The sequence below is a fragment of the Spirosoma sp. SC4-14 genome, from assembly GCF_037201965.1.
In the GTDB taxonomy this organism is placed as follows: domain Bacteria; phylum Bacteroidota; class Bacteroidia; order Cytophagales; family Spirosomataceae; genus Spirosoma.
The window spans coordinates 4747887-4805557 of the sequence record NZ_CP147518.1 but is presented as its reverse complement, the minus strand read 5'-3'; the positions used below and the strand labels follow the sequence as shown (position 1 = coordinate 4805557).

General features: G+C 51.7%; 41 protein-coding genes and 1 pseudogene (1 of these 42 only partly in view). 39 read left to right on the top strand and 3 right to left on the bottom strand.

Annotated features, from left to right (window positions below; translation table 11 throughout):
• The 18 genes from WBJ53_RS19500 to WBJ53_RS19415 all read left to right on the top strand — a co-directional run.
• On the top strand, positions 1 to 1420 hold the final stretch of the coding sequence (locus WBJ53_RS19500; RefSeq protein WP_338869190.1) for a BamA/TamA family outer membrane protein. The gene continues 2249 nt to the left of window position 1, outside the view; only the last 1420 of its 3669 coding nucleotides appear in the window; the start codon falls outside the window, past its left edge; its stop codon occupies positions 1418 to 1420.
• 11 nt (positions 1421 to 1431) lie between these two features.
• Positions 1432 to 2664, top strand: a complete 1233-nt coding sequence (locus tag WBJ53_RS19495) for a Pycsar system effector family protein (RefSeq protein WP_338869188.1) — start codon at positions 1432 to 1434, stop codon at positions 2662 to 2664.
• Positions 2661 to 4700: a polyphosphate kinase 1 gene (gene ppk1, locus WBJ53_RS19490; protein ID WP_338869186.1), complete on the top strand. Its 2040-nt coding sequence runs from the start codon at positions 2661 to 2663 to the stop codon at positions 4698 to 4700. The genes WBJ53_RS19495 and ppk1 overlap by 4 nt, the downstream gene beginning before the upstream one ends.
• Positions 4701 to 5420: 720 nt before the next feature.
• Positions 5421 to 6050, top strand: a complete 630-nt coding sequence (locus WBJ53_RS19485) for a sigma-70 family RNA polymerase sigma factor (protein WP_338869184.1) — start codon at positions 5421 to 5423, stop codon at positions 6048 to 6050.
• Between the two features lie 15 nt (positions 6051 to 6065).
• Positions 6066 to 7184, top strand: a complete 1119-nt coding sequence (locus tag WBJ53_RS19480) for a FecR domain-containing protein (RefSeq protein ID WP_338869182.1) — start codon at positions 6066 to 6068, stop codon at positions 7182 to 7184.
• 124 nt (positions 7185 to 7308) lie between these two features.
• Complete coding sequence (locus WBJ53_RS19475; protein ID WP_338869180.1) at positions 7309 to 10812, top strand: TonB-dependent receptor; 3504 nt, start codon at positions 7309 to 7311, stop codon at positions 10810 to 10812.
• Positions 10813 to 10840: 28 nt separating this feature from the next.
• Positions 10841 to 12286: a RagB/SusD family nutrient uptake outer membrane protein gene (locus tag WBJ53_RS19470; RefSeq protein WP_338869178.1), complete on the top strand. Its 1446-nt coding sequence runs from the start codon at positions 10841 to 10843 to the stop codon at positions 12284 to 12286.
• Positions 12287 to 12434: 148 nt separating this feature from the next.
• Complete coding sequence (locus WBJ53_RS19465) at positions 12435 to 13823, top strand: hypothetical protein (protein ID WP_338869176.1); 1389 nt, start codon at positions 12435 to 12437, stop codon at positions 13821 to 13823.
• Positions 13823 to 15937 carry a hypothetical protein gene (locus WBJ53_RS19460; protein WP_338869175.1) on the top strand — a complete coding sequence of 705 codons (2115 nt, stop codon included), beginning with the start codon at positions 13823 to 13825 and terminating at the stop codon, positions 15935 to 15937. Before WBJ53_RS19465 ends, WBJ53_RS19460 begins: the two co-directional genes overlap by 1 nt.
• Positions 15938 to 15948: 11 nt before the next feature.
• Positions 15949 to 16992 carry an alcohol dehydrogenase catalytic domain-containing protein gene (locus WBJ53_RS19455; protein ID WP_338869173.1) on the top strand — a complete coding sequence of 348 codons (1044 nt, stop codon included), beginning with the start codon at positions 15949 to 15951 and terminating at the stop codon, positions 16990 to 16992.
• Between the two features lie 4 nt (positions 16993 to 16996).
• Positions 16997 to 17923 carry a dihydrodipicolinate synthase family protein gene (locus WBJ53_RS19450; RefSeq protein ID WP_338869171.1) on the top strand — a complete coding sequence of 309 codons (927 nt, stop codon included), beginning with the start codon at positions 16997 to 16999 and terminating at the stop codon, positions 17921 to 17923.
• A complete protein-coding gene (locus WBJ53_RS19445) occupies positions 17923 to 19560 on the top strand; it encodes a sodium/solute symporter (protein ID WP_338869169.1) in 1638 nt (545 codons plus the stop codon). The genes WBJ53_RS19450 and WBJ53_RS19445 overlap by 1 nt, the downstream gene beginning before the upstream one ends.
• Before the next feature lie 35 nt (positions 19561 to 19595).
• Positions 19596 to 20372 (top strand): MBL fold metallo-hydrolase, encoded by a 777-nt coding sequence (locus WBJ53_RS19440; RefSeq protein ID WP_338869167.1) that lies wholly within the window; start codon positions 19596 to 19598, stop codon positions 20370 to 20372.
• On the top strand, positions 20369 to 21535 hold the full coding sequence (locus WBJ53_RS19435) for a mandelate racemase/muconate lactonizing enzyme family protein (RefSeq protein ID WP_338869165.1): 1167 nt from the start codon (positions 20369 to 20371) through the stop codon (positions 21533 to 21535). Before WBJ53_RS19440 ends, WBJ53_RS19435 begins: the two co-directional genes overlap by 4 nt.
• On the top strand, positions 21536 to 22483 hold the full coding sequence (locus WBJ53_RS19430) for a hypothetical protein (protein ID WP_338869163.1): 948 nt from the start codon (positions 21536 to 21538) through the stop codon (positions 22481 to 22483).
• A gap of 11 nt (positions 22484 to 22494) precedes the next feature.
• Entirely contained in the window at positions 22495 to 23517 is a 1023-nt protein-coding gene (locus tag WBJ53_RS19425; RefSeq protein ID WP_338869161.1) for a sugar kinase, read from the top strand.
• 6 nt (positions 23518 to 23523) lie between these two features.
• Positions 23524 to 24174, top strand: coding sequence for a bifunctional 4-hydroxy-2-oxoglutarate aldolase/2-dehydro-3-deoxy-phosphogluconate aldolase (eda, locus tag WBJ53_RS19420; protein WP_338869159.1), 651 nt, complete (start codon positions 23524 to 23526; stop codon positions 24172 to 24174).
• 39 nt (positions 24175 to 24213) lie between these two features.
• Complete coding sequence (locus tag WBJ53_RS19415; RefSeq protein WP_338869157.1) at positions 24214 to 26460, top strand: alginate lyase family protein; 2247 nt, start codon at positions 24214 to 24216, stop codon at positions 26458 to 26460.
• A gap of 352 nt (positions 26461 to 26812) precedes the next feature.
• Here the strand turns inward: WBJ53_RS19415 and WBJ53_RS19410 are convergent, their stop codons facing one another.
• Complete coding sequence (locus tag WBJ53_RS19410) at positions 26813 to 27007, bottom strand: hypothetical protein (protein WP_338869155.1); 195 nt, start codon at positions 27005 to 27007, stop codon at positions 26813 to 26815.
• On the opposite strand from WBJ53_RS19410, the gene WBJ53_RS19405 reads away from it, so the two are divergent.
• The 3 genes from WBJ53_RS19405 to WBJ53_RS19395 all read left to right on the top strand — a co-directional run bounded on the left by WBJ53_RS19405 (position 27001) and on the right by WBJ53_RS19395 (position 29208).
• On the top strand, positions 27001 to 27525 hold the full coding sequence (locus WBJ53_RS19405; RefSeq protein ID WP_338869153.1) for a Gfo/Idh/MocA family oxidoreductase: 525 nt from the start codon (positions 27001 to 27003) through the stop codon (positions 27523 to 27525). The two genes, WBJ53_RS19410 and WBJ53_RS19405, sit on opposite strands and share 7 nt — an antisense overlap.
• Positions 27526 to 27673: 148 nt before the next feature.
• Positions 27674 to 28222, top strand: coding sequence for a TetR/AcrR family transcriptional regulator (locus WBJ53_RS19400; RefSeq protein WP_338869151.1), 549 nt, complete (start codon positions 27674 to 27676; stop codon positions 28220 to 28222).
• Positions 28223 to 28344: 122 nt separating this feature from the next.
• Positions 28345 to 29208: an SDR family oxidoreductase gene (locus WBJ53_RS19395; RefSeq protein WP_338869149.1), complete on the top strand. Its 864-nt coding sequence runs from the start codon at positions 28345 to 28347 to the stop codon at positions 29206 to 29208.
• Between the two features lies 1 nt (position 29209).
• Here WBJ53_RS19395 and WBJ53_RS19390 read toward each other — a convergent pair whose 3' ends face one another.
• Positions 29210 to 30010 carry an IclR family transcriptional regulator gene (locus tag WBJ53_RS19390; protein ID WP_338869147.1) on the bottom strand — a complete coding sequence of 267 codons (801 nt, stop codon included), beginning with the start codon at positions 30008 to 30010 and terminating at the stop codon, positions 29210 to 29212.
• A gap of 36 nt (positions 30011 to 30046) precedes the next feature.
• Positions 30047 to 30817 carry an SDR family oxidoreductase gene (locus WBJ53_RS19385; protein ID WP_338869145.1) on the bottom strand — a complete coding sequence of 257 codons (771 nt, stop codon included), beginning with the start codon at positions 30815 to 30817 and terminating at the stop codon, positions 30047 to 30049.
• 280 nt (positions 30818 to 31097) lie between these two features.
• Here WBJ53_RS19385 and WBJ53_RS19380 point away from each other — a divergent pair, with 280 nt between their 5' ends.
• The 18 genes and pseudogenes from WBJ53_RS19380 to WBJ53_RS19295 all read left to right on the top strand — a co-directional run bounded on the left by WBJ53_RS19380 (position 31098) and on the right by WBJ53_RS19295 (position 57660).
• On the top strand, positions 31098 to 34196 hold the full coding sequence (locus WBJ53_RS19380; RefSeq protein ID WP_338869143.1) for a TonB-dependent receptor: 3099 nt from the start codon (positions 31098 to 31100) through the stop codon (positions 34194 to 34196).
• 27 nt (positions 34197 to 34223) lie between these two features.
• The gene (locus WBJ53_RS19375) at positions 34224 to 35669 is read left to right on the top strand and encodes a RagB/SusD family nutrient uptake outer membrane protein (RefSeq protein WP_338869141.1); all 1446 of its coding nucleotides are present in this window, start codon (positions 34224 to 34226) and stop codon (positions 35667 to 35669) included.
• 49 nt (positions 35670 to 35718) lie between these two features.
• The gene (locus WBJ53_RS19370; RefSeq protein WP_338869139.1) at positions 35719 to 38370 is read left to right on the top strand and encodes a glycosyl hydrolase-related protein; all 2652 of its coding nucleotides are present in this window, start codon (positions 35719 to 35721) and stop codon (positions 38368 to 38370) included.
• An 86-nt stretch (positions 38371 to 38456) separates the two neighbouring features.
• The gene (locus WBJ53_RS19365; RefSeq protein ID WP_338869137.1) at positions 38457 to 39878 is read left to right on the top strand and encodes a hypothetical protein; all 1422 of its coding nucleotides are present in this window, start codon (positions 38457 to 38459) and stop codon (positions 39876 to 39878) included.
• 45 nt (positions 39879 to 39923) lie between these two features.
• Positions 39924 to 41624 carry a sodium:solute symporter family protein gene (locus tag WBJ53_RS19360; protein WP_338869135.1) on the top strand — a complete coding sequence of 567 codons (1701 nt, stop codon included), beginning with the start codon at positions 39924 to 39926 and terminating at the stop codon, positions 41622 to 41624.
• Between the two features lie 92 nt (positions 41625 to 41716).
• Complete coding sequence (locus WBJ53_RS19355; RefSeq protein ID WP_338869133.1) at positions 41717 to 42433, top strand: SDR family oxidoreductase; 717 nt, start codon at positions 41717 to 41719, stop codon at positions 42431 to 42433.
• Positions 42430 to 43149 (top strand): RraA family protein, encoded by a 720-nt coding sequence (locus tag WBJ53_RS19350; RefSeq protein WP_338869131.1) that lies wholly within the window; start codon positions 42430 to 42432, stop codon positions 43147 to 43149. Before WBJ53_RS19355 ends, WBJ53_RS19350 begins: the two co-directional genes overlap by 4 nt.
• Positions 43133 to 45262, top strand: coding sequence for a heparinase II/III family protein (locus WBJ53_RS19345; RefSeq protein WP_338869129.1), 2130 nt, complete (start codon positions 43133 to 43135; stop codon positions 45260 to 45262). The genes WBJ53_RS19350 and WBJ53_RS19345 overlap by 17 nt, the downstream gene beginning before the upstream one ends.
• Positions 45263 to 45266: 4 nt before the next feature.
• Entirely contained in the window at positions 45267 to 45650 is a 384-nt protein-coding gene (locus tag WBJ53_RS19340) for a VOC family protein (RefSeq protein WP_338869127.1), read from the top strand.
• Positions 45651 to 45807: 157 nt separating this feature from the next.
• Positions 45808 to 46824, top strand: a complete 1017-nt coding sequence (locus WBJ53_RS19335; RefSeq protein ID WP_338869125.1) for an alcohol dehydrogenase catalytic domain-containing protein — start codon at positions 45808 to 45810, stop codon at positions 46822 to 46824.
• Positions 46812 to 48665 carry a heparinase II/III family protein gene (locus WBJ53_RS19330; RefSeq protein WP_338869123.1) on the top strand — a complete coding sequence of 618 codons (1854 nt, stop codon included), beginning with the start codon at positions 46812 to 46814 and terminating at the stop codon, positions 48663 to 48665. The genes WBJ53_RS19335 and WBJ53_RS19330 overlap by 13 nt, the downstream gene beginning before the upstream one ends.
• A gap of 128 nt (positions 48666 to 48793) precedes the next feature.
• A complete protein-coding gene (locus tag WBJ53_RS19325) occupies positions 48794 to 50257 on the top strand; it encodes a beta-galactosidase (RefSeq protein WP_338869121.1) in 1464 nt (487 codons plus the stop codon).
• Between the two features lie 17 nt (positions 50258 to 50274).
• On the top strand, positions 50275 to 50859 hold the full coding sequence (locus tag WBJ53_RS19320; protein WP_338869119.1) for a sigma-70 family RNA polymerase sigma factor: 585 nt from the start codon (positions 50275 to 50277) through the stop codon (positions 50857 to 50859).
• A gap of 114 nt (positions 50860 to 50973) precedes the next feature.
• Positions 50974 to 51123, top strand: coding sequence for a hypothetical protein (locus WBJ53_RS19315; protein WP_338869117.1), 150 nt, complete (start codon positions 50974 to 50976; stop codon positions 51121 to 51123).
• Positions 51124 to 51408: 285 nt separating this feature from the next.
• Positions 51409 to 52277, top strand: a pseudogene (locus tag WBJ53_RS19310) (ADP-ribosylglycohydrolase family protein); the annotation flags it as partial.
• 632 nt (positions 52278 to 52909) lie between these two features.
• A complete protein-coding gene (locus tag WBJ53_RS19305; RefSeq protein WP_338877209.1) occupies positions 52910 to 53902 on the top strand; it encodes a RagB/SusD family nutrient uptake outer membrane protein in 993 nt (330 codons plus the stop codon).
• A gap of 65 nt (positions 53903 to 53967) precedes the next feature.
• On the top strand, positions 53968 to 56529 hold the full coding sequence (locus WBJ53_RS19300) for a glycoside hydrolase (RefSeq protein ID WP_338869115.1): 2562 nt from the start codon (positions 53968 to 53970) through the stop codon (positions 56527 to 56529).
• A gap of 192 nt (positions 56530 to 56721) precedes the next feature.
• The gene (locus WBJ53_RS19295; protein ID WP_338869113.1) at positions 56722 to 57660 is read left to right on the top strand and encodes an ROK family protein; all 939 of its coding nucleotides are present in this window, start codon (positions 56722 to 56724) and stop codon (positions 57658 to 57660) included.
• Positions 57661 to 57671: the final 11 nt, after the last annotated feature.

Genomic DNA, 57671 nt, shown 5'->3' with positions numbered 1-57671 from the left:
CGAACTATTCCGGGTAGAAAACCTCAAGGATAATAAGGTAGCGGTTTCCGTCTTTAAGGTTACGAAGAACAATACGGTAGCTCAACGAATGTACTATCGGGTTTTCGACGCAGCCGTTACGCGTGAAATATGTCTTTACGGCCAGAAAGGAGATGATCGTTTTGAGGTTAGCGGGTCACAAAAAGTAAGGGCACGGGTTCGGCTCATCGGTGGCAAGGGCAATGACAGGTTTGTCGTAACCGGTAAACCCTCACGTCCGCTGATTTACGACCGGCTGACCGAAGCCAACAACCTGCCTGCGCCCGGCACGGCCAGACGCCGGTTGGGTTCTGACGAAGCCGTGAACCGGTATGACCCGCATGCGTTCCGGTATGACCGGCTGGCTCCTCTGCTGACAGGGGGCTATAATCCAGACGATGGTGTGTTGGCGGGAATAGGCGTTGACTGGACGAAGCAAGGGTTCCGTAAAGCACCGTTTGCCGCTCACCATCGTCTGCTGATTAGCCGGGCACTGGCCACCAATGCCACAGCCTTTAATTACACTAGTACATTTACCGACCTAATCGGCCAAAATGATCTGGTATTCAACGCGACCGCACGGGCACCTAATAACGTAGCCAATTTTTTCGGGCCGGGTAATGAAAGTTCGTACGATAAAAGCCGCCGGATACGCTACTACCGCACCCGCTATAACCTCAGCAATGTCAGCGTGTTGCTGAAACGACCGTTGGGCAATCATATTCAGGTAACTCTGGGGCCTGTTTTTCAGCACTTTACGCTTGACTCAACAAATAACAAGGGCCGGTTCATCAATACGTATCTACCTGAACAGCCAACCTCGCTGCGGCTGGAACAAAGTTATGGCGGTTTGCAGACCAGTATTACCCTTGATACGCGCACCAACCCAACGCAGCCGCAGAATGGGGTCTACTGGAATACGACACTACTGAATTTGTGGGGATTTGGTAAGCAGGGCGGCCAACTGACGCAGCTCCAGACCGATTTTACACTCTACACGAAGCTTGGCTCAGGCGACAGGTTCGTACTGGCCAACCGGCTGGGGGGAGGGCTGACCTACGGTAGTCCGGCTTTCTATCAGTTGCTATACCTCGGTGGTCACGATAACCTTCGGGGCTTTCGAACGTACCGGTTTGCGGGTAACCATTTGTTGTACCATACTATTGAAGCCCGGCTCAAGCTATTCAGTTTTCAATCGTTTTTGTTTCCCGGCAGCATCGGGCTGCTGGCCTTCAACGATTTGGGGCGGGTCTGGCTTCGGGGCGAAACCTCCCGGCGCTGGCACGATGGTTATGGGGGGGGACTGTACATTACCCCTGCCAGCCTATTGGTGGTAACGACATCGGTCGGTTTCTCTGATGAAGGCATTTTACCTTATATATCACTTGGATTTCGGTTTTAATCAAAAAGGTAATGAACATACTTTTGCAGGGCGTTGAAGCCTACGTCACCCGTTTTTTTGCCGAGCATTCCCGGCCTGAATTAGTCTATCATAATCTGATACACACGCAGGAGGTCGTCAAAGCCACCGAGCAACTGTCCCACCACTATCAACTTTCCGAAATGGATCACATGGCGGTCATTACAGCAGCCTGGTTCCACGATGTGGGTTATCTTATCGGCCCTTCTGATGGTCATGAAGGAGCTAGTATTGATGTTGCTACTACCTTTTTAAGCGAATCCGGTATACCAGCCCTAATTGTCGGACGAGTTAGGGACTGCATCCTCGCCACGAAAATGCCCCAGTCACCTACCAATCTCCTTGAAGAGATTCTGTGCGATGCCGACCTGTTTCACTTGGGGGCCGACGACTACCGCGACAAACAGAAACGATTACGTAAAGAGAAGGAGAATCTCTCCGGGGTGGACATACGTGGGCGCGACTGGCGTGAACAGAACATTGTTCTACTAACACGGCACCGCTATTTTACCGACTATGCCCAGGTCCTACTTCAGAAAGGACAAGCTAAAAATCTGCAAACGTTGCGTGAAAAACAGGCCGAAAAAAATGAAAATGTACTGGCGGAAGAAGGGCCAATCTCCATTTTGCCCCCCTTAACAGACCACCAACCGGAACCGGTTAACAAAAAAAGCAAAAAGAAGGATAAAGAGAATCGGCCCGAACGGGGCATTGAAACAATGTTTCGAACCACCTCCACAAATCAACTTAGGTTAAGTGAGATTGCTGACAGCAAAGCCAATATCATGATTTCTGTTAACGCTATCATGGTGTCGGTCATCGTGTCGGTAATCCCCACCCGAATAGAGCATAATCACGACTTGATTTTACCAACAGGTCTGTTTTTAATTACTTCACTGCTGACAATCATTCTTGCCATTCTGTCCACACGCCCGAACGTTACTCAAGGTACATTTACTCGCGAAGACATTGAACGAAAGCAGGGAAACCTGCTATTTTTCGGCAATTTTCACCAAATGAGTCTGGCCGATTACGAGTGGGGTATTGGCGAACTCATGAACGATACCGGTTATCTCTACCGCACCATGACCCGCGACATTTATTTTCTGGGAAGAGTACTGAACAAAAAATTCAACCTGTTACGGTTAGCGTACAATACGTTCATGATAGGGTTTGTGATGTCGGTGCTGGCGTTTCTAATCGTGTTCTTTTTCTTCAGCAAATGAACGGCACCATCTTCACCTACGTGAACCGCGACCTAAGCTGGCTTAGTTTCAACCAGCGGGTGCTACAAGAAGCTGCTAACCCGGCCGTACCGCTCTACGAACGCATCCGGTTTCTGGCTATTTTTTCGGCTAATTTAGATGAATTCTTCCGGGTTAGAATGTCGGCTCTGCTGGAGCTTGACCCGCTGCGTACCAGTGAAAACGATGAGGCTGAACCAGGTCTGTTGCCTGAAGTACAGATGATAGTTAACCGTTGTCAGAACGAGTTTGGGCGATTACTGCAAGAGCAGTTGTTGCCCGCCCTGCAACAAAACGGAATTCACCTGTATTACGGTGAACCCCTATTGCCTGAACATAAAGTAACTATTTCTGAATATTTTCACAGCCGGGTGCTGACGTTTCTGCAACCCCTTCGACCTGAAACTGGCAAACCCCTAACTTTTTCCGACAACGCCCTGTTCTTGGCCGTATCGATGGCCGGATTACCGAACCAGCAACCCTATGGACTGGTCAATATTCCGCATGAAAACCTGCCCCGCTTCCTGACGATACCCGGAGCAGATGGCCAGTATCACCTACTGTTTCTGGACGACATAATCCGGCAGCATCTCGGTGCTGTTTTTCCGGGCAGAACCGTGACCGGCTGCTACAGTGTTAAAGTCAACCGCAACGCCGACGTGAGCATTGCCGATGAGTTTGCGGGTGAGATGGATGAAAACATCGCCTGGATGCTCGACCAGCGACAGGCGGGGCACACCATCCGGTTTCTCTATGACGCAGCCATGCCCGATGACTTGCTCGAGTGGCTCACGGCTGGATTTTCGATACCGCCAACAGCCCTTTTTGCCGGCGGTCGTTATCACAATCTGAGCAGTTTAGCTGGTTTGCCAAATCCCGTTGGAGCCACCCTGCACTATCCGCCCCAATCCCCACTGCCGATCACCGCTCTACAAGGTGAATCATCCATTTTTGACTGTCTCGACCAACAAGATTACCTGGTACACCCTCCCTATCAGTCCTACAATCCTGTTTTGCGATTTTTCAATGAAGCCGCTATCGACCCTGACGTACAGGCTATATTTGTCACTCTTTACCGAATTGCCTCAGATTCGTTCATAGCGAACGCCCTCATCAGTGCGGCCCGTAACGGCAAACAGGTAACGGTATTCGTCGAGTTAAAGGCCCGTTTCGACGAAGAGAACAACCTGCGGTGGAGTAAACGGCTTAAAGCCGCCGGGGTACGGCTCGTATATAGCATTCCGGCCCTGAAGGTACACGCCAAGACGGCTTTGGTAAAGCGCCAGCGGGGTTGGCAAAATCAACGGTACGGACTGTTGGCAACAGGTAATTTTAACGAAAGCACTGCCCGGTTCTATACTGATCATGTGCTAATGACCAGCCACGTCGGCATGACGCAGGATTTAGACCTGCTGTTTGCTTACCTCCAAAGCCGCGATCAGCCAGCCAGTTACCGGTTCATTCGATTTGAGCATCTGCTCGTTTCGCAGTTCAACCTGATGCCGCGTTTTCTTGCCCTAATTGATCGGGAAATCGCTAACCGCCGGGCGGGGCTACCGGCTCAAATCACGATCAAGCTTAATAATCTCCAGGAGAAAACAATGATTGACAAACTCTATGAAGCCAGTCAGGCGGGTGTTTCTATTAACCTGCTTGTGCGAGCTATCTGCACGCTAATACCGGGCGTGCCGGGTCAGAGTGAAACCATCCGGGTCAGGCGCATTGTGGACCGGTATCTGGAACACGGTCGCATTTTTGTATTCCATAACAACGGCCAACCCGAAACCTACCTTGGGTCGGCCGACTGGATGAATCGGAATCTGTACCGACGAATAGAAGTCTGTTTTCCAGTTTATGATCCAGTATTACGACATCAGATTAGTGTCTTGCTCGAAGCGTCCCTAGCCGACAATACTCAGGCCACAGAGCTACTAGCCAGCCAACAATGGAAACCAGTTGATAGCCAAGGACAACTTATTCGCTCACAACAGGCAATCTACACTTACTTAAAGTCATAATTATGGCACTCCCCAATAGTTGGCTCTTACCCACTTTGTGTGACTGAACTGATGACATATGTGGGTGCTTCGAAGAATTGTAAATAAATCCTCATTATAAAATTAGCCAATTATTAACGGCGACATATACCCTTAAGTAAAGGAAACTGTAGTAAGACTTCCCAAGCGAAGGGATTATCAGAGGAATGTAAACCCAAGAAATCATATTCCCCTTGCAAGTTTATGTGATGCTAGGTATGAGTGTGTTATACTTTGCCGTTCAGATGAGGACTCCTAGGCTTAATATAAACAGGGAGGATACCTAAGTCCTCGCCGTAACACCGCAACGGCGAACCACTGGAGCTTAGCCTCATATTCATGCCGCGGTGGCGGACCATTCATTATCGGTCTGGATCTGAAAAGTGCGACAGAACATAATCGACAAATTCAATTGCTATCGTTTGGCTCTTCTTCGGAAAAAATTTTAATACTCTGGCCCAACCGGCCCGCTGTTGCGGTGGCATCATCTGTAGCGTATCTACTGAACCACAATACATAAGTACAGCTTATAGTTAAAGACAACTTGGCTAAACAGCGGTATAAATTCCTTATATATTCAAAAAAATTTACAAATAAATCATAGAAACTGAGTATCGATTTTTATTTTCCTCCTATTGCTACACAAATCAACGGTCAAATTGTGACTTCCTACATACTTCTGACCTGTAATTTCTCCAGACTATGCTTAAGTCAGATGTTAGCAGTACTCCGAACGTGTATGCGCAGCATGACACGGAAGCTCAGCTTTGGCTACGGTTCAGGCAGGGGAGCCCAGCTGCGTTTGAGCAATTAACTACTTATTTTTATAAGGATCTGCACTTCTATGGAAGCCGCTTTACCCGTGATACCGATTTACTCAAAGACTGCTTGCAGGATTTATTTGTCGATCTATGGGTATACCGGCAGAAGGTTATGGAAACAAACTACATCCGACCGTATCTGTACAAAGCCCTCCGCCGAAAGATTTACCGTGAGGTGTTACGGCAGGCCAATCAGTCATCAGACGAAACGCTGCCTTTTGATGAAGCCTTTCATAGTGACCCCGCGGCCGAATACAATTTGATACAAACCGAATTGTCCGAATATCAAACGGTTAGGCTCAATAAACTACTGGAACGCCTGTCAGACCGGCAACGAGAAGCCATTCACCTCAAATTTTACGCGGAACTGAGTAATGAAGAAATTGCTGACATTTTACAGGTGAATAAGCAGTCAGTTGCCAATCTCCTACACCGGGGCCTTAGCCGATTACGAGACGACTGGCCTTCTTTATTGGCCCTGCTGGGCATTTGGCTAACGAATCGGTTTTGACTACCTACTTCAAGCATGAAAGACTACGAAAAATTCCGGGCTGAAGATCTGCTGATAGACCCTTGGTTTCTGGCATGGGTTAAGCACGGTCAGCCAGAAGCCCAAGAGTTCTGGGACCGCTGGCAGCAGCAGCATCCGGATCAGCGGGCTACTATACTACTGGCAAAAGATATGGCCGAAGCGCTTAAAAATCGGCCGAGTAGCGTGACAGATAAACAGGTTCAGGCTGAGGTTGCCCAAATTATGCGTCTAACCCGTCGCTCACCTGAATCACTCACAGTCACTCGAATCTGGCGGATATGGCAACGGCCGGTCTGGCAGCTTGCGGCTGCTGTCGTTGTTATCCTGGGAATCGGCGGTCTGCTCTGGAAAGAAACCAGCCACCGTCCGGAGGTAGCCGGTCGGCAACCGGTTAGTCGGTCCAGCCCCGCCCCAGCGACTGGCTGGGTCAATCAGGTAAATGGTACCTCTCAACCCGTACCCATCACCCTGCCCGACGGGAGCCACATGAGGTTAGCACCGAATAGCCAGGCCAGTTATCCACAAATATTCGGGAAGTCCAAGCGGGAAGTGCACCTAAAAGGGGAGGCCGTTTTTGCTGTTGTGCATGATAGTAGCCGCCCTTTTCTAGTCATGAGCGGACCATTAATCACGAGAGTACTGGGGACCAGGTTTCGGGTACGGGCCTTACCGGGCGACGCCCGCATTACGGTTAGTGTACAAAGTGGCAAGGTATCGGTATATAACCAGCAGGATTTAGCTCGCTCACATCCTCGACACGTTCGACATGTACCAGGGGTAGTACTAACTGCCAATCAGCAGGTGGTGTATGAGTCCGACTATGCCGCGTATCAGAAAGAACTGGTCGTTCAGCCGAGTCTGATTACCCCTAATGAATCTCGGGACCAGTTTACGTTTCAGGATACCCCAGTATCGAGTGTATTCAAGCAGCTTGAAAAAGGGTATGGCATCCCGATCATCTATGACTCTTCGCTCTTTCGCCAGTGCACGGTCACGGCCAAACTGTCCGGTGTACCCTTTTATGATCAGCTTAAACTAATCTGCGCGTCCATTGGGTCAACCTTTGAGGTTGTTGAAGCCCAAATTATCGTGACTGGAAAAGGATGCCAGTAATCTAGCCAAAAAATCCCGTCATGCTACCAACATGACGGGACTAATTAACTGATCAGTGTAGCTTGAGACCTCGCTGATCGGGGTACTATTCCTATGTCAAGAATAACTAAACCCGGTTAAAAGTATGTCTAAATTTCTAAAACACGAAACCATTGTTTTTGTTATGAAGGTTTCGCTTCTCCAATTCCTATTGACCTGTTTTTTGCTCAATGCCTCACTGGCTGCCGATGCGCAGGAAGTGTTGGAGCAACGGGTAACGATCCGGCTGGAAAACACTCCTGTCAGACAGGTACTTTCTGCACTGGAAAAAACAGCACACGTTAAGTTTGTATACAGTCGGGAGATGATTCGTACGGATCAGAAAGTCACGGTTAACGCGGCCGATGAGCGGCTGGGTACGCTACTGACTCAATTTCTGACACCCCTTCGAATCAGTTACATAGTTACGGGCAATCAGGTAGCCCTCGTTCGTAGTTCGCTTACATCCGATGATAGACCTTCCAGCACAAATGCTGTAACATCGTCAGTGGTCGAAACTACAGACCAGACTATTACCGGCACCGTTACTGATGAAAAAGGAGAGCCCCTGCCCGGGGTAAGCGTTCTGGTCAAAGCGGCCGGGTCGTCGGTTCGGCAGCGGGGTACGACCAGCGATGGTCAGGGCAAGTTTACCATCAGTATACCGGATGGTTCGGCCACCCTGGTGTTCAGCTACGTGGGCTACTTAGCCAAGGAAGTGACGGTGGGAAATCAAACCATTGTGAACGTTACCCTGACTGTCGATGATAAAACGCTGAATGAAGTGGTAGTGGTGGGGTATGGCGAGCAGGGAAAGAAAGAACTGACAACGTCCATTGCCAAAGTGTCTGGCAAGGATATCAACCGATTGCCGGTATCGACACCCGGCGAAGCACTGGCCGGACTGGCGGCAGGTGTACAGGTGCAGTCAGGGCGGGGAGGCTCACCGGGCGATGCTCCTACCATCCGCATCCGGGGAGCTGGTTCGCTGGGAGCGGGCAATGATCCATTGTACGTGGTAGATGGCTATCCATTGCAAAATGCCGCCCAGTTTACCCGCATGAGCCCAACCGATATCGAATCGATTGAAATCTTAAAGGATGCCGCATCGGCGGCCATATATGGCTCCCGGGCGGCCAACGGCGTAGTGATCGTCACGACCAAACGCGGAAAAGCGGGTGTTACCCGTTTTAACTTCAACGCCTATACAGGTATACAGAAGGTGTCTCGAAAAATTGACGTCATGAATAAACAGCAATACCTGGCGTATTCGAAGGAAGCGGCCAGGGTTCGCAATGAACGCTACCCTGACATTTTTGACCGCCCCGACGAACTGGCGGATACCGACTGGCAGGACGTAATCTTCCGGACGGCTCCCATCTCTCAAGTAGACCTGACGGCGTCAGGGGGTTCGGACAAAACGCGATTTTCCCTTTCGGGTAGCTACCTAAATCAGAAAGGAACGCTTATTGGTACCGACTATCAGTTGGCCACGTTCCGGGCCAATGTCGACGCCGATTTAAGCTCCAAGTTGAAAGTAGGCGTAAATTTTGCGCCTTCGTACGTGAAGCAGAACGTTCGTCCGGCCGCGGGAACCTACCAGTCAACGACAGATAATGCCATTGCCGGGGTAAATTTGCCTAGTCCGATCTATTCGGCCCTGGTGATGCCGCCCATTATTCCGGTTCGATTTGCGAACGGCAATTACGGACAGGCCAATGGCGACCCTGCTTTTCTTCAGTACGGGTTTCTAAACGGTATCGCCAACTTGTACAACCCATTGGCGGTACTTGACCAATTAAAAAACCAGGCCAACAGTTACCGGGTGCTGAGCAATGCATTTCTGGAATGGGAGCCTCTTAAAAACCTGAAGTTCCGCACGCAGGGCGGTGTTTCACTTGAAATTACATCTCGTGACACGTACATCCCGCCGACCCTATCCTACGATGGCGCACCAACAGCAAGTTTAACGTCTCCAAACTTCAACGGTATTGCCAGCGAATCAACAAACAACCGGACCATTGACTACCTGTGGGAGAATACGCTGAACTATACCCGGCGGCTCGCTTCCGGACACAACTTTTCAGGGCTCCTGCTGTATTCCATTCAGAAGTCTACGTCCTTCAATACGTCAGTTAGAGGAAAAACCGGCACATACACTACAGACCTGGTGCAGAACCCAACGGCCTCGGCAGACCGGTTAGGCAACCTGAGTTATGCGCTCAATGCGTTCATGTCGATGGCTGCCCGGATCAACTACGATTATAAAAGTAAGTACCTCTTTTCAGCGGCTATTCGTCGCGACGGATCCTCCCGCTTTGGGCCAAACAATCGATTTGGTACGTTTCCGTCGGTTTCGGTGGGCTGGCGGATTGCCGAAGAGCCTTTTATGAGCCGGCAGAATCTGGTTAGTGAATTAAAAGTTCGGGCCAGTTACGGTCAAACCGGTAACGCGAACATCGGCGATTTCAGCTGGCTGAGCGGGATTGGGCCCACCAACTACAGTTTTGGTAACCAGCGCGTTTTCGGGACGCAGCAGAATGGCTACGCAAACCCGAACCTAACCTGGGAAAAAAACCAGCAGGTCGATCTGGGCCTGGAGGCTGGTTTCTGGCAAGACCGGATCTACCTGACCGTAGACGCCTATAATAAAATTACAGATGGGATGCTGTTCTCCAAAGATCTGCCTGCCGTGGTAGGCTACGCCAGCAACTTTCAAACCAATATTGGAAAACTCCGAAACCGGGGACTTGAGGTAGCTTTGTCGACCCGAAATACCAACCGGGGCAGTGCTGTAAGCTGGACTACCGATTTCAATATTGCCTTCAACCGTTCCAAAGTACTCGATTTGGGGGGACGCCAGTCACTCAACACCAATGATGCTACTGGGGGCTGGCCGAATGGCTATCGGATTGTAGTAGGGCAACCACTTGGTAATATGTACGGATTCATCATTGACGGGGTGTTTAAAACCGCTGATGAACTAGCATCCAGTCCTAAATGGGTGGGCGGATCGCAGGTCGGGGACCTCAAACCTAGGGATGTCAATGGTGACGGCATCGTTAATGAGTCAGACCGGACCGTGCTTGGTAATGGGTTGCCTAAGTTTACCTTTGGCTTCACCAACCGAGTGAACTACAAGAATTTTGACCTAAGCATCATCGTTCAGGGTACGCAGGGAAATAGTATTATCAATGGAAACGCCCGGCATAGCGAAGCGGTCAGTGGTAAATTTAACGCCATCACCGCCGTTTATAACAATTACTTTTTGGCCAGCGATCCGACACGCGATGTCAAGTATCCGCGTAATAACCCTTCCGGCATTACGCTGCAAAATCAGCTGACCTCCTACGTGGTATACGACGGGTCGTTCCTGCGCGTACGAAACGTGACGCTGGGATATACGTTGCCAAGCGTTTTGCTCAAGCGAATTAAACTACAGTCGGCCAGGGTATATGTGAGTGGTCAGAACCTGTTGACCTTTACTAAATATCCGGGCTTTAACCCAGAACCCAGTCAGTACGGTGATTCGGCATATCAGCCAGGCTCTGACCAGGGCACCTATCCCGCCAACCGTACCCTTACCGCAGGACTAAATATTGGTTTTTAATTCTTAGACCTTTTTCCGACAGACCCTCATGAAGCTTACATACTTGCTTAAGCCTATACTACTAGCAGCCGTTCTGCTAGTTACTGCCAGCGGCTGTAGTGAAAACTACCTCAATCTCAGTCCGCCGACGACCATTCCGGTGGCAGAATATTTCAAGACTCAATCTGATATCAATGCAGCCCTGAACGGAGCTTATGGTGGATTACGGGGCTACTATGGTACGTTTTATGTCATGGCCGAGGTGCCGACCGATAATACCGAATCCAACTCTAGGGCAGATTCTTTCATTGGTGATTTTGACCGATATAGCTGGGTCGTTAACAATGGAACCATCAGCGACCGCTGGTCATCTTCGTATGACATCATTTCACGTTGCAATATCCTGATTGAAAAGAGCGAAGCGGTAACGATGGACGCGGCCCTGAAAGCCCGCTACCAGGCCGAAGCGAAGTTTTTGCGGGCACTCATGTACTTTAACCTGGTTCGCTTTTTTGGGGATGTTCCGATTGTGCTGACGGAAATCAAAACCGAAGCCGAAGCGTATACCTACAACCGGGAACCGGTGACCAAGGTGTATGCACAGATTGAAAAAGACCTGCTTGAAGCAGCTACGGTGCTGCCGGTCAGTTATACCGGTACCGATGTGGGCCGGGCCACGAAAGGGGCGGCCCAGGCGCTGCTGGGCAGCATGTATCTGACCAGCAAGCAGTTCGATAAGGCTGTCACCAAGCTAAACGAGGTCATTTCGGCCAACACATATAAGTTACTCCCGGTGTATGAAGATGTATTCCGGGCCAACAATGGCAATAATGCCGAGATCGTTTTCTCGGTGCAGTACACCCGAACGGGCAACAAGGAAGGGAGTAACTTCTCCATCGACTTTGCTCCGACCGGAGCCGGTAGCGACATCGTAACCGGTGGCAACCCGGCGTCATTGAACCAGGGGACCCTGGATCTGTTCAACGCGTTTGAGCCGGGTGATTTACGGAAAAACGTCTCCATTCAGCAGTTTACGGGGGGCAACATGCCTTACTACACCCGTAAATTCCTGGATCAGCCACCGACCGCCAACGAAAGTGACAACGACTGGCCCGTAATCCGGTATTCCGACGTTCTGCTAATGTATGCCGAAGCCCTCAACGAAACCGGGAATACGACCGATGCCCTGACTCCGCTCAATCAGGTACGTAGCCGGGCGGGGTTGCCCGCTAAAACCGACCTGTCGCAGGCTGACTTCCGGCTGGCAGTGGAGCAGGAACGGCGTGTCGAACTCTGTTTTGAGGGCCATCGCTGGTTCGATTTAATCCGTACCGGCCGACTGGTACCGGTCATAACGGCCTATATCGCCAAATACCGCACATCAGGGGGATACCAGGTGGGTAACTACCAGTTTAACGCCAACAAAGCGTTGTACCCTATTCCTTTCCGGGAAACTAGTCTCAATCCTAATTTAACCCAAAATCCGGGGTATTAATCCCAACATTACTAAAGTAAAAGGTAATAGAAGTTGCCCCATTGATGGCGAACGTTCGAATTTCGAACAATTATTTTCTAAAAGCATGTATCTAAAAAGAGTTTCAATTAGCGTGTTTGCTAGTTGTGGGATCGCCGTGTCCACTGTAATGGCCCAAACAACCCCCATTAACATTAATGGTACCTTTCCTCAACTGGCGATTGTAGCTGATCATCAACCTAACCGTTCTGAAATTGGCATTGGCGCGCTCATGCCCTGGGCTAACCGGCTTTGGGCGGTGACTTACGTAGCGCACCTGGCGGAAAGCGGGGGTGGCTCAGGCTTATTTGAGATCGATGAAAACATGCACCTCAAGAAACGGCCTGAAAGTGTGAACGGAACCTATGCCAACCGGATGATCCATGCGCCTTCCAACCAGCTTATTATTGGCCCCCATGCGATTGATATGCAGGGAAATGTCCGGACATTTCCCCAAATCGGAGACCACCGGCTGACGGCTACGATGGAGCACCTGACCAATCCCAAAGAGATGGTCTATTTCCTGACGATGGAAGGGCTGCTCTTCGAGGCTAATGTCAATACATTGGCGGTCAAGCTGGTGAGCAATCTCCTGGAAGAGCCGCAGTTGGGGTTGAGAAAAGGGATCAGGCCGCATTTCAAAGGAGGCTACACCGCCCACGGCCGTGTAGTGGTGGCGAATAATACGCTGGAAGAATCGGATTATATCGGTAAAACGCACGATGGTTTGCTGGCGGAGTGGGATGGCAAAACCTGGACGGTACTCGACCGGTCGCAGTGGCTCGACGTGACGGGGCGTAAGAATTTGTCGGAAGTCATTTTCGCGACAGGAAACGACCCGGCTTCAATTATCCTCAAAGCGTTTGTAAACGGGAAATGGAAAACCTACCGGCTACCTAAAGCTACGCATACGCAGGATAATACCGTCACGACGGAGTGGCCCCGCATCCGGGAAGTAGAGTCTGAACGGTTTATGATGAATGTCGGTGGACTGTTCTATGAACTTCCACCTATGGCCTATGGCGGTAATGTGTGGGGTATCAAGCCGATTTGCCAGCATCTTCGAATCATTGGCGATTACTGCTCGTGGCGGGGTTTGCTGGTAATCGCCGGGGACCAGACTACGCCGGTCTGGGATAAAAACCTGTATGTTGGGCAGCCTCAATCGAATTTCTGGTTTGGAAAGACCGATGATTTGTGGCATTTCGGCGGAAAACCAGCGGGTTGGGGCGGCCCCTGGCTCCGCCAATCGGTGAAAGCAAATGAACCATCCGACCCCTACCTGATGACAGGCTTCGACAAGAAGGTTGTTCACTTGAGCCAGCAAAGCGCATCTGAGGTGGACATGCGCATCGAAGTTGATTTTGTCGGGGATGGCTCATGGATGCTTTATAAAACGATACCGGTAGCGGCTAACGGCTACGTTCATCATGAATTTCCGGATGGCTTTTCGGCGCAGTGGGTACGGGTGTCAGCCAGCAAGCCTTGCCTCGCCACCGCCTACTTCAACTATAACTGATGAAAAGAATTTCCTTACTGATTGGGCTGTTGAGTCTTATCCAGGGAACGGGTTTCGCCCAGTCGAACGGGGCTGATCTGGTCGAACATGTCGATGTGTTTCAGGACTGTCAGGCTCACTGGACTTCGAAAGACCTTACCTTGAAAAACGCGCTCATTCAGCGCCAGTGGCGGATTGAGAACGGTCTGTTGGTCAATACGTCCCTGAAAGACCCGGTTACGGGAAACGAGCAGCTCCTGGCGGCCAGCCCCCAGCCGTCGCCAGCCCCGGAGTTTGAAGTCCGGGAAACGTGCCGAAAAACAACGGTTTCTGCCGATACGATCCGGGCGGTGGTAGTCGAAACGACGGCCCTGCAGGTGGCCATTCGGTCGGAGTATGATTCCTATACCCTCACTACTTACTGTAAAATCTATCCCCAGACCCCAGCTATTTCAACCTGGCTGCGGATCGAGCAAAAAACAACTCTAGCCGGAGGTACAGTCGGAGGTGAGCGGGTGACGGGTATCGAAGCGGCAAAGCAGGCGCAGACCATTAAAACCGATCTGAACGATGTGTTGCTGCTAAATCACGTTCACCGTCAGCTGCTGGCGGTGACTCTCATGGACCATACCGACGATAAGGACAACCTGGTCCAGGTCGATACGTACCTGCTGACCAACCCATCGAGTAATGCATGGGCCGGTAATCTGTTCATTCTGGAGGACCAGTTTACCAAAAACGGGCTGATTTTCCTGAAAGAGGCCCCACTGCCCTACGCCCGCCCGGTCAAGTCCGTAGCCGATTTACGGCAGAATGCTTCTCAGTTTGCGTTTACCGGGCTGGGTGCCGGGGCCGACTCGGTGCGGGAAAGCTACCCGTTTACAGTGTTGCTGTACCAGAACGGAGTAGCCGGTCGCACGGCGGTGCTGCAACAGTATCAGCGCCGGTTTCGGATCTATAACGCTCAGCGGGATGAACTCATCTGGCATTCCATCTGGGGCGACCGGAACCGGGATGGCCGCATGACGGAAGGGTTTCTGTCGAAGGAAATTGCGCTGAACCGGCAGATCGGCATCGACCACCTGTATTTCATTGACGGTTGGCAAAAAGGGCCTTCATCCAACTCCATCAACCGGGAGAAAGGTGGCTTGTGGGACAATCAGTGGTCGGTCGCCGATTATTGGGAACCCAACAAGGAACGTTTCCCGAATGGCTTCGATGCGCTGGTCAGTCAGGCAAAGGCCAATGGCTTCAAAATCGGAATGTGGTATAATCCCGACAAAACCAACGATTACGCCAACTGGAAGCGGGACACCGATGTGTTGCTCAATTTCCATCGGCGGTTTGGCGCCAACTACTTCAAATTCGATGGGGTTGAGTTTACGACCAAAAAAGGAGAGGCAAACCTGCTGCGGGCCATGCACCGGGTGGTGCAGGAGACGAACGGGCAGGCGGGTATCGAAATCGACATCACGGCTGGGTTGCGAACAGGGTATTTTGCCGCGATGGCGTACGGAACCCTGTTTCTGGAGAACCGCTATACCGACTGGCGCAAATACTATCCCCACACGACCCTGCGCAATCTCTGGCAGTTATCGCAGTTTGTGGACCCGCGCCGAATGCGGATAGAATTTCTCAACCCCGAACGCAATCAGCACCTGTATCCAAACGACCCGTTGGCACCGGCCCGTTATCCGAAAGACTATGGGCTGGCCGTTACGCTGTTTGCCAAACCAATGGCCTGGTTTGAAACGTCGGGGCTATCCGATTCGACCAGTAAAGCCATCAAAGCTCTACTGACGGTTTATAAGCCACACCAGTCGGCCATTCACCAGGGGACAATTTTCCCTATTGGCGACGAACCGACAGGTTTTTCCTGGACGGGTTTTCAGTCGCAGACCTCCGATACGGATGGCTACGTCATTGTGTACCGGGAACTCAACCCCGACGGGAGCCGACCGATCAGGCTGTATAATCTGCCCGCCGGAACCTACCGATTCGAGCGCCTGAGCGGTGGCGGTAAAAGTTTTCAGGCGACCTCGAACGACAGTGGAACCGTAACCTTTTCGCTGCCCACCACCCTGAATTACGGCTTCTTCCGCTATCAACGGTTGACAGGCAACCCCAAACCTTAACCCGACCCACGATGAAAGCACTGCGTAAAGAATCCCGCCAGCCCGGCGATCTGCAACTGGTCGACATTCCGATTCCGAAACCAACCGGCAATCGGGTGCTGGCTAAGGTAGCTTATGCGGGTATTTGCGGTAGCGACCTGGATATTCTCTACAGCCGCAACACCATCTATCGACCACCAGTTGTGCAGGGACATGAGTTTTCGGCGGTGATTGTAGACGTTGGCGAGCAGGTGACCGACTACCGGATAGGCGATAAAATCGTGTCGGAAACCACCTTTGGTAACTGCGGCAACTGCCAGATGTGCCAGGACGGCAACTACCACCTGTGCCTGTCGAAAGACATTGTAGGCTGGACCGAAAACGGCGGATTTGCCGAGTACGTCCTGCTCAACAGTCAGTATCTCCACCGACTTTCGCCCCAAACCGATCTGCGGGCGGCCGCACTGGTGGAGCCAACCGCCATTGCTGCCGAAGGTGTCTACGTAAAAGGAAAACTCCAGCCGGGCGAAACCGTGGCGGTGGTTGGCCCTGGCACTATCGGCATTCTGAGTGCTTTGGTCGCCCTTGAGCTGGGGGCAACAACCGTGTACCTCATCGGCCTGCACGACGCACGGGCGGTGCGATTTCGTATTGCCACCGAGCTGGGTATTACCCATTGTATCGATTCCTCTACGACCGATCCGCTCGCTTACATCCTGGAAACGAACGGGGGTAATAAACCCGATTTGGTTATCGATGCCACGGGGACAATTACGGGCTTCGGGCTGGCGCTGGAACTGGTCAAACGAAACGGCCGGATTGTAGAAGCCGGTTCCATCACGACCGACACCCCATTTCCCTGGGAGAAGGCCGCTTATGCCGCCGTCGATCTGTATTTTGTGTTCTCTTCATCTCATCAGGCCTGGAAGATAGCCGTCCGGATTTTCAACACCACCGCGGTCGATTACACCCGACTCATCACCGCTACCTGCCCGCTCAACGAGTATCAACGTGCGTTTGAATTGGCGGCTAACCCGTCTCAGAGTATAAAAGTCTTATTTGATCCCAGTCGATAATCTTATGGAATTACACGGAATTTGCCCGGCCATTGCCACCCCCTTTACTGAAACCGGAGCTGTCGATTTTGACAGCTACCGCAACCTTGCCCGGCATCTGCTGGAGGGCGGCTGTCACGGCATTACGCTCTTTGGCATTGCCGGTGAATACTACAAACTGACCGAGCCGGAAGAGAAACAGCTCATCAAAATCACGGTAGAGGAATGCCGAAAAGCAGGCGCGGCCTCTATTATTTCCATCTCTCGCCACGCCACCGAACTAGCCGTCGACTGGGCCAGGTACGTCGAAAGCGAAGGGGCTGACTGCCTGATGCTGCTGCCTCCTTTTTTTCTAAAACCGGCGGCTTCGGGCATTTTTGACCATATCCGCCAGGTTGGGCAGGCCGTCAGCGTACCCATTATGGTGCAATACGCACCCGAACAAACGGGGGTTGCCATTGACCCGGCCATGCTGGTTCAACTGGGGCAGGAGGTTGAGAACATCAGCGTGTTTAAAATCGAAAATAAACCATCGGGCAAATACATTTCGAATCTGCTGAAGGCGTCGGGTAACAAAGCCCGCATTTTCATCGGCAATGCCGGTTTCCAGATGATTGAAGGGCTTGACCGGGGTGCGGTGGGCGTAGTGCCGGGCTGTTCCATGTACGATATCTACCTGAGCATCTACAACGAATATCGGGCAGGCAACCGGGCAAAAGTCTTTGAATTGCACAACGCACTCAACGCCATGCTGAACCACATTCGGCAGGACGTGGAAATGATCATTGCCTACGAAAAGAAAATTCTGAAACGCCGGGGCATAATTGCCAGCGACTACTGCCGCAAACCCACGCACCAGCCCGACGATATTTACCTGAGTCTGTTTGATGAGTACTACGACCAGATTCGACCCTACTTTACCGAGTCCGTTCCTCAAACCACGCCAGCCTAATGGATTACCTGACCATCGGCGTGTTCGTCGTCTATTTTGCGGGTATCCTGGCTATCGGCCTACGGGCAGGCCGACGGGAAAAGAAGACGGCAGATGATTACTTTCTGGCCGGGCGTCGGCTGCCCTGGTACGCCGTTGGGCTGTCGATGGCCGGGGCTAACTTCTCAACGGAGCACTTCATTGGCATGGTCGGTACGGCCTACTTCATGGGGGTGGCACCCGCCAACTGGGAGCTGATTGCCTTTGTGCCGCTCAGTCTGCTGATTTTTATTTTCCTGCCCTACTATTTCCGGAAAAAGATCTACACTGTCCCGCAGTTTCTGGAAAACCGGTTCAACGGCACCACACGGCTTATTTTTGCCGGTATCATCATTGTTCACAGCATCATTGCTATACTGGCGGGGGTGCTGTATGGTGGCGGACTGATTTTTCAGGAATTGTTTGCGCATGACGAAGTTCGGCTGACTGAAGCGGGTCAGATTAGTCCGTCGCTGTTGCTTGGTATCGGCGTTCTGGCCGTAACAACGGGTATTTATAGTGTCAAAGGCGGATTGGCAGCCGTGGTCTGGACTGACGTCGTACAGGTGATTATTCTTATTATTGGCGGCAGTGTGGTCACGGCCATAGCTATCAACCGGGTGGGCGGCTGGAACGAACTCTGGCGGTTGAATCAGCAACTGGCCAGCGGGCGCATTCACCTGTTTCAACCGGCCACCGATCCTGTTGTTCCGTGGACAGGGTTAGTTACGATCTGGCTAACGATCAGCATCTGGTACAACTGCGCCAATCAGTTTTACATCCAGCAGTGTTTTGCCGCCCGCAGTGAGTGGGACGCCCGCATGGGTATTGTGCTGGTGGCCACCATCAAACTCCTTAAACCCCTGATTATCGTGGTGCCGGGTATGGCGGCTCTGCTTATTTTCGGTCAGGGCGTGCCGCAGGACAAAGTGTTCGTGAAAATGGTGCAGGAGTTAGTGCCGGAAGGTATCCGGTCCATTGTCCTGACGGGTATGGCAGCTGGCATCATGTCTACCATTTCGAGCGTTCTCAACAGCATTTCCACCATTTTCACGATTGATATTTTCCAGCGGTATCTCCGGCCCGAAGCCTCGCAGCAGCAGTTGGTGCGCGTGGGGCGGTGGGCGGTGGCAGTGGCTTTGCTTATCGCTACGGGTATTGCGCCGTTCATTCTGCTGCTGGGCAAAGGGCTGTTCATTTACATTCAGGACCTGGCCTCGTATTTCGCCCCACCGATTTCCGTCATTTTTCTGGTGGGCATTCTGTGGCGGAAAGCGTCGGCCCGGGCGGCTAATTCGACACTTATTGCCGGTATTGTGTTTGGTGTATTTCTCAAGCTGATTACGCCAGAATTGCCCACGAACCTGTTGGTCTTGATGATCCCATTTTTAAATCGGGCATTTGTCTGTTGGTTGTTTTCCCTATCTGTGATGGTCTTGGTATCCTTACTGGGCGACCGACTAAACCGGAAGCGTCTTGCCGAGGACATTATCTGGAAGCCCTCCTATATGCGACTATCGGGTGAGGAGCGTAGTCGGCACCGGGGTTGGCAGAATTTTATGGTCTGGTGGAGCATCGCCCTGGTGCTGCGGATTATCGTGTATGTCGTCTATGCCTAATCTAAGCCTGAATAAAGAAAGAACGTATGAGCCTGATGCAAACAATCTGTTCGACAACCGTTACGGCATCAACCGTCGCTTTGTGGTGGCTCGGGCAGTCTGGCTTTTTTGTAAAACTGGCAAACGGCAAAATTCTGGTCATTGACGCGTACCTGTCTGATTCGGTGGCGAAACGCAATCCTGATTTTCGCCGAAAAACACCAATTCCACTCCAGCCCGAAGAGGTTATTTGCGACTATTACCTGTGCTCGCATAACCACCTCGACCATGCTGACCCGGAGACGATTGCCAGACTAACCAACCGAGAGTCGATGGTCTTCATCGGACCTCGAAATGTGCTGGCCATGCTGGGGCAGTTAGGCGTAAATGACACGAATTGCCAGTTACTGGAAGCGGGTGAAACGCTGGTGCTCGATGGCTTCCGGGTAACGGGTTCTTTTTGCATTCCCAATGAGGACCGAGTCCTGGATTCGATTGGTTTTGTACTGGAAACGGACGATGGTGTAACCGTGTACCATACCGGCGATACCGCCTACCACCCCTTCTTGACCTATTTGAGGAAGTTCCGGATCGACGTGCTGCTGACCTGCATCAACGGCAAATACGGTAACCTCTCCGTCGGCGAAAGCTATGCATTGGCGGGAGCCTTGGAACCCGCTACCGTCATACCTACTCATTACGATATGTTCGCCCTGAATGGAGCCGATCCGGTCGCGTTTGGCCAATTATTTATGGATCATTCAACTATAAACTGTCTCATCCCCACGGTTGGTGAGCTGATCGTGTGTTATCCCAAAATTAGAGAAGCATGACTGATAGAATAGCAAAAATTGAGGTATTCCCCATTTCCATACCCCGCGAGGTGCCCTACCTGGGGCCACTGGAGAGTGGTAATGTTCAGAACGAAAAAGGGTACTTCATCCGACCCGGCAACAACAGCGTTTACCACGTCAGCGACCAGAGTGTGCTGGTGAAAATCACGGCCGACAGTGGGCAGTATGGTTGGGGCGAGTGCGTGGGGTTCGTGGTGCCGGAGGTGGCCGTGGCCATTATTGGTGAACTCATCGGCCCGCTGCTTATTGGTCAGGACCCCCACGATGGCGTCAGGATCTACGAAGACCTGTACAACGCCATGCGGGTACGGGGTTTTTTTGGCGGCTACTACCACGATGCCATCGCGGCCATCGACATCGCCCTGTGGGACTTGCGCGGCAAATTAGTGGATCTACCCGTCTGTAAATTGCTCGGTTCGCAACGGCACGACCGGCTACCGGCCTACGTGTCGGGTTTACCGAAACCCACTATTGCCGAACGTGCTGATCTCGCCAAAAGCTGGATCGACAAAGGCTTTGACGCGTTTAAGTTTGCCTCGGCCGTTTCGCACGACGGTATCGTGGCCGAAATGGAAGCCTTGCGAAAAGCCGCTGGTGACGAGGCCAACATCCTGATTGATATGCACTGGAAATTCACGGCTGCCGAAGCGATCAGGCTGATAACCCGGCTCGAAGCCTATAACCTCTACGTAGCCGAAGCCCCCGTCAAACCTGAAGACATTAACGGGCAAGCCCTGGTGGTACGATCGGTGAAAACGCCCGTGGCTATTGGTGAGGAACTTCGGACGGTATACGAGTATAGGCCCCGGTTTGAAGCAGGTTGTATGCACGTGATTCAGCCCGAAATGGGCCGGACGGGGATTACCTCATTCTGGAATATCTGCCAGATGGCGGTCGCGTTTAACCAGACCGTGATGCCTCACGCCAGCATCGGGGTGGGCATTTTTCAGGCAGCCAGCCTGCACGTTTCAGCCGCGTTGCCCAATCTGGTCTATCACGAGTATCAGCATTCCATTTTCGATAAAAATCTCCGGTATCTGCGCGGGAATATGCGTTGCGAGGAAGGTTTCTTTTACCTGCCCGACGGGCCGGGATTAGGGGTGGAGCCAACTGATGAACTAGTCAATTATCTCAAAAAATAAATGCCCGTTCGTCCCTCATCGGTTGACCGAATCAGCCTAAGCCCAAAAACCGGTGGTGCGTCAATGGTCGTAGCACCGGCCTGGGGCGGGCGGGTATGCGACCTGCTATTGCCGATGAATGGTATACGCCATTCCGTTCTTGATGGCGTTGCCGACGAAGAAGTTATTCAGGACGACCGGCGGTATAAAAGTGCCCCACTCATTCCGTTTCCCAATCGGGTTAATGGCGGCAGGTACGTTTTTGAGGGAAAAACCTACCAGTTACCCATCAATGAAACCCGGCACGGGCACGCCATCCACGGCTTACTCTACAACCGGCCAATGATGGTTGAGAACGTACAAATTACCGACCAGACGGCTCAGCTACGGTTGACGTATGCCTATGACGAGGTTATGAGCGGCTATCCGTTTCCGTTTGAATTTACCGTGACGTACTGGCTTTGTGAGCAGGACGGATTTCGTTGCGCCACCCAGATACGTAATACTGGCTCAACGGCCATGCCGCTGGGAGTTGGCTGGCATCCGTACCTGAGTTTGCCGGGCGGCATCGCTGACTGGACGATGCAATTGCCTGACTGTCAAATCTATGAGCTGGATGACGTCTCTATTCCAACAGGCGCAAAACAGGATTATGTAGCTTTTGTAGTACCTACCCGGCTTGCAGCTATTCACCTGAATGACTGCTTTGGGCTACCGTCGGCGGCAAGCCGTAGTGAGATTGTCTTTACCTCGCCAGCCAGAGACAGGCAGGTGGTTTTCTGGATGGAATCAGGTGTTAACCAATACCGCTACTTCCAATTATTTACCCCACCCGACCGCCTTTCCATTGCCGTAGAACCAATGTCTTGTTGCTGCGATGCGGTCAACAACCACGACGGACTGATTCGCCTTGAATCCGGCGACATTTTTACTGCATCCTATGGCCTGCAACTTCGCCCTACATTCTAACACACCTACCTATGCCTAGCTCCATTGTTTGTTTTGGTGAAATCATGCTTCGACTGTCGCCACTCACTCCGCTCGAACGGCTGGAAAAGACGCACGCCCTCAAAATGGATTTTGCCGGTGCCGAATCCAACGTCGCAGTTTCGCTGGCCAAACTGGGCCATAACGCCCGCTTTGTTACCTGTCTTCCCGACAATGGAATCGGACAGGCGGCTATCAACAACCTGCGTCAGTTTGGCGTCGATACGCAATATATTCGGCGGAGTGGCAAGCGGGTAGGTACGTATTTTATCGAGTATGGTGCTTCAGTCCGGGCGTCGCAGGTAACCTACGACCGCGAAGGTTCAGCCATTGCGCAGGTGAAAGCCGGTGATTTCGACTGGGAGTCGATTCTTGTGGGGAACGACTGGCTGATGCTGACGGGAATCACGCCCGCCTTGTCAGAAAGCTGTCGGCAGGAGTGCCTGACCGTGCTGGCTACTGCCCAGAAGCTGGGGGTTCGGGTGGCGTTTGACCTCAATTTTCGGCGAACGCTCTGGAGCCACGAAGCCGCCCGTTCAGCCTTTGACCAGATTTTACCGTACGTAAATCTGCTGTTTGCCAACGTCGGGTCCGTCGCCGATATATTCGGCTGGAATCCAGACCCCGCCCAGCGGTGGGAGGACCATCAGGAAAATGCCCGCAAGGCCGTGGCAATACTCCTGCAGCAGCATCCGTTCGACCGGATAGCCCTTACCATTCGGGACTATTCGTCGGGAGCGCGGCAGAATTGGGGAGCCATCCTGCATGAGCACCACCAGTTTTACGACAGTCGCTGCTACCCGATTGAGGTGGTCGAGCGGCTGGGCGGTGGCGATGCGTTTGCGGCCGGCGTTCTGCACGGCCTGGAACAGCGGTGGAATCATGCCCAAACCATCGAGTTTGCCGCAGCAGCCTCTGCCCTGAAACATACGATTCCCGGTGATTTAAATCTGCTTTCGGAACGTGAAATACTGGAGGTTGCCGACGGCGACATTAGGGGACTCATCAAACGATAACCAACCATGAGCCGAATCGATACGGTCAACAAAATTATTCAGGAAGGCATTGTCGCCATTCTGCGGTTGAATAAGGAAGCGGGGGCGTTGGCTATCGTCGATGCCTTGCAGGCGGGCGGCATTCAGGCACTTGAAATTACGGTTGGGACGCCGGGGGCCTTACGACTGATTGAAACAATCAGGGAGACGTATCCGCACGTTCTGATTGGAGCCGGTTCGGTGCTCGATTCAGTGATGGCACAAACCGTAATCCGGGCTGGGGCGCAGTTTCTTGTCACGCCAGTTTCCCGGAAGAATGTCATTCAGATGGCCCATCGGTACGATGTCCCTATTTTTTCGGGGGCATTTTCGCCAGGCGAAATTTTAACGGCCTTCGAACAGGGTGCCGATGTGGTGAAACTGTTTCCGGCGGAGATACTGGGCATCCCCTTCTTAAAGGCGATAAAAGCCCCTATGCCTCAATTACAGGTCATGCCTACCGGGGGCGTGACGGTTGACAATGTGGGCGACTGGCTTCGGGCCGGGGCCTGTGCGGTAGGCATTGGTGGCGCCTTGACCGACGGACACGAAATTGAATCCGGACACCATTTATGGCTCACCGAACGGGCTATTTTGTTTTGTGAACAGGTTCGGCAGGCCCGCCAAAAAACAAGCTGATTAGCGAACGAATCACCCGTACTATCTACTACTATTCGTATGTCATACCGAAATACTGGCCGAAGTTGGCTTCCCATTGTTTTTTCTACAGTATTCCTGTTGATAATTGCCGTTACGTCCTCCTTTGGACAGTTAACGTCCCGGCTGCAACTCAACAACTCGACCCGGCTGTCGGTCGGTGAGTTCTGCCAACAGAATCCGTCCGCAGTAATCGCCTTTTTTGACCAGATCAATCTGGACTATCCGGGATTGAATCCAGTCAGGCAGGCCGTTAGTCAAAAGGACTGGCCCAGGGCGTGTCTGGCCCTACTGGATTATTATCGGACTAACGCTACCAACCCGCACCTACGTACCTGTCGTGAGCCACTAAGTCAAGCCGTCCAGGCGGAAGCCCGGCTTGTTGGTAAGAACGTCTTTACGTTTCAGGGTATTACCGATTCAGTACCGACCCGCGCTCCGGGCCACCTGAACTGGTTCCATAAAGGACCGAACAAGGACATCGAATGGGCTTACTTCCTGAATCGGATGGATTACCTGGGAAGCTTACGGACGGCCTACTGCCAAACCGGCGATTCCACCTATGCAAAAGACGTTAATCGGCTGGTTATCGATTGGGTGAGCAGTAATCCAATGCCTGACAGTAATGTGACCAATGCAACCTGGCGGGTGCTGGAAGTCGGGTTGCGCTTATTTGGCTCCTGGCCAACAGCGTTCTACGGTCTTCAGCAGGCACCATCGTTTACACCGGTTGCGCGGCTGTTGATGCTGATGTCTTTATACGACCAGGCAACGTATGTCCGTAAATTTCACTGGGTTCACCACAATCACGGCGTGATGGAACTGAATGGACTGACGCGGGTAGCCTTGTGTTTTCCCGAATTCAAACAGGCCGACGAGTGGTATAAACACGCGCTGGACAGTATGGGTGAGGAATTTGAGTTCCAGAGTTACCCGGATGGGGCCATGAAGGAACTTACAAGCAGTTACCACTGGGTAGTGGTTCGGAATTTTTTGGCATACCTCGATCTGCACAACACGTATGCCAAATCGCTGCCACCCAGATTCGGCCAGATTGTTGACAACATGATTAACTACATGGTTTATACTGCCCGCCCGGATGGTTTCGGCCTGCTGAACAACGATGCGGATTTGCTCAATAACTTCGACATCCTTACGCCTTTACTCAAGCGTTTCCCGCGGACTGACTGGCAGTATGTATTTACGCAGGGTAAAGAAGGGAAGCGACCCGCCCAAACCTCCAGGCTGTTTCCGTGGGCCGGGCACCTCATTATGCGAAACGGCTGGGGCGAAGCGAAAGGCAAAGACCAATACGCGTTCTTCGATAATGGGCCCTGGGGCACGTCGCATCAGCATAATGATAAACTCCATCTGTCGGTCTATGCGAATGGGCGGGAGATTCTGTGTGATGCCGGTCGGATGTACTACAAAGTCGACAAGTGGCGCCAGTTTTTCAACCTGTCGGCATCCCATAACGTAATTGCGCTGGATGGCAAAGGGCAGAACCGCTACCTGCCTGAAGTTACGGCTCCCCTCGCCGATTCGAGTTATAGCCTTCAGCCCGAGCTGGATTTTAGCCTGGGAACCTACCAGGGCGGTTTCAATGATGAAAATCCCGGTGTAGCCTCCCCGGCACCTGCAATCAGTTCACCGGACGTTACCGGACGTCACACCCGGGCTGTTATTTATCTGAAAAACAGGTACTGGATTGTTGTGGATCAGATACAGAGTGATAAGCCGCGAAACCTGACCGCCTACTGGCATTTCAATCCCGCCTGTTCCGTCAGTACAAACGGTTTGTCGGTCCGCACCAATGATTTTGGAACGGGTAATCTGTGCGTGGTGCCGGTTACCACGGATGCGTGGTCGGTCTCGTTAATTAAGGGACAGGAAACACCTTACATACAGGGCTGGTACAGCGAGCGTTATAACCAACGGGTAGCGTCTTACTGTGCTGAATACCGTAGGAAAATGATCAGCACCTCAACTACATTTGCCTGGATCTTATATCCATCGGCTACTGAAAAAATACCGGACATCAACACTCAGGTCTTGCCATCCCCAACCGGAGCCATTCGGGTAGTCGTCCGAATTCCTGGAGAAAAAACGGTTGAACTGGGATTGAATATGGGAGCGATTCAGGCCATTCCCTTATCAGATGGCTACACGTTCACCGGGCGTTGCGCGTTACTGCGGGAAGGGCAACCGCCCCTCGTTGTCCATGGGACAATCACCGATAAAGCCGGAAATGTAGTGCTTAAGAAGTGATTGTATGCTATTGATTTCTTCTTTTAAAATCGAATAGTTGGTTTATAAATCTTCCTCAGCACTTATTACGAAAATCTGGCTGTAAAGTAGGATGCAGTCCAATGTGATTTTATTTGGTACACATCTAATTTACATTTGCTTAACTTCTACTACTCGTTAAACCCTATTTCTATGGATAGCCGGACATTTGTTAAAAAGACTACACTGACTACGGTAGCACCACGATTTTGAACTTCCCTATCAATGGCAAAAAGGCGCCTTGCAACAAGGTTGTTGTGGCCGTAATGGGCGTCAGCAACCAAGGCGCTTATCATGCAAAGTCGTTTTCCAAACTGCCGAACGTGGAGGTGACTTATATCTGTGCGATGTAGAAGAAAAAGCCATCAAAAACGGCCTGGATGCGGTTAAAGACGCCAGCCGTCGGCCCGCAATCATCAGGGACATTCGCGAATTGGTGATTAAAAAAGACTTCGATGCGCTGCTCATTGCCGCCCCCGATTACTGGCACGCGCCAGCGGCTCTGATGGGTGTTGCCAACGTATGTCAAGTGGGCGGTATGTCTTTAGGGATGACTGGCAGACGCCCGATACGCAGGTCGCTACGTTCGAGTTCGACAACGGGAAAGCCATCACCTGGGAAGGGCGCAGTTGCAGTTCATACCCCATCGACGGCAGTGGACGGGGCTTTATCATTTACGGCGACAAGGGTACGCTGGTCAACAAAGGTGGGGGCGATTACCAGATTTTTGATGACAAAAATAAACTGGTGAAGGAGATCAAGCCGAGTACCAAACTCGACCCCAACAACACGGTCAGCGCAACCGGTGATCTGGAACTGACGCACTTCACCAACTTCGTAGAAACTATCCGGGAGAATACAAAACTAACGGCACCGATTGACGAAGGACACAAAAGCGTGCTGCTCTGCCACCTGGCCAACATCGCCCAACGTACCGGCACAACCCTGCACTGTGACACGACGAACGGGCATATCAAAGACAATAAAGCCGCTACGCAACTCTGGAAGCGGGAGTACGAAAAAGGCTGGGAAATGAGAGTTTCGTAAATTTTTCTGACAGGATTAACCGAATTTACAGGATTGATTCGGTTAATCCTGTCAGAAAAATACGTTCGCAAAGTGAATAAAAATTCATTTAAAATTTGCAAGTGAATTTTTATTCACTTTACTTTGCCTCGTCAATACGCCAATCGATATGCGCACTAAAGACGAAGCAAAAGAAAAGATCATACTCGATACGGCTCTGCGGCTCATTATGCAGACCGGGCTATCGGGGCTCAAAATGTCGGACCTGGCCAGGGAGGCCGGTGTGGCTACGGGTACGGTGTACGTCTATTTCGATGATAAGCCTGCCCTGATTCAGCGGCTCTATGCCTATCTGCTTCGCAAAAGCCTCAGCGACCTCAACGCAGGGATTGCAGCTACTGATCCACTACGGGTTAAAATTCAGAAAATCACCCGTAACTATCTGGATGACAATTTAAAATATCCTGAGTATACCGCTTTTTTTGAGCAATATTTTCGTTCCCCATACTTTGCAGAAACGGAGGCCATACGCGCCGAAGAAGCCAGCGTTATGCAACCCATTTATGATCTGGTGGTAGAAGGTCAGCAGCAAATGATCATTAAAGAAGCCAACCCGGATTTGCTGGTCACGCTGGTTTGTGGTATGCTTAATGAACTGGCTAAACAGGCTCTGTTTTCGCAGCAACCCATCCCATCAGCAAAAGCGACTGGGAGTTAACCTTCTCTGTTATCTGGGACGGTGTCAAACGATAATTATTTGTAGAGACGGCGTAGCATGTCGTCTTAATTTTTAACTTTTAATTGAATATTTTTTCACTATAGATCGTTTATCAGATCATCATGAATAAGACAACCAAAACCGTTTTTATTACCGGCAGTTCGTCGGGCATTGGCAAAGCTACCGCGCTTTATTTTGCTCAGCAGGGCTGGAACGTAGCCGCTACCATGCGGACACCTGCCAAAGAAACCGAACTTGGCAAACTCCCCAACGTTAAACTATTTCGGCTGGATGTGCTGGATATGGACAGCATCCGGCAGGCACTCGCTGATGCCCGCACGGCTTTCGGGGGAATCGACGTACTGGTCAATAATGCGGGTTATGGGGCTGTGGGCGTATTTGAAGCGGCCAGCCCGGAACAGGTGCAACGCCAGTTCGACACCAACGTATTTGGCGTGATGAACGTAATCCGCGAAATTCTGCCGTACTTCCGGGAGAAACGTAACGGCCCCGACAGCGGGCCCTGCATCATTAACGTAACGTCGATGGGCGGACTCATTACGTTCCCAATCTACAGCATTTATCACGGCACGAAATGGGCCGTTGAAGGCTTCACCGAAGCGTTGTCGTTTGAGTTGCGGCCGTTCAACATCCGCGTGAAAAACATTGAACCCGGTGCCATCAAGACCGATTTCTACGACCGCTCGCAGGATTTGCTCCAAAAAGATGGGTTGACTGCTTACGATGAGTATGTGCGCGTTACGCTCGCCAACTCCCAAAAAGCGGGTGCCGATGCACCGGGCCCGGAGGTGGTGGCCGAGAAAATTTTCGTAGCCGCCAACGACCGCTCGTTCCGGCTTCGGTACCCGGTGGGTGGTCAATCGCCCTTGCTGCTGGCTATCCGGCGGATCATACCACTGAGTTGGTTCCACGGGATCGTCAGGAGTGTCGTCGAAAAAGGATTCAAACCAACGGTTGCAGCCTGAGTCAGGCATCCAGCCGTTCATTAATAACCTGTGCTGCCTGCTGAAGGGCCAGCACAATTTCTTTCTGTCGGGAGGCTGAACAGCGAATTTCGGGCAGAAAAACACTCAGACTGGCTACAACGAGCCCACTTTTCCGAATGGGTACCGCCAGGCCGAGAATATGGGCTTTAGAGTGCGTAATGGCCAGCGAATGAGTACGGATTTTAGCTAGGGCCGTATCCAGATCAGCAGGCGTTGCGGCTTCGGGCCAGGTTTCCTCAGACGGTAAGCCATTACTTTGCAGAAAGCTATCCCGTTCTTTATCCGACATAAAGGCCAGCAGCAAACGGCCCGTAGCGGTTTCATACACGTTACGTTCGGAACGACTGCGCACCTGTAAGTCCTGATCACTATTGACCAGATGAACGATGAACCGTTTCTGATTTCGGATAATCCCTAAAATCGACGTTTCATTTAGCTCGGCTGTCAATTTCTCCATCTCCTCTTTAGCCGCCAGTACCAGATTCTGGCTGTAGGAGAGGTTATTGGTCAGGTTGTAGGCCATTGGCCCCAGCCGATACCCTTTTTTTCGACCTAAATGCTCCAGATAATTCTTGGCGACCAGCGTCTGTAAAATATTGACGCAGGTCGCCTGATTCATCTGCAGGGCTTCGGCAATTTCCGTAAGCGAGTAGGCTCTTCCCGGATCGCGGGCCACCCATTCCAAAATATCAAACGCTTTAACGATGACTAAAACCATGATTTTTAAAGAGCGAAATCGGACCGCCGAAGCGGAGTGAATGAGCGAAAGAGTGAATGCCATCCGGTAGGTGTGGAGTGTCAGCCATTCGCTCTTTAGTTACCGTCCCATCCAGCCGCCATCGACGGTCAGGATTGTGCCGTGGACGTAGCGGGAGGCCTCCGATGCCAGAAATAAGGTTGGGCCTTTAAAATCGTCGGGCTCACCCCAGCGCCCGGCCGGAATTCGGGACAAGATGCTTTTGCTACGTTCGGCATCTTCCCGAAGGGCTTCCGTGTTATCCGTGGCAATATAGCCCGGCGCAATCGCATTTACGTTAACTCCCTTAGCCGCCCATTCATTGGCGAAGGCTTTGATCAGGCTACCAATCGCCCCTTTGCTGGCGGCATAACCCGGTACGGTTATACCTCCCTGAAAGGTAAGCAACGAGGCTGTAAAAATGATTTTTCCTGAGCCACGCGCCACCATGTCGCGGCCAATTTCGCGGGTCAGAATAAACGGTGCATTCAGGTTGGTGTCGATTACTTCATCCCAGTATTCGTCGGGGTGTTCGGCGGCTGGTTTACGCAGAATCGTACCGGCATTATTGACCAGAATATCAACGACGGGGACGTCGCGCTTCAGATTTTCCAGAAACGAATACAAGGCTGCCCGGTCGCTCAAATTGCATTGATACGCCCTGAACGAACGGCCCAATGCTGTTACCTCTTTCTCGACCGCACTTCCTTCTATTTCCAGCGAAGCCGATACGCCTACAATGTCCGCTCCTGCTTCGGCTAACGCTACGGCCATCGCCCGGCCAATGCCCCGTTTGCATCCGGTTACGAGCGCGGTTTTGCCCGACAGGTCAAATTGTTGTAAAAAGCCCATAATTCATCATTGTGATAGTAAGTGCAAGTTTAATTCATATATGCCAAAGTATAAAATGCATTTCATTCATCAAAAAGCGATTTTTGTACTTTTTTTATAAAGAACCCTTATTTGAATATGTTTTTAAATACTGATTTATAATTTTTCAAATCATTAGTTTGCTAAAAATAATCCTATAAAAAATAAATAAGTGAAAAAATTTGGTGATTGTTTAATTTGACGATAGTATTGTAATGATAAATTAATATTTATCATTGATAAATTAAATATGAAAGCCCTTATGAATAACCTCTCTCTTTACCATTACCGGGCCGGGCTACTGGGGTTAGCCTTGCTCTTAACCCTGGGTCAGCTTCTGGCTCAAACGTCCTCGCTGGTTACGGGCCGGGTAACCGATGAAGGTGGGCAGCCACTCCCCGGCGTAACTGTCTTGGTCAAGAATAGCAGTAACGGTACGACCACTAATGGCGAAGGTATTTATCGGCTGTCGGTACCTACAGGTAATGCTACGTTAGTAATCTCCTATGTGGGGTATTTAAGTCAGGAAGTTGCGGTTAATTCGCGATCGACCATTGATGTGCAGTTAGCACCGGGCGACAAAACCCTCAGTGAGGTGGTCGTGGTAGGGTATGGTACGCAACAGAAGAAGGATTTGACGGGAGCCATTGCCACCGTCGGCGCCCGAGACATTCAGAAAGTACCTGTTTCGGGTTTCGATCAGGCACTAAAGGGCCAGGTGGCTGGCTTGCAGATTACCAATACGTCGGGTGCTCCGGGAGGAAACACCAGCGTCCTGATTCGGGGAATTAGCTCCATTACGGGTGGGAATGAGCCGCTCTACGTCATTGATGGATTCCCGGTCAACAATGCTGGATTTGGGAACCCATTGAATACCATCAATCCGGGGGATATCGAGTCGATTGACGTACTGAAAGATGCGTCGGCTACGGCTATTTATGGCTCCCGTGGCTCCAACGGGGTCATTATTATTACCACCAAGCAAGGGAAATCGGGAAAGGCAAAGATTGAGGTGAACGCCTATATGGGTTTCCAGCAGGTGACCAAAAAGATCGAGATGATGAACGCGCAGGAGTATGCGTCCTGGGTGACCGAAGCCCGCAACGCGTCTTACCTCGACAACGTAGTGGGGGCCAATATCAATGATCCCAATAGTAAACGCGCCAGCTCGTACCAGATTCCGGCTATTTTTCAGGACCCATCCAAGTTAACTACGACCGACTGGCAGGACGCTATTTTCCGGACAGCACCCATCCAAAATTACCAGATTTCGGCTTCGGGTGGAACAGACAATTTCCGGTATGCCCTGTCGGGTAGTTATTTCAATCAGCAGGGGATCATTATCAGTTCGGGACTACAACGGTACACCTTCCGGGCAAATCTGGAAGGCAAGCTCTCCGATAAAGTGAGCATAGGAGTAAACCTCACGCCCAGCTATACCGATCAGAACGACGTAAATGCCGAAGGGCACTACGGGGCACTGGGAATATTGAGTGCCGCTCAATCCATGCCGCCTTTTGTACCGGTATACAATGCCGATGGCTCCTACAGTTCCTATATTGTCGTTACCGAAGGCCAGCCTTCCATTGCGAATCCAGTTCAGATTGCCAACGAATATAAAATTCACCCCTCTCAATTCCGGATTCTGGGGAATGCCTTTGCCACGTATTCCATCCTGAAAGATCTCAAACTTCGCGTTACGTTTGGTACCGACATCAACCAGTTCAAGCGACGGAACTGGACGCCCAATACGATCAACCCAAGTAACCCGTCGACAGCCGAAGCGCGGAATGGCGAGGATAATAGCTGGCTGAATGAAAACACGCTCAATTATAAACGGCAGTTCAACGACCACAGCATCGACGCGATCATTGGCTACACGGCCCAGCGTTCCTACAGCAATCTAACCATCGCCACCGCCGGTAACTTCCCGGATAATCTGATTCCCAATATTAACGGGGGGACCGTAACGAGTGGTAGCGAGAGTACTCAGATTTATACCTTACAGTCGTTTCTGGCCCGTGTCAACTATGGGTATAAGGACAAATACCTCATTACGGCTACGCTACGCCGGGATGGATCGTCGCGCTTTGGGGCCAACAACCGCTGGGGAACGTTCCCGTCGGCATCGGTGGGCTGGCGGGTTTCGGAAGAAGGGTTTATGAAAGGCCAGAGTGTTGTCAGTGATCTGAAGCTCCGGGCCAGCTATGGCCTGACCGGAAACAATGCCATTGGCAACTACCGGGCTATTGGGCAACTGAGCGGTGCCAATTACGTCATTGGCGATGTGCTGACACCCGGCCTGGGTCGTTCGTCGTTTACGAACCCCGAACTGGGTTGGGAGTCGACTACACAGGTCGATGTTGGGCTTGATTTCTCGCTGTTGAACAGCCGACTTTCCTTCACCGCCGATTATTACCGAAAAGTCAATTCCAATATGCTGTTCACCATTCAGACCCCCGCCGTAACGGGCCTGACCAGTGCCGTGGTCAATCTGGGTAAGGTAGAAAATAAAGGCGTTGAACTGAGCCTGAGTTCCCGAAATCTGGTGGGTGCGTTCAAGTGGAATACCAATATGAACATCACCTTCAACCGCAACAAAGTACTGCAGATGAGTACCGATGCTGAACGTATCCTGAGTGCGTCCGGTGGTCGGCCTGCTTATGCGGTTACGCAGGCGGGTTATCCCATCGGCAGTTTCTTCGGGCGTCGGTTTCTGGGTATTTTCCGAACCGAGGAAGAAGCGAAAGCCTACACCGTTCAGCCAAATGCCCACGCGGGTGATGTAAAGTGGAAAGACATCGATGGCAACGGAGTCATCAACGACAATGACAAGGAAGTAATTGGCAGCCCCTATCCCAAATACTACTTCGGCTTTAATAACACCTTCACCTACAAAGGTTTTTCGCTGGATATTATGACCAGTGGTCAGGTGGGTCAGCAGGTGTATAACAACTCCTTCTACCTCAACAATTCGGGCGTGCAGAACAACGCCCAGTACGTCTATGATAACCGCTGGGTTTCGCCCGATCAGCCCGGTAATGGGCTGTTTGGCCGGGCCATTCGTGGGGGCAAAAACGACAATACGCAGTACAGTTCCGTGTATCTGTTCGATGCTTCATTCTGGCGTATCCGGAACGTAACACTGGCCTATGCGTTGCCCAACACGCTTGTCAATCGGCTGGGATTGGGGGGCGTACGGGTCTATGCCACGGCCACCAACCTGTACACGTTTACCAGCTATTTCGGCTACGACCCCGAAACCAACATCAGCGGGGACAGCTTCACCTCGTTCGGGCTTGACTTCGGTGCCTATCCACAGGCGCGAACCGTTACGTTTGGTGTTAATCTTTCCTTCTGATCTACTGACTCATAACGCCATATTTATATGAAAACCAGTCTTTTTGCCCTCATCCTGTCGGCTTGCCTGTTGGGTGCCTGCCAGGACGTTTCGCTCGACCAGGTTCCACAGACGGAACGGAGTGAAGCCAATTTCTACAAAACCAACGCGGACTTCTACAATGCCATTGTCGGCGTATATGGTGCACTCAAACTACCAGGTATTATTGATAAAGGAAGTGGCTCATACCTCTATATGACCGAACTCTCTACCGACAATACCGATACGGGTCAGGCCAGGGGCGGTACTGCTACAGAACTCTATTATTTTGAGGATTTTAACTTTGCGCTCTCCAGCACGACGATTTCCAACGCCTGGACCAGCCATTATGCCGGTATTGCCCGAACAAACTCCATCCTCGACCGCTTACCGACGGTGAACATTCCGCAGGCTTCGAAAGATCGGTTCGAAGGAGAGGCCAAATTCATGCGGGCGTTGTTTTACTTTAACCTGGTGCGCTTCTTTGGCGATGTTCAGTTAGCAACGCATGAGATCACATCACCCTATGGGGCTAATAGCCTACCCCGTTCCCCCACTGCCGATGTATATGCGCTGATCATCAGCGATTTAAAGACGGCCGAGACAAAATTACCCACGACTATCCCTGCTTCTGAAGCTGGCCGGGCGTCGGTCTGGGCGGCCAAGTCCCTGCTGGGAAAAGTCTACCTGACACTGAAGCAGTACGACAATGCTGCTGCGAAGCTGAAAGAAGTAATTGATGGCAATGCCTTCAGCCTGATGCCGAAATACGCGGATATTTTTCCGGCTACTACGTCCTTCGTCAATAACAAGGAGTACATTTTCGCTGTGCAGTATAAATCGGGTCAGGTTGGTCAGGGCAGCGACCTGTGGTCGAACTGGGCTGCGGTGAATGCAAGTGTTGCATTGCTGGGTGCAGGTGGTGGAACGGGGGGCGGCTTCAACCGGCCCACCGCCGATATGGACGCGGCCTATGAACCCGGCGATTTGCGGAAAGATGCCTCCATGCTTAATTCCTACAAAGCAGCGAATGGTACAACGGTAAATGAACGGTACGTAGTAAAATTCCGTCAACAGGGGGCACTGAATGCCGATTCGGACGTCGACTTTCCGTTGCTCCGTTACGCCGATGTGTTGCTGATGTACGGCGAAACCCTAAATGAACTGGGCCGCACTTCAGAAGGGCTTACCTACCTCAATCAGATTCGGAAGCGGGCTGGACTGGCCGATAAAACCGGACTATCGCAGGCAGATTTCCGGCTGGCGATGGAACAGGAACGCCGGGTCGAACTAGCCTTTGAAGGCCACCGCTGGTTCGATCTCGTTCGTACGGGTCGATTCATACCCGTTATGACCGCCAAGGGCTATAAGGTGAAAGATTTCAATCAGCTCTACCTGATCCCACAACGGGAAATCGATCTGAACAAAGCAATCACCCAAAATACAGGCTACTAATGGCTCAAACAGGCTCTGGCTGTTTGAGCCTTCCTCCACCGATTTTTATATGAAACGAGCATCGTATCTTCTGTTTTCGGCTTATCTGTTTCTTGGGTTAACTCTATCAGCTCAGCCCATCAAACGGCTGTATCTGGCCAATGATGACCATACCGATTACATGTGGACGGGCAATGAGGCTCAGTACGATACGGTTTTCGTCAGAATGATCGATTATTACCTGAATCAGATCGATTCGACGCAGAATAACCCGGATGATTTTCAGGCTCGTTTCAATCTGGATGGGAGTTACTGGATCAAAACGTATCAGAAATTCCGCAGTCCGGCTCAGGTTGAACGGCTGATTAGCCGCATCCGAACGGGGCACATCAGCAGCCCCCTCACAGGCCTGGTCAGTACGTATGGTGGGCAACCCACCGAGGCCGTACTGCGCGGCATGTACTACGCGGGTCAGCTCGAACGGCAATGGGATTTACGGTTTCGGCTGGCCGTCTGCATGGAAAACCAGACCCTGCCGCTCGGCCTGAGTTCGCTTTGGGCCGGGTCGGGGGCAAAGTATAGCTGGCGGGGTGTCTGTGGCTGTGCCAGTCGGATATCCAATGCCAGCCTGGCCCACCGCCGGAACCAGTTGTATCGGTACATGGGGCAGGATGGCCGTTCGGTGACGATGAAATGGTACAACCGGCCCATCTACAACGGTCGTACGCTGGGCGGCTATGCCGAAACCCGGCGCGAAAAAGATCCCAAAGACATTGTGGGCGACATGGGTAAAGTGGTGGAGGATATGACGGTGATGTGTGATACGACTTCAACAAAATCGGCCTATCCGTTCAACGTAGCGGGTGCGTTTGGTTACGGCTGGGATGACCTCAGTACGTATGTGTCGCCCCCGTTTATCAGCGCGGCCCAACGCTACTCAACTCCGTTGCGTAAAGTCCGGGTGTCGAACGAAGAAGATTTTTTTGCCGACATAGACCGCACGTACCCCAAACTGCCCGCTGAATCGGTGAGCTACGGCAACGAATGGGATGTGTACCCGGTGTCGATGAACGAAACCACCGCCCACATCCGGCGAGCCACCGAGAAACTGCGGTCGGCCGAAGCGCTATCGACACTGGTATCCCTTAAAGACAGCACCTTTGCCCGTGATCTAAAAGCCGCCCGAGATCTGGCCTGGGAAGCCTACGGGCTGTACTGGGAACACGACTGGACTGCCGACGGGCCCGTTTCCAAACGGGATCGGGCGAATTGGCAAACCAAACTGCACCATCGGATTGTTGGGTACGTCGATACGCTGTTCAATCGGGCATCGCTGGCCATGGGGCAGCAGCTTAAGATGGCTACATCCGGCACGGCTGCCCCACGCTTCTACGTATTCAATCCGTTGAACTGGTCGCGTACTGACGTAGCCGACCTCGACTATTCGGGAACGGAAGCCGTTCGGGTAATCGACCTGCAAACAAAGCGCGAGGTCGTGAGCCAGCGAATTCAGAAAGGCGGCAAGCCGTTCGTGCGAATCTGGGCCGAAAATATTCCGTCGGTGGGCTACAAAATGTATGAAATTCAGAAAGGAACGCCAGCCAGCCAACCCGATGCCGCTCAGGTAAACGGGGAGTTTATCCAGAATGAGTACTACCGAATCCGGCTGAAAAAATCGGGCGTTATCAGTGAACTCTACGACCGGAAAGCCAATCGGCAACTGGTGAAGACGCCAAACGTCGGGTCTCCGGGCGAACGATGGTTTAATGACATAGGCACAAACGATGCCAACGCCGGGAACGCGCTCGTCGTAGAGAACAAAGGCCCCGTTTCGGTAACGCTTAAAGCCGTTTCCAATGATCCCATTGCCCACACGGTTCGGGTAACGCTGTTCCGAAATAGCCGTAGTGGAATGCCGCCCCGCATTGACATTGAAGACAGCCTGCAAGCCAACTTCGACGACGTAAAGACCTGGGCGTTTTCGTTGAATCTGACAAACCCGACGACCAATCACGAAGAGTTGGGGGCCATTCTGACGGCTAAAAAGGAAACGCGAGGAGGGCATTACGCCAGCCAGAATGCCCGCTACGACTGGCAAACGTTCAACCATTTTGCTGACATCGGCGAGCCAAATTTTGGCCTTACCATCTCGAATCAGGATTGTAGTTTTTTCAAACTGGGAAAAAGTACTCCCGATTCACTTTGGGAAACGTCGGCACAGTTTAACGCGCTGGCGGGTGGGCAGGTCGATACGTATGGGTCGGGTAAAAAGGACACCTTACGGCTGGGTATTTACAACCAGAACGGAGTGACGAAGTTTCGCTACCATTTTGCCCTGACAACCCGCACAGCAGCTTTCGACGCCCTGACAGCCATGAAATTCGCCCTTGAAGATCAGAATCCGCTCGTAACCGGAGCCGTAACCGGTACGCAGGCAACGTATCCCGAAACGACGTTTTCGTTATTAAAATCTGATGCGCCGGGCTTGTTGATCTGGACCTTGAAACCCAGTGAAGAAGGCATCAATAACGGGTTGATTGCCCGATTCTGGAATCTGAATAAAACCGATGCCACCCCCACACTGAATTGGTCATTGCCGATTCGTCGGGCCTGGCAAACAACGCATATCGAAACGAATGAACAAAGCCTGAATCCCGCTAAAAATAGCTTGAAAACGAATTTCAACGCCCGGCAGATCAATACGTATCGGCTACAGTTTTAGGAAAATGTCTGGGCCAAGCCAGAGCTTGGCCCAGACATGGAAGCTGCCGGTCTTTTTTGTAAAGCCATTAAAAAAACAGACAAATCATGCGTATCGGATTACTTGTTGTTGCTGGTTTTCTTTTCATCCAGACAGGGTTCGCCCAGCCGAACGTAGCTCTATCTCAACTCGACTGGAAAGTGGTTGGGAAGTTGAAAACCCGCGACGCCAAAGCCATCAAATCCAGCACCTGGAGCATTGGCGGGGAAACCCTCGACCGGGATTATACCGATTACCAATCCTACAAGACGTATCTCGGGCCGTTGGGTGCCAAACGAATTCGGCTACAGGGCGGCTGGAGCAAGTGCGAAAAGGTAAAAGGACAGTACGATTTCGCCTGGCTCGATGCCGTTATTCCCGATGCGGCTTCGCGCGGTGTAGCTCCGTGGGTGGAACTGTCGTACGGCAACCCAATTTATGAAGGTGGGGGCGAAGCCAAGCTGGCGGGCCATATTCCGACCTCGCCCCAAGCCCTGACCGCCTGGGACAACTGGGTACGTGCCATCGTGACGCGCTACAAAAATCAGGTGCCGGAATGGGAAATCTGGAACGAGCCTGACCTCAACCCAGCGCATACAGGTACGGAAATTGGCCAGTTTTACGTCCGCACGGCCCGGCTGGTAAAGTCGATTCAGCCCAACGCCCGGCTCATTGCGCTGGGTATGGCGAGCGTGACGAAGCTAGGCTTTGTGAAGGACTTCTACGACGAACTGAAAAAGGAAAACGCACTGGATCTAGTCGATATTATGACGTATCATGGCTACGCTCACAACCCCGATTCATCCTATCCGAACATCGAAAAAATGCGGCAACTGGTATGGACCTACAATGCAAACGTCGTGTTTATGCAGGGCGAAAATGGGGCACCCTCTACACCGAAAGCTGTAACGATTGGTGCTTTGCGTGATCAGGACTGGAGCGAATTAACGCAGGCCAAATGGGACCTGCGCCGGATGTTGGGCGACCATGGACGCGGTATAGCTACGAATCTGTTCACGATCAGTGATATACACTACACTGCTGGCGATCATATGGTGGGGGTGAATACAAAAGGATTGCTACAAACCAATCCCGATAAAACTATCAAGCGACCCAAACTGGCTTACCAGGCGGCCCAGCATGTTTTCTCGCTCTTCGACGACCAGGTTGAACTGCTGCCATCGATTAAACCAGCGGTCAGCCAGGAAACCGTAATGGCCTTTGTTTACCGGCGAAGGAAAGAGAATGGCAGTCTGATAACGCTCTGGAATGGCGAAGCCCGACCCGCTGAGGAATATATACCCAAACCAACTACGGTAACTGTAAAAGGTCAGTTTACCCAGCCGGTTTTCGTGGATTTGATAACCGGTCACGTCTATGAAATTCCGAAAAAACAGTACCAAAAATCAGGTGATTCATGGACGTTTACGGAGATTCCCGTACCTGATTACCCGGTGATGATCGCCGAGAAATCGAGTATAAACTTCTGAAAAAGAGATTGTAGTTTCCTGATCCTCCTTACCCTATAAGTACTCATGAGCCAACTTAAAGCACTCGATTACACAGCCATCATTCTCTACATGATTATGATGTCGGGGATTGGTATTTTTTTAGGCCGGTTTGTCAAGAATATCAACGACTATTTCAAAGGAGGAAGTGGCGTTTCGTGGATTGCCGGGGGCATCAGCAACTTCATGACCAAGTTTAGTACGTTCATCTTTGTGGCCTACGCAGGCATCGCCTACTCCGACGGACTCGTAGCCATCACCGTGCTGTGGAGCACTATTTTCCCGTCGCTGATTGCGGTTTTCTTTTTTGCCAAACGCTGGAAACGGGCCGGTATTCTGAGTCCCGTCGAATTTCTGGAAACGCGCTACAACGCACCCATTCGGCAGATTTTTTCGTGGAGTGGAGTGGCTTTTAAGCTGCTCGACGACATGATCAAACTGTATTCGATTGGCCTCTTCGTTACGGCTGCTTCGGGGATTCCGTTTGAAACGGCGGTTATTGGCTGCGGCATCGTCGTCACGCTTTACACGGTAGTGGGCGGTTTCTGGGCGGTGATCGTGACGGATGTAGTACAGTTCGTTATCCTCTTTTTTGCTACGTTGATTCTGGTGCCGCTGGCCTACAATGCTGCGGGAGGTTTCGATCATATGCAGGCGGTTATGCCGCAGAATATGACCTGGTTCAACGGCAAAAAAGGAATACCGCTTTTCCTGATTGCCTACTACGTGCTAATCATTATCCGCTACAGTGGCAACTGGACCTTTATTCAGCGGTTCTACAGTGCCAGAAACGAAACCGACGGGCAAAAATTGGCGATCCTTTCGTCCGTTTTATTTTTCATTTTCCCCGTCATTTTCCTGTTTCCTCCGCTGGCCGCCAGGGTTATCTTACCGAAGCTGGACAATCCCGAAATGGCCTACGTGAGCTTGTGCCTCAAGCTGCTGCCCGAAGGCATCATGGGCCTGATGATTGCAGCCATGTTTGCGGCTACCATGTCGGTGCTGAGTGCCGAATACAACGTAACGGCCAGTGTACTGACGCGGGATATTTACCAGCGGGTGTTTCGGCCCAATGCCAGCGGAAAAGAGTCGCTGCTGGTGGGGCGATTGATGACGCTGCTGGTTGGGTTTATCGTGACGGTCGGGGCGCTTTTTGTGGGCGGATTTGGGGGTGCTTTTGAGGCCAACAAACTGCTGGCGGGTGTCTTCGCTGTCCCTATGATCGTGCCGGTCATTTTCGGAATTCTTCTTCGAAAGCCGCAACCCTGGGGTGCTCTGGCTACGCTGTTTCTGGGCACGGTGCTGGGCTTTGTCCTGAACATGAATAAAGCTATCAGCTGGGAAGCCGCCACACTAATCGAGATTGCCTTCTGTACAATTCTCTTTATCGTGTCGGGCTTTTTTCCGTCGAAGGATGTGGCTTACAAGGCAAAGGTGAACGCCTTTTTTCATAAGCTGACAGTGCCGTTTGTTGCCGAAGCTGACAACGCCGATCAGGACGTTTTCAAAGACGCCATCAAACTCATGTACGGCATTGCGTTCGGGTTGACGGGCCTGATGTTCGTAATTATGGGCTTCCCATCACGAAACATGCTGAGCGGGCAACTGGCTCTGGGTGCCGGTACGTTATGCCTCATTCTCGCTTACGGTTTATGGTCAAGAGCGCACAAGGTAACGGCTATTATCAAGGAGGAAACACCAACGAAAACACCGTTGTCCCAACACTAAGCAATACACTGTCTCTCGGGTGACGGGCTGTGTTCTTACAGCCGCCACAGACGAAGACAACCTAACATTGATCGTATTACAAGTTTATAAATATGAGTAACCTAACTGCAAACCGGAACGCCGGACGAGTCATTTTTATCACCGGGGCATCGGGTGGTATTGGCCGGGCTACGGCGCTTCAATTACTCCAACAAGGCGCGAAGGTCTTCGATTTCAGCCGTACACGGCAGCTTACCGATGAGGTACAGCACGAAAACCTCCGCTCGTTCAAAGGCGATGTGAGCGTGGAAGCGGATGTGCAGGCCGGATTTGCCGCTTGTCTGGACGCTTTTGGACCCATCGACGTACTGCTCAATAATGCAGGCATGGGCGTATTGACCACCGACCTCTCCCAAACGGATCTGGAGACCTACGAGCAAATGGTCAACGTGAATATGCGGGGCGTGTTTCTCTGCAACCGCGAAGCCCTGAAGGTGATGAAGCCGAAGAAAAAGGGCCACATTATCACGGTCATTTCAATGGCTGGGCAACGTACCAATCCCAACGCGCCGGTCTATGCGGCCTCGAAGTTTGGCGCAAGAGGACTGAGCAGCGGCCTGGCCGATCAGGTCATCAAAGAAGGCATCAAAGTGACCGACATAAACCCAGGGCCTACCGACAGCGATTACTGGGGTGACCGCAAAGTGCCACGGGAGAAATTCCTGAAGGTTGAGGACGTCGCGAACGTGATCACGTTTGTACTTAACCAACCGGATTACGTCGTGATCCGTGAAATCAATTTCGACAACATGAATTTTCTGGCAGGATGATAACGAACACGCTCCATACCCATACGAACGGCAACGGCCAGGCTGTTGCTCCATCGCCTTTCCCCATCCCCGTCTCCGAGATGCGGGAGCGCTATCTGCGACTCTACACGGGTGCGGTAAACGATGTGCTGCGGTTTAATTACAACATGCACGCCACCAGCCTACCGCCCGAATTTGCACCCCTCCGGGAATCCATGAAAATGGCGGGGCTGGCGTTCACCGTGAAAGGTGGCCCCGACATCACCACCGACGGGGAGTTTGAAATGCGCGCGCAAATGCTCGAAGACCTGCACGCCGATTCGGTCGTCGTCTGGGACTGCACCGGCGATACCGTCACCTCGCAGTGGGGCGAAGTAATGACCATGGCGGCCATGCGGATCGGTTGCCGGGGAACTGTTGTGAATGGCATTCGGGATACGCAGGCAATTCTGGAACTAGGCTTTCCGGTCTTTCACAAGTACAAAGCCAATACGGGTATGCTGGGCCGTTTCCGGATGTACCACTACCAGAAACCGGTGCTCATGGGCGAAGTGACCGTAAAGCCCGGCGACTGGGTGTTCGGAGATATTGACGGTGTGATTTCGATTCCGCAGAACATCGCCTATGACGTGCTGATTGCCGCGGAGAAGATTATGCACAAGGAAGACGAAATCAGAGAAATGGTAGAGAGTGGCATGAAACCAACCGACGTCGTGAAAAATGGAGGCTATTTCTGAGGCTATTATGCTAACTGAGCCACCCAAACGGGAGTCGGGAACCTGTTTTCTGTCCGATTCTGACCGCAGCCGGATTCTGGATGGGCTACGAACGGGCGATCCGCTGCTACGTCGTTTTCATGCGGCTTTGCATCAACGTGTATATGAGCGGGTAGCCACCAAAGGCTTGCTCGGTCCTGATGCAACCGTGGCGTGGTACTACCCGGCAGCCGAATACCTGTCGGACGCAGCCATAGTGTATGCCCTGGAGCCCGAAGAAAAGTTAGCAAATTGGCTACGTACCATTACGCTCGACATTGCCCGGACGCCCGCTTACGACTGGGTCGGGCCTGCCTTCCGCGATCACGCAGAACCACTAACGGGCCATCTCGAAACGGCGCATCTGTGCTGGGCGTTGAGTGCTGTCTATGATCTGGCACGTGATGTGTTTTCTGAATCCGAACAAGCTGAAATCCGGCAGGCACTGACCGATAAAGGAATGGCACTTTGTCGGCGGTGGATCGACAAAAATACCCACCTGGCTAACTGGCGGGGTATTTTGACATCGGGCGTACTGGTGGCGGCAGCGGTTCTTGACAAGCAGGAGTTGATTGATCAATACGTATCGGAATGGCAACGGTGTGCGCTAGCCTTTCAACCCGACGGCTCCTATGGCGAATCGTTGCAATACGGAAATTACCTGGCTTTTGCGCTCATGCAGGCCTACGAAGCGCTTTGCCGGAAATATCCCGAAAAAGCTGCTTTACTCGACGTAGGGACCTATGGGAAAGGGATTCGCTGGGTGGCCAGCAGTATGTTTTACGCAAAACCGCTAGCTGGTTCAGGAAACGGTTTCTGGGGAAACGAACCCCGTGCCCGAGCGGCCAACTTCAACGACAGCGCGGCTCTGTTCCGGCCTTCGGGCGATCTGCTGTTGCACATTGCCGCACGTAGCGATTCGGAGGAAGAAAAAGGCTTGGCCCGCGGACTTTTCGCCACCTATTACGAACCGGTTCCGATGCAGGGACCGCACGAACTGGCTACGTTCGGGATGAATAACGACTGGGGGTTTTTAACCCTGCCGCTGTTGACCCACAACACCAAGCCGGGCAGTCCGCAGGAGGCTGATTTGCCGATCACTACGTCGTTCAGCAACGGTCATGCGTTTATGCGCGATGCCTGGGACGGGCGTACCATTGTGGCTATCAATGGCGGGGGCGACGGACTCTACGGACCCGGTCATTTGCACGGCGATCTGAACAGTTTTATCCTCGTTCACAACCGCGAACGACTGCTGGTCGATCCCGGTCATAGCTGCTACCGGAACCTGATTCACGGACTGGAAAGCAGCACCCAGACGCACAATACCTGCACGTTTCTCCTGCAAGCGGAAACGCTGGGCTTGCAGGAAGACAAGGCCAAAGCCACCATGCTGGAGCAGAAAAGCGTACTGCCCCGGCGCGTGCTTTTCAATGGTATTCCCGGCAAACCCGTTGACCGGGGCAACCGGCGATTGCTGGTTGAGCGGGATGAACCCGTTTCGGTAGTTGGGTCAGAAGTTGGGACTGCGTATGGTGCGCCTATCCATCGCTTTTCGCGGTTCTGGCTCATGGCGGGTAGCCACGTGCTGTTCATCGTTGACCGAATCGAAGCCGCGCAACCCGTAACAACGGTCTGGAACTGGCTCGTCAATAACCGCGACGGACAGGCCCAGGTCGACAGCCAGCCTAAGTGCCTGAGGGTACGCCGAAACGAAGCAGGAATGAAGTTATTCCACCTCGGGGCGGGGCAACTGGGTCATCCGGTGTACGGGTACGTTCACGATGCTTACCATGTGGAGCCGAATCAGTACGGCGAAGGGAAACCCGGCAGCGGGTTGCTCTACCGCTTTACGGAAGCCGCCCCAGCCGCTGCCCGTACGGTCGTTCATGCGATTGCTCTCGATGAGGCTATCCTGTTGGATCGCTGGCACTTACAGCAGGAAGAAAACACCTTCACCCTGTCGAATGGGCAGAAGCAATGGACGCTGATCGTTCAGGACGAAGCCACCTGTCATCTTTCCCTGCTCTCGGGGCATGGTCGGCGGTGGGATGTCGTACCGCAAGACACTACGTATTCCCTGATTCGCATCTAACCCCATGAGTCAACTGAAAATTACCGGCATCGACCATCCCGGCGTAGCGGCCAACGATGTGGAAGCCCTCGCCGACTGGTACTGCGATGTGTTCGGCTACGAGAAGTGGTTCAAACATAAGAAACCCGTCTGGATGTTGAAAGCCCCCGACGGTACACTGCTCGAAGTGATGCCCAAAGACGACACCGCCCGGCCCGAACGCACCACCTGGACACCCGGCTGGTCGCACCTGGCCCTACGCGTCGAAAACATCGAAGAAGCCATCGCTTTCCTCGACACAAAAGGGGTTCGCTGGGGTGGTTCGGTCATCAACGCCATCGGTGGCGGCAAAGTCCGCAACCTGTACGACCCTGATGGGAATATGCTACAGATTTTAGAAAGGGCGTAACGTAGAGACGCGACATGTCGCGTCTCCTGGCCGGATGGTTTTTGGCCGAATGGTTTCACTGGCCGAATCGTATTTTCTAACGCTTGCTATTGCTGACGCACAGGAGACGCTACATGTCACCGGTCCGGTCTCTACATAACATAACCACAATCAATTTATGAACGCTCTCCATTTTACTGGCAATAAAACATTTCATTTACAGGACGTTGACTTGCAGCCGCCATTGCCCGGCGAGGTCCGTTTGAAAGTGGCCTATTGTGGCGTGTGCGGCACCGACGTTCACATTTATCATGGGGCAATGGCCCAACGGCTCACGTTGCCGCAGGTGATTGGTCACGAAGTGTCGGGCGAAATTGATGCGGTAGGCGAGGGGGTTACGGGCTGGCAACCCGGCGACCGGGTAACCGTTCGGCCACTCAAGCCGGGGCAGGAAGTGGCTGTCGACAACGGCGTTCGGCACATTGGGCAGAACCTGAAATTCATTGGCATCGATACGCCCGGCGGTATGCAGCAATACTGGAACGTACCGGTCTACACCCTGCACCGACTACCCGAAAACCTGCCCCTTACGCTCGGCGCTATGGTAGAACCACTGGCCGTTGCCTGTCACGATGTACGGCTTGGCGAAGTGCAGGCTAATGAGAATGTCGTGATCATCGGTGGCGGACCGATCGGGATGTTGATCGCGCTCGTCGCCAGACAGAAAGGCGCTAATGTACTTATTTCGGAAGTTAACGAGACCCGCTTGAAACTGGCCGAGTCGATGGGGCTGGCAACGGTCAATTCCAAAGAAACGGATCTGGTTGCCCAGGTGGAAGACTTCACAAAGGGGGCAATGGCGGATGTTGTTTTTGAAGTGTCGGGGGTGCAGGCTGGCGTTGCCGCTATGACGCAACTGGCGCGGGTGCGGGGGCGAATTGTTATGGTGGCCATCCATGCCGAACCTAAAGCGGTCGACCTGTTCCGCTTTTTCTGGCGCGAACTAAAACTGATCGGGGCGCGGGTGTATGAACCCGAAGATTTCGATGAAGCCATTGCGCTGGCCGCTTCGGATACCCTACCGCTCGATGCGCTGATTACCCAGATTTCGCCTTTAGCCGACGCGCAGGCCGTGTTTGAAACGATTGACAACAATCCCGCCGGGATGAAATATCTGCTCCAATGCGACCTTTAAACCGCTTGTTGTGCCTCTCGCTGCTGCTGTGGCTGAGTACGTTTGCTCACGCGCAGGTGCAGCTTCAGCACCTGCCCGACCACCCGCGTTTGTTCGCCAATGCCGCCCAATTTAATAAGGTGAAGAACCAGAGCGATTCGGTTTCCCGACAACTTCGTGCGTATATCCTGCAAACTGCCGAACAGGCATTGACTGCCGAACCAATCGTGTACCCGTCAACGGGCTTCAAATTCGGGCCGATGCGTACCGTTCAGGGTCGTATCCTAACGCTCGCTATGAGCTACCGGCTAACGGGCGACCAACGATTTCTGAACCGGGCGCGTCAGGAGCTTTTGCAATTGGCTGCTCTGCCCGACTGGGCACCGAACCACTTTCTGGACGTGGGCGAAGGGGCGCTGGCGGCTGGCATTGGTCTCGACTGGCTGTATGCTGAGCTGACACCCGATGAACGGGACCAAATTGCCCGATCCATTGTCAAAAATGCCTTACTGCCATCGCTGGACGTGTCGGAAGGAAATGGTAGCTGGGTCGACGGTGATTTTAACTGGACGCAGGTTTGCCATGGTGGACTAACAGTAGGTGCCCTGGCGATTGCCGAACGTGAGCCCGAACTGGCCAGGCAGATTATTGACCGGGCCATCAAAAACCTGCCTCATGCGGGAGCCGTTTACGCGCCGGATGGAGCCTATCCTGAAGGGCCGAGCTACTGGTCGTATGGCACCACGTTTCATGTGTTGCTCATCGAAGCACTCCGGTCAGCACTGGGTACTAGTTATGGGCTGGAACAGTTTCCCGGCTTCCTCAAAACGGCTGATTATAACCTTCAAATGGTAGGGCCGAGTGGCCTGGACTTCAGTTATTCCGACTACCACGCCGAAATACAGAACGAGCCCATTATGATCTGGTTTGCGCGCGAAAATCATCGCCCGGATCTGGCCCGGCAGGAAGTGGCTGACGTGCATGAACTGTATCGGGCAGCGATTTCGACTGCCAAAAGCAGCGTTCACCCCAACCGGCACACGCCCCTCGAACTACTGTGGTGGGAGCCGACGCTAGCCGCTTCCTCCACGACGGCACCACCCCGCCACTGGACCTCGCAGGGCGTATTGCCCATGGCGGTTATGCGGTCGGCCTGGAATGACCCGCTGGCAACCTTTGTGGCCCTGAAAGGAGGAACGCCCAATCACTCCCACGCGCATATGGATGTGGGTAGTTTCGTGCTCGAAGCCGATGGTGTTCGATGGGCGCTGGATCTGGGAACGGAGAGCTACGATAAGATGCGGGCGGCTAAACTCGATCTCTGGAGCTATGCCCAAACCAGTACCCGCTGGACTACGTTCCGGGTTGGCCCGGAGGGACATAACATTCTCCGCTTTGATGGGGCGTATCAGGACATCACCGGCAAAGGCGAAGTCAAACCCTTACCGACCAAAAAAGGGAGCATGGGAAACTCGGTCGATCTGACGTCTCTTTACCGGAATCAGGTCACCCATGTTCAACGCGACCTAACGCTCAATGCCGACCGATCGGTGACTATCGAAGATCAATGGACCACCGGCAATAAGCCCGTCGACGCGTCGTGGCAGTGGCTCACCAAAGCGGCCATAACCCGAACGCCCAACGGGTTGCTGTTGCGCCAGGATGGTAAGTCGCTGGCTTTACTCGTTGAATCGCCAGTTGGTACAACCATCGACATTGAGGATGTTTCTGCGGCAAGGAATATGCAGGATTCGCCCAATCCGGGCCTGAGTCGCATTGTCGTCCGGCTATCGACACCCGCAAAAACGACCGGCTATCTTCGAGTTAAGGCTGTGCCCGGAAGTGTATCGGCAGGTCGGTAGGGATTTGGGAGTGGATGGAAAAATGACAAAAAATACATTAAGCCGTTGGTTATTAGGTAATTAATATAATTTTTAAAATGAAGAGTAACTGGTTGAACGCACCTATCGCTGCCCTTTTTATACTCCAAATGACGAGCGGATCGGTTTTCGCCCAGACGATTGATACGTTGAAAGACCGGGTGAAGTCAAACTTTTCGGTCTCTCTTCCCCGATTGGGTACCGTAAAACCCCGGTCTACTAACGAAATTGAATCATCTAACTGGCTGATTGGTTGCGAGACGATGGACCGCGACTTTACCGATTATGACCAGTACAAGGAATATCTCGTGCCGCTGGGAATCAAGCGGTTGCGGATGCAGGCCGGTTGGGATAAGACCGAGAAGATAAAAGGGCAGTACGACTGGGCGTGGCTCGATCATATCATTGACGACGCTCACAAACGGGGACTGAAACCCTGGCTGCAAACCTCCTATGGCAACCATAATTACCCGAATGGGGGCGGGTCGAATTTAGGGGCCGGGGTGCCCACGTCCAACGAAGCCCTGCAAGCCTGGGACCGTTGGGTGGAAGCGATGGTGAAACGGTATAAAGACAAAGTGGTTGACTGGGAAATCTGGAATGAACCCAACTTCGGCGACAACCAGGAAAACACCCCCGAGAAAGCCGCGGCCCTAAACATTCGAACCATCGACATTATCAAACGCATCCAACCCGATGCGAAGGTATCCGGGCTGGCGCTGGGGCATATCGGCCTGGACTATGCCGACCGGTTTTTCAAGGTGCTGGCCGAGAAAAAGAAGATCAACCTGTTCAATAATTTCACCTACCACGACTATACCTACAACCCCGATTCGCACTATCCCAAAGTGATGCAGTTACGCGCCGTTCTGGATAAATACGCGCCGAATATTCCGCTACGTCAGGGCGAAAACGGCGCACCGTCGAGTCCCGGTTTTGGTAGGGGGGCGCTTGGTGATTACGAGTGGAGTGAGCTGACGCAGGCCAAATGGGACACCCGCCGGATGCTGGGCGATCTGGGTCACGACATTGAAACGAGCGTGTTTGGTATTATCGAAATGGCGTATACCAACGGACCCATCAACCGGCTCAACTACAAAGGAATCATCAAGTCTGACTCAACAAAACGGGCCATCCGGCCTAAAATGGCCTACTACGCCATTCAGAACGTAACGGCCATCTTCGATCATTCGCTGCAACGTATCAAAAAGCTGGAGCATACCTATAATCGGACTTTCGTTCCTCAAAATAAAGATGAAATGACCTTTTCGCCCGGTACCGACCGGAGTCTGGCGGTGTATGCCTACCAGCACAAAGACACGAAGAAGCAGGTGTTTACGATCTGGGCGAACGATTACATTCCCGTTGAGTCGAACGCTACCCGTAAGCTGTCGTTCACGTTTGCCAACGCCAACATAGACACGCCGGTTTACGTAGACATCATCACAGGTGGCGTGTACGAAATTCCGCCTAGTCAATGGAAAAAAACGGGGGCTATCTACACCTTCACCGATATTCCGATCTATGACGCCCCCATCCTGATTGCCGATAAAAGCTTGGTGAAATTTCAGTAATTCTTTAGAGCCCATCCATGAATAACCGACTGACTACCAGCGAGCACATTCAACTGTGGAATGCCTGTCGTGCCGGCAGCCGTGACGCTTTCTCGCAGCTTTATAATTTGTTTGCGGCAGACCTGTATCGGTATGGGTATAACCTGGTTCGGAATAAGCCCCTCGTCGAAGATTGCCTGCATACGCTGTTTCTGCATATATACGAAAACCGGGATCGGCTGGGGGCTACGGATAACATCCGGTTTTACCTCTACCGGGCTCTACGTCGTCGGCTGCTGGATACGGTGAGCCGGTCGAACAAGCTGACTTCAGAGGAGTACCTTTTCGATCAGGCCAATTTTTTTAGTCAGCCGTACGAGCAGGATGTAATGCAGCAGGAATTGATCGAGCAGCAGAACCGGGTAGTCAGAGCGGAACTGAACAAACTGCCGAATCGCCAGAAAGAGATTCTGTATCTCGTGTATATGAAAGGACTGACGTATCAGCAAGCCGCTGAAGTGATGGACATATCCATGAAAACAGTTTACAACACCCTCAACGTAGCCCTGACGAGCCTGCGGACTTATGTACGGAAATCGTTACAGCAATTGGGTACTCTATAACAATGCTTACGGTCTGTTGGACCTGACTGTAGACGATAGTCTGTGTGGCCATGCACCTAAAACCGGGAATAACGAACCCATTGCCTGTTTGACAGCTAACGAATGGTTAACTTCATGAAATCAGTGTTTCTGTTAATGATCGGGCTTCTGGTATGTCAGCAAAGAGCCCGTGCCCAGCAGATCGGCATCTGGGGGCTATCGGCAAAGGGACTACTCGCCTATCAGTGGCCGCTATTCTGTTATTTCAAATTGAAAGAGTTGTAAGACACAGCAAATGAGGCATTTAAAAGCACCGCTTATCATACAGATTCTACTGTCTGATCGGAGAATTAAGTGAACGTTTTTGATGATAGTTACTATGTGGCAACTATGTTATTACCAATCGATTAGGAGTTTAGTTGGTGCACTGAGTGATACGGTTGTTCCAAAAATAAAATTTGTAAATGGCGAAACGGTCATTGGGTGCTCAGGCACCCCTGTATCACCGGCATGAGGCTGATGCATTACCGTATTTACCCCTCAATTACGCTAACCTTTGTCGTTAACCCCATGAAAAAAAGTTATTTCATTCTTCCCTTACTGATCTTGTCTGCGTTCAATCCGGCACCGATGCTTCCGCGAAAAGGAACCGCTATACCCGCTACTGTAACCATGACAAAAGCAACGTTACAGGATAAGATCAAGGGCGGCTGGGCTGGTCAGCTAATTGGCTGCACCTTTGGCGGGCCAACCGAATTCAAATTTAATGGGACTATGATGAATGATTATCAGCCCATTCCCTGGTATGATGGCTACATCAAAAAAACGATGATTGACAACCCCGGCCTGTACGATGATCTCTACATGGATCTAACCTTTGTGGATGTGTTCGAGAAAAAAGGCCTCGACGCGCCCGTTAGTGACCATGCCAACGCCTTCGCCAAAGCCGACTACATGCTGTGGCACGCCAACCAGGTCGGTCGTTACAATGTCCTGAACGGGATGACTGCACCCGAATCGGGGCACTGGCTCAACAACCCCCATGCTGACGATATCTACTTCCAGATCGAAGCTGATTTCTCGGGACTGATGTCACCCGGTATGCCCAATACGGCTGTCAAGATCGGCGATCCAATCGGGCATATCATGAACTATGGCGACGGCTGGTATGGGGGCGTCTATGTAGGAGCTATGTATGCGCTGGCGTTTGTGAGCAACGACGTTAATCTCATTGTTCGGGAGAGCTTGAAAGCGGTTCCTGCCCAAAGCACCTTTTATCAGTGTATTGCCGATGTGATCAAGTGGCACGACCAGTATCCGAACGACTGGAAGCGGACCTGGCTGGAAATACAACGCAAATGGGGGGACGAAGTCGGTTGCCCCGACAGCCTATTTGCCCCTATAATATTGATTCGAAAGTTAAATCTGCCTACATTGTGTAGGGCCTGCTGTACGGAGAGGGCGACTACCCAAAACAATGCAGATCAGCACTGGACTTGTTACATTTGACTGGAGACTTTTTTAGGCAAGTTTGGAGATAAACCGCTTTGGCGGTCCGATTCAATTCAACCATGGTTAAACGACCGCAATGGCGGACCATGTGTGTATGACGAAGCATTCAAGGGAATAGCCCGCTCCGGCGTACCGGTCGAGTTATCGTATGCAAAAGGATCAATACAAGATACTGCCGCATCACCCTTTAGATTTGAGCCGTTGTACGATTCCAAGATGAGTCGTGTAACTTGAGGCTACCGCGACGGTCTTTAGGTTTGAAGGCTGGTAAGAAACCAAGATTTGGGTAGCCTCGCTGATGCCATTTTGCGACATACTTCGGCCACGACCACTCCAGTCCCAGCTTGCTTGAGGGCAAAGACGATGGCTCTGGCCACCCGGTTGGGCTTCGGTGAACTTGGTTTTCTTCATGACAATTGTCTACTTGTTATAAGATACTACCATTGCCCGATTTTCTCTACTTTATACTGGAGCGCTTTTCTGGGGGAAGATCACTTTTTTGTAAGTATATCGTATATCGCACAACTTAGGTTAGAATAGTTTCTGGCAGTATACCGAACTGCCTTCCGACAATACGCAGTCGTTTCCCGAAAGTGAATCCGGTAGTGGTGAATATGACAAACTAACCTGGCGGTCAACGTCTGCCGGGGTTTCAACGGCCTGGAATGATGCCTACCGAACCATTGCGGGTTCCAATATAATTCTAGCCCGGATTGAGTCTGTAATGATGGACGCAACGCTTAAAAACCAGTACATCGGCGAAGCAAAATTTCTACGGGCGCTGATGTACTTTAACCTGGTAGTGTATGTGCAGGAGAAAAAATACGCGGAAGCCGCAGCCAAGCTGGCCGAGGTAATCAACAGTGGTACCTACCGGATTCTGCCCAACCTGGCTGACGTGTTTGGCCTGGGGAAAGATAACAATGACGAAATTATGTTTGCGGTCCAGTACGTTAGCAGTGGATTTGGCGAAGGCAATTCATTTGCCTTCGTATTTGCACCAGTTTGTGGGGGTCACGGCGGGGGAACAAACATTGGAACGCAGGATTTGTATGACGCTTTTGAGGCTGGCGGTCTGCGTCGGGATGCGTTTCTGAGTGTGTATAAATTTGGTAGTAATGCCCTGATTTACTACTGGTCGAAAAAATTTGTCTATAAAATTACCCAGCTCAACGAAGGTGAGAACGACTGGACAGTGTTGCGTTATGCCGATGTCGTCTTGCTGTATGCCGAGACACTGAATCAAACAGGTAAAACGACCGAGGCCCTTGCGCAGATAAATGTCATCCGGAAGCGTGCCGGACTGGCTAACCTAAGCGGTCTTTCGTCAGCCGATACACAACTGGCTTTGGAGAAAGAGCGTCGGCTGGAGCTTTGTATTGAAGGCCACCGCTGGCACGACCTGATTCGCTGGGGAAAAGACGTAGCCACGATGCACCTAGCCAAATACAGTACGCTGGATGTAACCCTTAAAAATAGGAGCGTTGCCCCCGAACGAAAACTTTTTCCGATTCCTTACCGGGAAATCAGCCTGAATGCAGCGTTTACATAGAATCCAGGGTATTGAGTGGATTGGTGGTGCTACTGGTATGCATAGTTTAAATGGTTTAACCTGTTATGAAAATAGTTACTCTCACCCTTTCTTTAATAATCTTCGCATTTACTCTTCAGGCACAGCCGAAAAAAATATACCTGGCCAACGACGATCACACTGATTTTATGTGGACGGGCGATGAAGAAACCTATAAAAAGGCGTTTTCTGAGATGCTGGATTATTATATTAAGCTTAATGATTCTACGGCTCATCTGCCTTATAATCTGCAAAGTAAATGGAATTGCGATGGCTCTTATTGGGTGTATAACTATCGGGAAACACGCTCGGCGGCACAGTTTGACAAACTTATTAAACAGATTAAAGCCGGTAAGATTACGGTGCCGCTCAATTCAATGATTGTGTTGTTGGGGGCAGCACCCGCCGAAGCCACCCTTCGTGATATGTATTATGCTGGTTCGCTGAAACGAAAATACAGCCTTGACTTATCTCTGGTCCTGAATATGGAAGATCAGGTGTTGCCCCTGGGATTATCGTCGTTATGGGCTGGGTCAGGCGCTCACTATTCCTGGAAAGGGGTATGCGCCTGTGCGACTAAAGTAACGGGTCTCGACCGGCATAAACATCAAATGTACTGGTATAAAGGATTGGACGATCAACAGGTATTGATGAAATGGTATTCGGTAAATCCATCCATGATCACCAACCGGAAAGAGTACCGCTATAATCTGGGAACGTACCTGGAAGCCTCGCATCAGGCCAATGCGGTTATTGACTGTAAGGCATTGATGAATGATCCCGGTTACCCGTATGCGATCGCCGGGGCTTTTGGCAAAGGGGGGGATGACCTGAAAACACTCACCAGTAATTTCCCTAAAATTGCCAGGGAGAAGTCGGATTCTGCTTATCAGGTCATAGTCTCAAACGAAATCGACTTCTTTAAAGATTTTGAAAAGCAATATGGCACTTCCTTACCGACCGAAACCATCTCCTATGGCAGCACCGAATGGGGGAATAGTTTTGCCTCGCTGGCCGAAGTATCAGCGTCAGTAAAACGGGCCGTCGAAAAGCTACGAACGGCCGAAGCGCTCTATACCATGATCGCCTTGAAAGATAAAACCTTCGCGACCGATCTAGTCGCCCAAAAAGAGAAAGCCTGGCTGGCGTGTGGTATGTATTTCGAACACGACTGGACAGCCGATGGGCCGCATATTACCCGCAAACAACGAGCCGATTGGCAAAAGAAAACGGCTGCCACTTTTATAAGCTATGTGGATACCCTCTATAATCGATCACTGAAACGACTGGGTCAATTAATTACAAAACCCCGAAGCGCTACGGAGACATTTTATGTCTTCAATCCCTTAAACTGGACTCGAACGGATTATAGTGATTATCCTTATAGTGGCTCAGCAGCCATTCGGGTTATTGATAAAGCAGAGCGTAAAGAGGTCCCTTTTCAATTGATTACGAAAAAAGGAGAACCCTATCTCCGGATTTTAGCCACCAATATTCCTTCACTAGGCTATAAAGTATTTGACATACAGAAAACTACAAAACCGACTGTTTTTCCAACTAATCTTGTCGTAACGGATAGTACTATTGAGAATAAATTTTATAAACTGAAATTCACTGCACAGGGCGTTATTACGAGTTTGATTGATAAATCGACCAACCGAGAATGCATCAAGGCAATTGATAAATTATACGCCAATGATCTAGGCTCAGGTACAGGCAATGCGGGTGAAAAAATAAAACTAGAAAATAAGGGTTCCGTTTCCGCTACGCTGGTGGCTTCGTCTTACAAGCCGATTAAACACACGACTAAATTGACCCTTTTTAACAACAGCGAACGCATTGAAATTGAAAACTACATTACCCAGAATCTGGATGCCAAGCCCATTACCTATTCCTTTTCGTTGAATCTCGACAAGCCGGATACGTGGCACGAAGAAGCGGGAGCTATTCTGCACGTTAAATCGATCACAAAAGGCGGCCATTATGCGGATACGGCAAGTCGGTTTGACTGGCTGGCGATGAATCATTTTGCAGATATGTCGGATGAGGGCAATGGGATGATTTTATCCAACCGGGATGCGTATTTTATGAAAGTTGGTAAGAGTACCAATACGAAGTTAGATGATCACACGCCCCAGTTGAACGTACTGGCCGCTGGCCAGATCGATAATGCCTTAGGTATGGTCAATCAGGATGGAGACTCCTATTTCGAGCATTACTTCGCGTTGAAACCACACACCGGACGCTTTAAATCGAACGAAGCCATGCGGTTTTCCCTGGAACACCAAAATCCGCTAATTGCTCATGCCGTACAAGGTGGACCAGGTTATGATGGAAAGCAGTTTTCTCTCATCTCGTTTTCAGAACCTAATACTGTGATCTGGGCATTAAAACCGGCTGAAGAAGGGATTGAGAAAGGGGTTGTGTTACGGGTGTGGAATGTGGCGGATGAAAACAAGCCGGTTACGATTTCGGCTGCTAGTCCAATCGAAAAAGGGTTCAGTACAACGCATATTGAAACCGACGACCAGACACTACCCCTCGAAAAAGGCAAACTCAAGACGGTTTTAGGCCATAATCGGTTGCATACATTTAGGCTGTTTTTTTAAAGAGAAGGCTCATAATACCACAAGGCTTCAGGTACAGTACATTCAGTGAGGCTTAACGTTGTAGTGCTAGGTGATTTGAAAAATGACCAGTTTACAACTCTCCATTTAGGAACTCTACGCAAGATTAATTAGGTAAACCGGGAAAAAAAGCAACTGTTCCGTTTAACTAAATAAATTAGCCTCAACCTATACTTGAAAACGCTCGCAATCGGCATCGACATTGGAGGGACTCGAACCAAAATCGGGCTTGTCAATCTGAGTAGTGGTCAGGTAGAAGGCATACTCATTACCCCAACCGAAACCAAAGATGGGGATCAATTCTTGAAAACCATTGGCGAAGCGATCAGTCAGTTTAAACGCAAAGCGGCTACTGAACAGGCTTTTCTGGCGGGGGTTGGCATAGGCGTACCGGGTTTCGTCTTTGCCGACGGAACCGTAGACTCAACCTATGGTTTTCTGGAATTTATGGACGATTATCCGCTGGCTACTCACATTCAGCAACAGCACGATTTGCCTTGCCGATTGGACAACGACGCGCGTGTGGTAGCCCTCGGCGAAGCGATTTATGGACACGGGCGGGGGCGTTCCGGCGTTCCGGTCAGTCGCGTTCTGGTACTCACCTTGGGAACGGGTTTGGGCGTTGGCTTTACGATTGACGGGAAGCTCGACGGACAACTACCGTTTGCGCATATGGGCGGCCACATGACCATTACCACCAACGATTTTGTCTGTTACTGTGGCAAAACGGGCTGCCTCGAATCGCTGGTTTCGGGAGCTGGCGTTGGCAGGATCGCAACCCGCCTGGGATGGTCGAAGAAGTACCCGGAGGTACCCCTGACTGCCGAGTCGATTTTTGCCCAGAAACATAGCGGGAACCCGGATGCCGAAGCGATCGTGGACGAGTACCTTGGCTACCTGAAAACCGGCATCGATAATTACATAAACCTCTACGCCCCCGACGTCATTGTGCTGGGCGGAGGTATTGCCAAGGGACTCAGCAAAAACGAAAGAGATCAATTGCAAACGCCCGGCTTATTACGTCCCTTTAAAGCCTATAAAACCACCGTTCTTATCTCGGAACTGCACGAACAGGCGGGTATTCTGGGTAGTGCCGCGCTTTTTAAAGAGTGAATGAGTGAATG

What these genes read in the sequence shown, in the direction of transcription:
- WBJ53_RS19325 (WP_338869121.1), top strand. Translation starts at nt 48,794, where the DNA reads ATGACGAGCGGATCGGTTTTCGCCCAGACGATTGATACGTTGAAAGAC.
- WBJ53_RS19465 (WP_338869176.1), top strand. Translation starts at nt 12,435, where the DNA reads ATGGCCCAAACAACCCCCATTAACATTAATGGTACCTTTCCTCAACTG.
- WBJ53_RS19415 (WP_338869157.1), top strand. Translation starts at nt 24,214, where the DNA reads ATGTCATACCGAAATACTGGCCGAAGTTGGCTTCCCATTGTTTTTTCT.
- WBJ53_RS19455 (WP_338869173.1), top strand. Translation starts at nt 15,949, where the DNA reads ATGAAAGCACTGCGTAAAGAATCCCGCCAGCCCGGCGATCTGCAACTG.
- WBJ53_RS19375 (WP_338869141.1), top strand. Translation starts at nt 34,224, where the DNA reads ATGAAAACCAGTCTTTTTGCCCTCATCCTGTCGGCTTGCCTGTTGGGT.
- WBJ53_RS19405 (WP_338869153.1), top strand. Translation starts at nt 27,001, where the DNA reads ATGTCAAGTGGGCGGTATGTCTTTAGGGATGACTGGCAGACGCCCGAT.
- WBJ53_RS19430 (WP_338869163.1), top strand. Translation starts at nt 21,536, where the DNA reads ATGCCCGTTCGTCCCTCATCGGTTGACCGAATCAGCCTAAGCCCAAAA.
- WBJ53_RS19435 (WP_338869165.1), top strand. Translation starts at nt 20,369, where the DNA reads ATGACTGATAGAATAGCAAAAATTGAGGTATTCCCCATTTCCATACCC.
- WBJ53_RS19480 (WP_338869182.1), top strand. Translation starts at nt 6,066, where the DNA reads ATGAAAGACTACGAAAAATTCCGGGCTGAAGATCTGCTGATAGACCCT.
- WBJ53_RS19400 (WP_338869151.1), top strand. Translation starts at nt 27,674, where the DNA reads ATGCGCACTAAAGACGAAGCAAAAGAAAAGATCATACTCGATACGGCT.
- WBJ53_RS19355 (WP_338869133.1), top strand. Translation starts at nt 41,717, where the DNA reads ATGAGTAACCTAACTGCAAACCGGAACGCCGGACGAGTCATTTTTATC.
- WBJ53_RS19495 (WP_338869188.1), top strand. Translation starts at nt 1,432, where the DNA reads ATGAACATACTTTTGCAGGGCGTTGAAGCCTACGTCACCCGTTTTTTT.
- WBJ53_RS19425 (WP_338869161.1), top strand. Translation starts at nt 22,495, where the DNA reads ATGCCTAGCTCCATTGTTTGTTTTGGTGAAATCATGCTTCGACTGTCG.
- WBJ53_RS19360 (WP_338869135.1), top strand. Translation starts at nt 39,924, where the DNA reads ATGAGCCAACTTAAAGCACTCGATTACACAGCCATCATTCTCTACATG.
- WBJ53_RS19470 (WP_338869178.1), top strand. Translation starts at nt 10,841, where the DNA reads ATGAAGCTTACATACTTGCTTAAGCCTATACTACTAGCAGCCGTTCTG.
- WBJ53_RS19450 (WP_338869171.1), top strand. Translation starts at nt 16,997, where the DNA reads ATGGAATTACACGGAATTTGCCCGGCCATTGCCACCCCCTTTACTGAA.
- WBJ53_RS19300 (WP_338869115.1), top strand. Translation starts at nt 53,968, where the DNA reads ATGAAAATAGTTACTCTCACCCTTTCTTTAATAATCTTCGCATTTACT.
- WBJ53_RS19385 (WP_338869145.1), bottom strand. Translation starts at nt 30,817, where the DNA reads ATGGGCTTTTTACAACAATTTGACCTGTCGGGCAAAACCGCGCTCGTA.
- WBJ53_RS19340 (WP_338869127.1), top strand. Translation starts at nt 45,267, where the DNA reads ATGAGTCAACTGAAAATTACCGGCATCGACCATCCCGGCGTAGCGGCC.
- WBJ53_RS19320 (WP_338869119.1), top strand. Translation starts at nt 50,275, where the DNA reads ATGAATAACCGACTGACTACCAGCGAGCACATTCAACTGTGGAATGCC.
- eda (WP_338869159.1), top strand. Translation starts at nt 23,524, where the DNA reads ATGAGCCGAATCGATACGGTCAACAAAATTATTCAGGAAGGCATTGTC.
- WBJ53_RS19475 (WP_338869180.1), top strand. Translation starts at nt 7,309, where the DNA reads ATGTCTAAATTTCTAAAACACGAAACCATTGTTTTTGTTATGAAGGTT.
- WBJ53_RS19315 (WP_338869117.1), top strand. Translation starts at nt 50,974, where the DNA reads ATGAAATCAGTGTTTCTGTTAATGATCGGGCTTCTGGTATGTCAGCAA.
- WBJ53_RS19460 (WP_338869175.1), top strand. Translation starts at nt 13,823, where the DNA reads ATGAAAAGAATTTCCTTACTGATTGGGCTGTTGAGTCTTATCCAGGGA.
- WBJ53_RS19335 (WP_338869125.1), top strand. Translation starts at nt 45,808, where the DNA reads ATGAACGCTCTCCATTTTACTGGCAATAAAACATTTCATTTACAGGAC.
- WBJ53_RS19440 (WP_338869167.1), top strand. Translation starts at nt 19,596, where the DNA reads ATGCAAACAATCTGTTCGACAACCGTTACGGCATCAACCGTCGCTTTG.
- ppk1 (WP_338869186.1), top strand. Translation starts at nt 2,661, where the DNA reads ATGAACGGCACCATCTTCACCTACGTGAACCGCGACCTAAGCTGGCTT.
- WBJ53_RS19345 (WP_338869129.1), top strand. Translation starts at nt 43,133, where the DNA reads ATGGAGGCTATTTCTGAGGCTATTATGCTAACTGAGCCACCCAAACGG.
- WBJ53_RS19330 (WP_338869123.1), top strand. Translation starts at nt 46,812, where the DNA reads ATGCGACCTTTAAACCGCTTGTTGTGCCTCTCGCTGCTGCTGTGGCTG.
- WBJ53_RS19390 (WP_338869147.1), bottom strand. Translation starts at nt 30,010, where the DNA reads ATGGCATTCACTCTTTCGCTCATTCACTCCGCTTCGGCGGTCCGATTT.
- WBJ53_RS19370 (WP_338869139.1), top strand. Translation starts at nt 35,719, where the DNA reads ATGAAACGAGCATCGTATCTTCTGTTTTCGGCTTATCTGTTTCTTGGG.
- WBJ53_RS19485 (WP_338869184.1), top strand. Translation starts at nt 5,421, where the DNA reads ATGCTTAAGTCAGATGTTAGCAGTACTCCGAACGTGTATGCGCAGCAT.
- WBJ53_RS19380 (WP_338869143.1), top strand. Translation starts at nt 31,098, where the DNA reads ATGAATAACCTCTCTCTTTACCATTACCGGGCCGGGCTACTGGGGTTA.
- WBJ53_RS19365 (WP_338869137.1), top strand. Translation starts at nt 38,457, where the DNA reads ATGCGTATCGGATTACTTGTTGTTGCTGGTTTTCTTTTCATCCAGACA.
- WBJ53_RS19350 (WP_338869131.1), top strand. Translation starts at nt 42,430, where the DNA reads ATGATAACGAACACGCTCCATACCCATACGAACGGCAACGGCCAGGCT.
- WBJ53_RS19445 (WP_338869169.1), top strand. Translation starts at nt 17,923, where the DNA reads ATGGATTACCTGACCATCGGCGTGTTCGTCGTCTATTTTGCGGGTATC.
- WBJ53_RS19395 (WP_338869149.1), top strand. Translation starts at nt 28,345, where the DNA reads ATGAATAAGACAACCAAAACCGTTTTTATTACCGGCAGTTCGTCGGGC.